General features: G+C 38.7%; 55 protein-coding genes (3 of these 55 running past the window's edge). 24 read left to right on the top strand and 31 right to left on the bottom strand.

Annotated features, from left to right (window positions below; translation table 11 throughout):
* Window positions 1–1125, top strand: partial view of a sodium:proton antiporter gene (locus tag IFO69_RS20280; protein WP_192011976.1) — the 3' portion only. Its footprint begins 408 nt before the window's first position; the window shows 1125 of its 1533 coding nt (coding positions 409–1533); its start codon lies off the left edge, out of view; the stop codon is at window positions 1123–1125.
* A 79-nt stretch (window positions 1126–1204) separates the two neighbouring features.
* On the opposite strand, the gene IFO69_RS20275 is transcribed toward IFO69_RS20280, so the two are convergent.
* The gene (locus IFO69_RS20275; protein WP_225444233.1) at window positions 1205–1774 is read right to left on the bottom strand and encodes a hypothetical protein; all 570 of its coding nucleotides are present in this window, start codon (window positions 1772–1774) and stop codon (window positions 1205–1207) included.
* Window positions 1775–1781: 7 nt separating this feature from the next.
* The gene (gene gpmI, locus IFO69_RS20270) at window positions 1782–3305 is read right to left on the bottom strand and encodes a 2,3-bisphosphoglycerate-independent phosphoglycerate mutase (RefSeq protein WP_192011975.1); all 1524 of its coding nucleotides are present in this window, start codon (window positions 3303–3305) and stop codon (window positions 1782–1784) included.
* A 191-nt stretch (window positions 3306–3496) separates the two neighbouring features.
* Here gpmI and IFO69_RS20265 point away from each other — a divergent pair, with 191 nt between their 5' ends.
* From IFO69_RS20265 to IFO69_RS20255, 3 genes are all read left to right on the top strand, one after another.
* Window positions 3497–3904 (top strand): DUF4783 domain-containing protein, encoded by a 408-nt coding sequence (locus IFO69_RS20265; protein WP_225444232.1) that lies wholly within the window; start codon window positions 3497–3499, stop codon window positions 3902–3904.
* A 90-nt stretch (window positions 3905–3994) separates the two neighbouring features.
* Window positions 3995–4852 (top strand): carboxylating nicotinate-nucleotide diphosphorylase, encoded by an 858-nt coding sequence (gene nadC, locus IFO69_RS20260; RefSeq protein WP_192011974.1) that lies wholly within the window; start codon window positions 3995–3997, stop codon window positions 4850–4852.
* A 34-nt stretch (window positions 4853–4886) separates the two neighbouring features.
* Window positions 4887–5657, top strand: coding sequence for a LytR/AlgR family response regulator transcription factor (locus IFO69_RS20255; protein ID WP_192011973.1), 771 nt, complete (start codon window positions 4887–4889; stop codon window positions 5655–5657).
* Window positions 5658–5691: 34 nt separating this feature from the next.
* On the opposite strand, the gene IFO69_RS20250 is transcribed toward IFO69_RS20255, so the two are convergent.
* The 6 genes from IFO69_RS20250 to IFO69_RS20225 all read right to left on the bottom strand — a co-directional run bounded on the left by IFO69_RS20250 (window position 5692) and on the right by IFO69_RS20225 (window position 12476).
* Window positions 5692–7479, bottom strand: a complete 1788-nt coding sequence (locus tag IFO69_RS20250) for an ABC transporter ATP-binding protein (RefSeq protein ID WP_192011972.1) — start codon at window positions 7477–7479, stop codon at window positions 5692–5694.
* Window positions 7480–7607: 128 nt separating this feature from the next.
* Entirely contained in the window at window positions 7608–7928 is a 321-nt protein-coding gene (locus IFO69_RS20245) for a DUF6787 family protein (RefSeq protein WP_192011971.1), read from the bottom strand.
* A gap of 8 nt (window positions 7929–7936) precedes the next feature.
* Window positions 7937–9667 carry a M14 family zinc carboxypeptidase gene (locus IFO69_RS20240; RefSeq protein WP_192011970.1) on the bottom strand — a complete coding sequence of 577 codons (1731 nt, stop codon included), beginning with the start codon at window positions 9665–9667 and terminating at the stop codon, window positions 7937–7939.
* 155 nt (window positions 9668–9822) lie between these two features.
* Entirely contained in the window at window positions 9823–11142 is a 1320-nt protein-coding gene (locus IFO69_RS20235; protein WP_192011969.1) for an aspartate kinase, read from the bottom strand.
* A gap of 45 nt (window positions 11143–11187) precedes the next feature.
* Window positions 11188–11664, bottom strand: a complete 477-nt coding sequence (gene ribH / locus IFO69_RS20230; protein ID WP_192011968.1) for a 6,7-dimethyl-8-ribityllumazine synthase — start codon at window positions 11662–11664, stop codon at window positions 11188–11190.
* Between the two features lie 95 nt (window positions 11665–11759).
* Complete coding sequence (locus tag IFO69_RS20225; protein WP_192011967.1) at window positions 11760–12476, bottom strand: tetratricopeptide repeat protein; 717 nt, start codon at window positions 12474–12476, stop codon at window positions 11760–11762.
* Between the two features lie 166 nt (window positions 12477–12642).
* On the opposite strand from IFO69_RS20225, the gene IFO69_RS20220 reads away from it, so the two are divergent.
* The 4 genes from IFO69_RS20220 (at window position 12643) to IFO69_RS20205 (ending at window position 17135) form a co-directional block, all read left to right on the top strand.
* Window positions 12643–13881, top strand: coding sequence for a phage integrase SAM-like domain-containing protein (locus tag IFO69_RS20220; protein ID WP_192011966.1), 1239 nt, complete (start codon window positions 12643–12645; stop codon window positions 13879–13881).
* 42 nt (window positions 13882–13923) lie between these two features.
* Complete coding sequence (locus IFO69_RS20215) at window positions 13924–14673, top strand: hypothetical protein (RefSeq protein WP_192011965.1); 750 nt, start codon at window positions 13924–13926, stop codon at window positions 14671–14673.
* Window positions 14674–14763: 90 nt separating this feature from the next.
* On the top strand, window positions 14764–15063 hold the full coding sequence (locus IFO69_RS20210; protein WP_192011964.1) for a hypothetical protein: 300 nt from the start codon (window positions 14764–14766) through the stop codon (window positions 15061–15063).
* A gap of 59 nt (window positions 15064–15122) precedes the next feature.
* A complete protein-coding gene (locus IFO69_RS20205) occupies window positions 15123–17135 on the top strand; it encodes a hypothetical protein (RefSeq protein ID WP_192011963.1) in 2013 nt (670 codons plus the stop codon).
* Between the two features lie 512 nt (window positions 17136–17647).
* Here IFO69_RS20205 and IFO69_RS20200 read toward each other — a convergent pair.
* From IFO69_RS20200 to IFO69_RS20165, 8 genes are all read right to left on the bottom strand, one after another.
* On the bottom strand, window positions 17648–18469 hold the full coding sequence (locus IFO69_RS20200) for a nucleotidyl transferase AbiEii/AbiGii toxin family protein (protein ID WP_192011962.1): 822 nt from the start codon (window positions 18467–18469) through the stop codon (window positions 17648–17650).
* Between the two features lie 5 nt (window positions 18470–18474).
* The gene (locus IFO69_RS20195) at window positions 18475–18780 is read right to left on the bottom strand and encodes a DUF6922 domain-containing protein (RefSeq protein WP_394354479.1); all 306 of its coding nucleotides are present in this window, start codon (window positions 18778–18780) and stop codon (window positions 18475–18477) included.
* Window positions 18781–19145: 365 nt separating this feature from the next.
* On the bottom strand, window positions 19146–20630 hold the full coding sequence (locus IFO69_RS20190) for a restriction endonuclease subunit S (RefSeq protein ID WP_192011960.1): 1485 nt from the start codon (window positions 20628–20630) through the stop codon (window positions 19146–19148).
* A complete protein-coding gene (locus IFO69_RS20185) occupies window positions 20624–22648 on the bottom strand; it encodes an N-6 DNA methylase (RefSeq protein WP_192011959.1) in 2025 nt (674 codons plus the stop codon). The genes IFO69_RS20190 and IFO69_RS20185 overlap by 7 nt, the downstream gene beginning before the upstream one ends.
* The gene (locus IFO69_RS20180; RefSeq protein WP_192011958.1) at window positions 22635–22844 is read right to left on the bottom strand and encodes a helix-turn-helix domain-containing protein; all 210 of its coding nucleotides are present in this window, start codon (window positions 22842–22844) and stop codon (window positions 22635–22637) included. The genes IFO69_RS20185 and IFO69_RS20180 overlap by 14 nt, the downstream gene beginning before the upstream one ends.
* A gap of 359 nt (window positions 22845–23203) precedes the next feature.
* A complete protein-coding gene (locus tag IFO69_RS20175; RefSeq protein WP_192011957.1) occupies window positions 23204–24412 on the bottom strand; it encodes a hypothetical protein in 1209 nt (402 codons plus the stop codon).
* Between the two features lie 208 nt (window positions 24413–24620).
* The gene (pdhA, locus tag IFO69_RS20170) at window positions 24621–25643 is read right to left on the bottom strand and encodes a pyruvate dehydrogenase (acetyl-transferring) E1 component subunit alpha (protein WP_192011956.1); all 1023 of its coding nucleotides are present in this window, start codon (window positions 25641–25643) and stop codon (window positions 24621–24623) included.
* 214 nt (window positions 25644–25857) lie between these two features.
* A complete protein-coding gene (locus IFO69_RS20165; protein ID WP_192011955.1) occupies window positions 25858–26865 on the bottom strand; it encodes a glycoside hydrolase family 43 protein in 1008 nt (335 codons plus the stop codon).
* 218 nt (window positions 26866–27083) lie between these two features.
* Between IFO69_RS20165 and recF the strand changes: the two genes are divergently transcribed.
* A complete protein-coding gene (gene recF / locus IFO69_RS20160; protein ID WP_192011954.1) occupies window positions 27084–28190 on the top strand; it encodes a DNA replication/repair protein RecF in 1107 nt (368 codons plus the stop codon).
* A 90-nt stretch (window positions 28191–28280) separates the two neighbouring features.
* Here the strand turns inward: recF and mtgA are convergent, their stop codons facing one another.
* A complete protein-coding gene (gene mtgA / locus IFO69_RS20155; RefSeq protein ID WP_192011953.1) occupies window positions 28281–28967 on the bottom strand; it encodes a monofunctional biosynthetic peptidoglycan transglycosylase in 687 nt (228 codons plus the stop codon).
* Between the two features lie 110 nt (window positions 28968–29077).
* Window positions 29078–30355, bottom strand: a complete 1278-nt coding sequence (hflX, locus tag IFO69_RS20150; RefSeq protein WP_192011952.1) for a GTPase HflX — start codon at window positions 30353–30355, stop codon at window positions 29078–29080.
* 233 nt (window positions 30356–30588) lie between these two features.
* Here hflX and rfbC point away from each other — a divergent pair, with 233 nt between their 5' ends.
* From rfbC to IFO69_RS20105, 9 genes are all read left to right on the top strand, one after another.
* Window positions 30589–31140, top strand: a complete 552-nt coding sequence (rfbC, locus tag IFO69_RS20145; protein ID WP_192011951.1) for a dTDP-4-dehydrorhamnose 3,5-epimerase — start codon at window positions 30589–30591, stop codon at window positions 31138–31140.
* Between the two features lies 1 nt (window position 31141).
* Complete coding sequence (locus IFO69_RS20140) at window positions 31142–31885, top strand: tyrosine-protein phosphatase (RefSeq protein WP_192011950.1); 744 nt, start codon at window positions 31142–31144, stop codon at window positions 31883–31885.
* On the top strand, window positions 31882–32841 hold the full coding sequence (locus IFO69_RS20135; protein ID WP_192011949.1) for an NAD-dependent epimerase/dehydratase family protein: 960 nt from the start codon (window positions 31882–31884) through the stop codon (window positions 32839–32841). Before IFO69_RS20140 ends, IFO69_RS20135 begins: the two co-directional genes overlap by 4 nt.
* A gap of 121 nt (window positions 32842–32962) precedes the next feature.
* Complete coding sequence (locus tag IFO69_RS20130; protein WP_192011948.1) at window positions 32963–34369, top strand: tetratricopeptide repeat protein; 1407 nt, start codon at window positions 32963–32965, stop codon at window positions 34367–34369.
* A gap of 31 nt (window positions 34370–34400) precedes the next feature.
* Entirely contained in the window at window positions 34401–35171 is a 771-nt protein-coding gene (locus IFO69_RS20125; RefSeq protein ID WP_192011947.1) for a phosphosulfolactate synthase, read from the top strand.
* 50 nt (window positions 35172–35221) lie between these two features.
* The gene (locus tag IFO69_RS20120; RefSeq protein WP_192011946.1) at window positions 35222–36157 is read left to right on the top strand and encodes a DUF368 domain-containing protein; all 936 of its coding nucleotides are present in this window, start codon (window positions 35222–35224) and stop codon (window positions 36155–36157) included.
* Window positions 36154–36894 (top strand): shikimate dehydrogenase family protein, encoded by a 741-nt coding sequence (locus tag IFO69_RS20115; RefSeq protein ID WP_192011945.1) that lies wholly within the window; start codon window positions 36154–36156, stop codon window positions 36892–36894. The genes IFO69_RS20120 and IFO69_RS20115 overlap by 4 nt, the downstream gene beginning before the upstream one ends.
* Before the next feature lie 128 nt (window positions 36895–37022).
* Window positions 37023–38273 carry a pyridoxal-dependent decarboxylase gene (locus IFO69_RS20110; RefSeq protein WP_192011944.1) on the top strand — a complete coding sequence of 417 codons (1251 nt, stop codon included), beginning with the start codon at window positions 37023–37025 and terminating at the stop codon, window positions 38271–38273.
* A gap of 219 nt (window positions 38274–38492) precedes the next feature.
* Window positions 38493–39848 (top strand): PhoH family protein, encoded by a 1356-nt coding sequence (locus IFO69_RS20105; RefSeq protein ID WP_192011943.1) that lies wholly within the window; start codon window positions 38493–38495, stop codon window positions 39846–39848.
* A gap of 71 nt (window positions 39849–39919) precedes the next feature.
* On the opposite strand, the gene IFO69_RS20100 is transcribed toward IFO69_RS20105, so the two are convergent.
* The 7 genes from IFO69_RS20100 to IFO69_RS20070 form a co-directional block, all read right to left on the bottom strand.
* Window positions 39920–40672 (bottom strand): LytR/AlgR family response regulator transcription factor, encoded by a 753-nt coding sequence (locus tag IFO69_RS20100; protein ID WP_192011942.1) that lies wholly within the window; start codon window positions 40670–40672, stop codon window positions 39920–39922.
* Window positions 40673–40832: 160 nt separating this feature from the next.
* Complete coding sequence (locus IFO69_RS20095; protein ID WP_192011941.1) at window positions 40833–41579, bottom strand: LytR/AlgR family response regulator transcription factor; 747 nt, start codon at window positions 41577–41579, stop codon at window positions 40833–40835.
* An 18-nt stretch (window positions 41580–41597) separates the two neighbouring features.
* Window positions 41598–42647: a sensor histidine kinase gene (locus tag IFO69_RS20090; RefSeq protein ID WP_192012017.1), complete on the bottom strand. Its 1050-nt coding sequence runs from the start codon at window positions 42645–42647 to the stop codon at window positions 41598–41600.
* Window positions 42648–42743: 96 nt separating this feature from the next.
* Window positions 42744–45569 carry an excinuclease ABC subunit UvrA gene (gene uvrA, locus IFO69_RS20085; RefSeq protein ID WP_192011940.1) on the bottom strand — a complete coding sequence of 942 codons (2826 nt, stop codon included), beginning with the start codon at window positions 45567–45569 and terminating at the stop codon, window positions 42744–42746.
* 120 nt (window positions 45570–45689) lie between these two features.
* A complete protein-coding gene (locus IFO69_RS20080; protein WP_192011939.1) occupies window positions 45690–47369 on the bottom strand; it encodes a DUF748 domain-containing protein in 1680 nt (559 codons plus the stop codon).
* Between the two features lie 61 nt (window positions 47370–47430).
* Window positions 47431–48381 (bottom strand): lytic transglycosylase domain-containing protein, encoded by a 951-nt coding sequence (locus tag IFO69_RS20075; protein ID WP_192011938.1) that lies wholly within the window; start codon window positions 48379–48381, stop codon window positions 47431–47433.
* A gap of 2 nt (window positions 48382–48383) precedes the next feature.
* Complete coding sequence (locus IFO69_RS20070; protein ID WP_192012016.1) at window positions 48384–49118, bottom strand: LOG family protein; 735 nt, start codon at window positions 49116–49118, stop codon at window positions 48384–48386.
* Window positions 49119–49316: 198 nt separating this feature from the next.
* Between IFO69_RS20070 and IFO69_RS20065 the strand changes: the two genes are divergently transcribed.
* The 4 genes from IFO69_RS20065 (at window position 49317) to IFO69_RS20050 (ending at window position 51472) form a co-directional block, all read left to right on the top strand.
* A complete protein-coding gene (locus IFO69_RS20065; protein WP_192011937.1) occupies window positions 49317–49910 on the top strand; it encodes a YkgJ family cysteine cluster protein in 594 nt (197 codons plus the stop codon).
* 75 nt (window positions 49911–49985) lie between these two features.
* Window positions 49986–50351 carry a phage holin family protein gene (locus IFO69_RS20060; protein ID WP_192011936.1) on the top strand — a complete coding sequence of 122 codons (366 nt, stop codon included), beginning with the start codon at window positions 49986–49988 and terminating at the stop codon, window positions 50349–50351.
* Window positions 50341–50709: a hypothetical protein gene (locus IFO69_RS20055; RefSeq protein ID WP_192011935.1), complete on the top strand. Its 369-nt coding sequence runs from the start codon at window positions 50341–50343 to the stop codon at window positions 50707–50709. Before IFO69_RS20060 ends, IFO69_RS20055 begins: the two co-directional genes overlap by 11 nt.
* The gene (locus tag IFO69_RS20050; protein WP_192011934.1) at window positions 50690–51472 is read left to right on the top strand and encodes a geranylgeranylglyceryl/heptaprenylglyceryl phosphate synthase; all 783 of its coding nucleotides are present in this window, start codon (window positions 50690–50692) and stop codon (window positions 51470–51472) included. Before IFO69_RS20055 ends, IFO69_RS20050 begins: the two co-directional genes overlap by 20 nt.
* On the opposite strand, the gene IFO69_RS20045 is transcribed toward IFO69_RS20050, so the two are convergent.
* The 6 genes from IFO69_RS20045 to panC form a co-directional block, all read right to left on the bottom strand.
* Window positions 51452–52384, bottom strand: coding sequence for an AraC family transcriptional regulator (locus tag IFO69_RS20045; protein WP_192011933.1), 933 nt, complete (start codon window positions 52382–52384; stop codon window positions 51452–51454). The genes IFO69_RS20050 and IFO69_RS20045 overlap by 21 nt on opposite strands.
* 139 nt (window positions 52385–52523) lie before the next feature.
* On the bottom strand, window positions 52524–53663 hold the full coding sequence (locus IFO69_RS20040) for an acyl-CoA dehydrogenase (RefSeq protein WP_192011932.1): 1140 nt from the start codon (window positions 53661–53663) through the stop codon (window positions 52524–52526).
* Window positions 53664–53762: 99 nt separating this feature from the next.
* Window positions 53763–54455, bottom strand: a complete 693-nt coding sequence (locus IFO69_RS20035) for a zinc metallopeptidase (RefSeq protein WP_192011931.1) — start codon at window positions 54453–54455, stop codon at window positions 53763–53765.
* A 21-nt stretch (window positions 54456–54476) separates the two neighbouring features.
* On the bottom strand, window positions 54477–55493 hold the full coding sequence (locus tag IFO69_RS20030) for a lysylphosphatidylglycerol synthase transmembrane domain-containing protein (RefSeq protein WP_192011930.1): 1017 nt from the start codon (window positions 55491–55493) through the stop codon (window positions 54477–54479).
* A gap of 2 nt (window positions 55494–55495) precedes the next feature.
* Window positions 55496–55843 (bottom strand): aspartate 1-decarboxylase, encoded by a 348-nt coding sequence (panD, locus tag IFO69_RS20025; protein WP_192011929.1) that lies wholly within the window; start codon window positions 55841–55843, stop codon window positions 55496–55498.
* Between the two features lie 30 nt (window positions 55844–55873).
* Window positions 55874–56731, bottom strand: a complete 858-nt coding sequence (gene panC, locus IFO69_RS20020) for a pantoate--beta-alanine ligase (RefSeq protein WP_192011928.1) — start codon at window positions 56729–56731, stop codon at window positions 55874–55876.
* Window positions 56732–56858: 127 nt separating this feature from the next.
* Here panC and IFO69_RS20015 point away from each other — a divergent pair, with 127 nt between their 5' ends.
* A protein-coding gene (locus IFO69_RS20015) for a glycogen/starch synthase (RefSeq protein ID WP_192011927.1) crosses the window boundary here: on the top strand, window positions 56859–57671 show its 5' portion. 3 nt of this gene lie beyond the right edge of the window; only the first 813 of its 816 coding nucleotides appear in the window; its start codon is at window positions 56859–56861; its stop codon lies off the right edge, out of view.
* A protein-coding gene (locus tag IFO69_RS20010) for a DUF4270 family protein (protein ID WP_192011926.1) crosses the window boundary here: on the top strand, window positions 57634–57671 show its 5' end (the start). 1351 nt of this gene lie beyond the right edge of the window; only the first 38 of its 1389 coding nucleotides appear in the window; its start codon is at window positions 57634–57636; its stop codon lies beyond the right edge, outside the window. Before IFO69_RS20015 ends, IFO69_RS20010 begins: the two co-directional genes overlap by 41 nt.

The raw sequence follows: 57671 nt of genomic DNA, 5'->3' as shown, positions 1-57671 counted from the left end.
GCCTTGTTGGCATCTCTGTACATTGCTTCTGGGGGAATATTGATAGAAATCGACAAAAAGTCCACTCCGATGGCCAATGTCACCCTATTGATTATCGGTGCAATTGTATCTAACCTTATCGGTACCACAGGAGCCTCTATGCTTTTGGTAAGACCTTTTATCCGTCTCAACAAACATAACATTCAGGCATACCACATCATCTTCTTTATCTTTATGGTAAGTAATGTGGGTGGTTCCTTGACACCCATTGGTGACCCTCCTTTATTTCTAGGTTTCTTAAAAGGGATTCCTTTTTTCTGGACTTTAGAACACAATTGGCCTGCTTGGATAATTGCCTTGACCATCCTTTCTGTGGTGTTCTTTATCATTGACAAAAAATTTGGCAGAGCCAATGACACAGAAGAACTGGAACCAGTATCTTACACCAACAAAATATCTTTAATTGGATCCAAAAACTTCTTATGGCTGCTTGTGGTCATTATCTCGGTTTTCCTTGATCCCAATGTATTGGATTGGGTACCTGCCATTGTTTATGATGGAACCAAATTCTCTTTCTTAAGAGAAATTATCATGTTCTCTGTCGCATTTTTCTCCTATAAATTTGCCGATAAAAGAGCCATCAAGGGCAATGAATTTAACTTTGAACCTATTCGGGAAGTGGCCTTTATCTTTATAGGTATTTTCGGTACCATGATGCCGGCACTGGAGTTGGTTGGTGAATTTGCCAAATCTCCAGAGGGATCTGCACTTATTAGCCATAATTCACTTTATTGGGGGACAGGATTGCTTTCTGGCTTCTTGGACAATGCGCCTACTTACCTTAACTTCCTAGCTGCTGCTATGGCCTCCAGAGGCGCGAGAATAGGAGATGTGGAGATGGTAAGGCAGTTTGCCATGGACGGATACCATGATTCAGCTTTCCAGCTAATGGCTATTTCTATTGCCTCCGTTTTCTTCGGTGCAATGACCTATATTGGTAATGGACCAAACTTCATGGTGAAGTCCATTGCAGAACAAACAGGTATCAAGATGCCGTCTTTCTTTGGCTATATCATCAGGTTCTCCATACCGATATTGATGCCAGTACTGATTATCATTTGGCTGATATTCTTTGCTTTCTCATAAACAGAATAATATCAACTAACAAAAAGGGCTTGGTCATAATAAATTGACCAAGCCCTTTTTTATGACCAGATGACTGATTTTATCTTTTCAATTTCCCTGAAATTTCAATCTGGTTTGGGTCCAAGAACCAGACTTTCTGGTATCCTTTTACGTGATAGCTTTTTAGCAAACCAGTTTCAGCATCAACCTCTAAAACTCCTTCAGATAAGGAGTGATAGAAAAAATTGTCCTTTTCGGATTTGAATTCAATTTTTTGAACCTCTTCCTTCTCTCTGCTCGCATATTCCACTTGAATGTGCTTTACTTCGCCTTTCAGACCTTGCTTTAGCTCATGCCTTAGTACAAGGCCTTTTTCCTCAGTGTGATAAGCACTGGCATTGGCTGCTTTGTTGATATCCGACTGGATAAAAATGTCCAGCTCTTTTCGCCAACCTTCAGCATCTAATTTCACCTCAAAACTTTCCTCTTCTCCATTGATATCGGTAAGCTTCTCCACAGACATATCACTAACCCTACCAATCTGATCCGAAACAAAGTCTTTTAAAGGAAAATACTGATTGATTTGGGTCGGATTTGCCAAGGGCTGCTCTTCTCCTTGGTTACAGGAAAAAAGCAGCCCCAACATAAGTAATGAAAATTGTTTTTTCAAAAGTTTATTATTTTAACAAAACATCACCCGTCATTTCTGAAGGGATGTCAATGCCTATCATTTTTAGTATTGTAGGCGCAAGGTCACCTAGCTTACCATCATTTACTTCAAGACGGTCATTTTTATCAACCATAATGCAAGGAACTAAGTTCGTGGTATGAGCAGTATTTGGAGAACCATCCTCATTGATCATCATATCACTATTACCATGATCCGCGATTACGATTACGGTGTAGTCATTTTTCAGGGCAGTAGTTATTACTGAATTGGTACATTCATCCACCGCTTCGCAAGCTTTTACGGCTGCATCAAAAACGCCAGTATGCCCTACCATATCGGCATTCGCAAAGTTCAAGCAAACAAAATCCGGTTCCTTCTTATCCAACTCCACATTGATTTTCTTCGCAATCTCATGAGCACTCATCTCTGGCTGCAAATCATAGGTGGCCACTTTCGGAGAGCTGCATAAAATCCTTGATTCTCCTTCAAACTCTGTCTCCCTTCCTCCTGAGAAGAAAAAGGTAACGTGTGGGTATTTTTCGGTTTCAGCAATTCTTATCTGCTTTTTGCCATTATTGGCCAATACTTCACCAAGGGTGTTTTGTAAGTTGTCCTTTTCAAATATAACAGACACCCCTTTGAAGGTATCGTCATAATTTGTAAAAGTCACATAATGAAGATCCAATTTTTTCATCTTGTATTCTTCAAAATCTTCCTGGCATAGTACCTGGGTAATTTCACGGCCTCTGTCCGTACGGAAATTAAAACAGATCACTACATCTCCATCTTCGATAGTAGCTATCGCCTGTCCTTTGTCATCCACATGGACGATTGGGCGGATAAACTCATCCGTAACGCCATTGGCATAAGATTTACGGATCGAGGACAGGATGTCTTTGGACTTTTCACCCTCACCTAGCACCATCGCATCATAGGCGAGCTTTACTCTTTCCCATCTTTTGTCCCTGTCCATGGCATAATACCTACCGATGACAGAAGCAATTTTACCGGTTGAAGTTTCACAATGGTTTTGAAGTTCTTCCAAAAAGCCTAAACCGCTCTTAGGGTCTGTATCTCTACCATCGGTAAAAGCATGGATATAAGCTTCTTCAACATCATTGGCCTTTGCCGCATCACAAAGTCCTTTTAGATGTTTGATATGTGCATGTACACCTCCATCAGAAACCAATCCGATAAAATGCACCTTTTTATTGTTTTCCTTCGCCGTGGCAAAGGCTTTTTTCAAAATTGGATTATCTTTTAATTCACCTTCCTCTACTGCCTTGTTAATTTTTACCAAATCCTGATAAACCACTCTTCCAGCGCCAATATTCATATGGCCTACTTCTGAATTCCCCATTTGGCCCTCAGGAAGACCCACGGCCAGACCAGAAGCTTCCAGACGTGAATGTGGATATTTTTCAAAAAGGCTGTCGATAAATGGGGTGTTGGCTTTGTCTATAGCTGATACATCAGGGTTGGTGGCAAGACCCCAACCATCCAAAATCATTAATAAAACTTTTTTATCCATGAGGCAAATATATAGATTTTAAATACAATGATAGAAAATTCCTTTGGCTAAAGCCATAAAATCAACGAACCATTTTTTGAGGATTTAAAACGCCTTTTTTTCGGTTTTAAGCAAAAATTACCTTTTTTTGTTCACTTTAAGCATATATAAAAAGAACCACGCACTTTGGCTTAAATTTTGAGCACCAACATATGATGAAAAATTTAATTACACGAGCATTCTTTCTACTGCTTGCAGGGCTAATACTGTGCAATGTTCCCGCATGGTCACAAACCGGTGATGTCGAGGAGATTGCAATTTCCATTAAAGCCGGATCAAGTAAAGATCTTTCTGCTTTTTTTGAAAACAACGTAGAATTAAGCATCAACGGCAATGAAGGAGACTATTCCCGAAACCAAGCGGAACTGGTCATCCGAGACTTTTTCAAAAAGTTTCCGCCTTCCGACTTCGAAGTTGTCCATAAAGGAAAATCAGGAAGTCAAATCCATTATTTTATTGGCACCTATGACAGTGCAGGTATTGATTTTCGTATCCTTGTCAAATGTAAACAGGATGACAACGAGAAGAAAATTTATTCCATTGACATTAACAAAGAATAGTTAGTCAAGGCTGCAAGACCATCTATCAATTAAGTCAGAACTTCCCATCATGGTTCGGGCTGCTTTCCTGAATTTTCTTATTTTTACGCTGTGAAAGAAAACTATCTAACTCAGGAAAATTTAGAGGCCTTTATCCAAGCTGCCTTCAAGGAGGATGTGGGAGAAGGGGATCATTCTACACTCGCTGCCATTCCAAAAAATCAAACCGGAAGGGCACAATTGATCATCAAAGAGGACGGCATCGTCGCTGGCCTTCAATTGGCTGAAATGATTTTTCACTCCTATGATCAGGACTTGGAGGTCAAACTACTGATGAAGGATGGGCAAGTCGCTAAGAAAGGAGATATTGGGTTAACTGTATCTGGAAAAGCTGCCTCTATTCTTACTACAGAACGATTAGTACTTAATTGTATGCAGCGCATGAGTGGAATTGCCACCAAAACCCATCAACTCACTCAGTTAATTTCCCATACCAAAGCCAAGTTACTGGACACCAGAAAGACCACACCAAACTTTAGGATGCTGGAAAAATGGGCGGTAGCCATCGGTGGAGGAGAAAATCACCGCTTTGCGCTATATGATATGGTCATGCTCAAAGACAACCACATTGACTTTGCGGGTGGTATAGAAGCAGCCATTCTTTCCACCAAACATTACCTAAAAGAGAATTTACTGGATCTTAAAATAGAGGTAGAAACACGGAATCTTGATGAAGTAAAAGAGGTTTTGGCAGTAGGAGGGATCGATGTCATCATGCTTGATAACATGAGTTATGAAATGATGCGTGAAGCTGTAAAAATCATTGACGGCGCCGTTCCCACAGAAGCCTCAGGAGGCATCACGGAAGAAACATTAAAAAATGTTGCCGAGTGCGGTGTAGACTTCATCTCTGTAGGAGCATTGACCCATCATATCAAAAGTCTAGACATAAGCCTGAAAGCCTACTAACCTTTTTTGAACGTTGATTCAAGGTAAAAGTAAAATGGAAACTGAAAACCAATTTATTCAATGTCTGGTCATCCATAAACCCGAAGAAGGATACAGACTGAGTCATCACATACACCAAGCTTGCCTAGAAGCAAAAACCATGGAAGTGCTGCCCTCTTGGGAAGAAGCCATGCAATACCTCAAAGCAGGTAACAAGGTGGATCTGATTATGGGAAGCTATGAACTGACCGACTTACACCCTTTTGTATTTGAAAAGATGGATAAGTCTATTCCTGTAATTTTCACCTCCACCAAGCCTTTTGTGACGGAAAAGGCCTTTGCGCTCAATTGCATGGATTTTCTAAATGACAATCCTAGTGATGAACGACTATCGAAGTCTTTTGAAAAGTTCAAGCTACTTTATAGGCACAAAGTGGTACAAAGCAAACCTTCTGCCCCTTCAGAAAATTCAGAAAGCCAAAAGCAAAAGTCAAGATTTTTGGTAAAATCAGGAGAACAGCTGTTTCAGAAAACCCAAGAGGATGTAGCCTTTTTCTTGGCCGATCAAGGGCAGACTTACCTTGTCGAGGCTGAAACGGGCCACCAATACCTGATCAATAACAAATTGATGGATTTGGAAGACCAATTGGATCCGAAGCAGTTTTTCCGCATCAACCGAAGCATGATCATGAACGTCAAATCCATCGGTGCCATTAAAAAATACATCAATAACCGGTTGAAAATCACTCCCCGCATTACATTTAATGAAGAAATTATTGTAAGTAGGGAAAAAGTAAGCAAATTCAAAAAATGGGTGAACCAGTAAGATTTAAAAGTCTTACTGGTTACTTTTTCATTCCTTATTCTGCAAATTGAAGCTTCACTAAGTTGGCATAAAAACCTCCTTCTTGATCAGCCAATGTCGTATGGTCTCCTTCTTCCACAATTTCTCCGTCTTTCATCACATAGATCCTGTCCACCTTGCGAATGGTTGACAGTCTGTGAGCGATCACAATTGTGGTTCTATTTTTCATCAATTCATCCAAAGCTTCCTGAACCAAGGATTCTGACTCCGCATCCAAAGAAGAAGTAGCTTCATCCAAAATCAAAATAGAAGGGTTCTTCAAGATGGCCCTGGCAATGGCTATTCTTTGCCGCTGTCCTCCTGAAAGTTTCACACCTCTTTCCCCTACCAATGTTTCTAGACCTTCTGGAAACTTACCAATAAATTGCCAGGCATTGGCCTTTTTGGCTGCCTCGATGATTTCCTCTTCAGTAGCATCCGGCTTTGCATATGCGATATTTTCTCTGATACTTCCTCCAAATAGCAATACCTCCTGAGGGACAATGCCAATATTTGAACGGAGTTGTTTCAGGTTCCAATTTTGGATAGGCTTTCCATCAATCTTGATTTCCCCAAACTTGATGGTATAAAACTTCATCAAGAGCTGAATGATTGTAGACTTACCCGCCCCAGAATGCCCCGCCAAGGCGATCTTTTCACCAGCCCTAATAGATAGGTGAATGTGTTTGAGCACATCTGCATCTGGACGGGTCGGATAGTTAAAGCTAACATCTTTAAAGGCCACATTTCCTTCAATTTTAACATGCTGGTAGTCGGCCATGGAAGCTTCTGGTTCTTCGTCCAAAATTTCCAACACTCTTTCTGAAGAACCTATGGCTTTCTGTACTTGACCATAAATATCGCCCAGCCCCGCAATGGAGCCTCCAATGAAAGTGGTATAAAGCACAAATGAAACCAGATCACCAATACTCATGGCTCCAGTACTCACCATCATGGCACCATACCACATCACCGCTACAATTCCACCAAACAACGCAAAAATGATAAAAGAAATAAATGCTCCCCTAAATCCAGCGGCTTTGAGCGCCACCTTCACTACCCTGTTCAAACCTCGCTCATACCTAGCAGACTCATAAGCTTCTCCTGCAAATGACTTAACAGTAGTGATGGACTGCAAAGTCTCCTCCACAATCACATTGGCAGAAGCCAATTCATCTTGGGTTTCCTTGGATAGCTTTCTGATAAATTTTCCAAAGACCATGGCGATAATGACCAACACTGGAAAGGTAGCCAGCATAAACAAGGTCAGCCGTGGAGTGGTGACAAACAAGAAAACAGTACCTGCCAATAATGTGATGACCTGACGGAACAATTCTGCCAAAGTCACTGAAAAAGTATCTTGCAATAAACTCACATCCGAAGTAATCCTACTGATCAATTCACCTGTTCTTCGCTTGTCAAAAAAGCTCATGGGAAGGTTCACCAATCTGCTGTATAATGAAAGCCTAATATCTCTCATGGACTTTTCACTCACTTGAGCAAATAGCCATACCCTGAAAAATGAAAATACACTTTGGACGAACAATATTCCAATCAGCACCAAGGCGATGGAATTGATATCATTGAAAATCCATTCTTGTCCTTGAGCTGTGTCGATCAGCTTACCTGCCACATAAGGGAATCCCAACAGGGTAAGACTTGAAAACAACAAGAAAACAAGACCAACTATAAATACTCCCTTGTACGGCAAAACAAAGTTGAAGATCCCCATCAGTTTTTGAAGGTTCTTTTTGTTCAACTTCCTCTTTTCGTGTTCCTCAAGTGTTTTATTTTTCTTTGCCATGATATGGGTGAGCTACTTTTACATTTGCGGCTACAAATGTACAAGATTTGGGTTATAAATGATAACTAATGCCATTTCAAAAGGAAAGCTCCCTTTCCTTTCATTATTCTTGAATTACCTACGGCACATTACTTTTCCCGGATGAACAACCGGCCAATTCTTTTCATGATTTTTTTCTCTTTTTCCCAAAAGAATCTGAATTGCCCAAACAAAAAGCCATAAGCCAGTAATAACACCTGATAAAGCGGAAGAACCAACAGCAGATATAAAATCGTTTTCCAGAAACCCCCGGATTCCATATCTACCTTCAATAAGTCCAGAATAGGCTGTTTGATAAAAACGACAGTAAAACCGGTACAAGCAAAAGTGATCAGGACAAGCACCACTTGCCAAAGGCTGTTCAGCTGCCACTTTTCTTGTAACCTTTTAAGGTAACTTTGGTTGTTCATCGAATTATCTATTCTATCCTGTAAATTGGGTAACGCATATGGGCACGTTCCTTCCACGGTGAATGTTCATAAACCCACATCAACTGGGCAGATCCATTGTCAGCAAAATCAGGGTCCTCCGCTTTTTTCCTCTCCAACTCTTTTTTTAATGCAGGATTTTGAAATAGGTAATCTGCGGCTAAATCTTCGAAAACGTAAGCTGAATAACCTTCCTTAGCTTGGATAATTGTATCAAAATAGTTCCAGGCAAAATAACTGTCCTCGGCCTGTGGCTCTAAAACCTCCATTATGAATCCATTGGCCTCTTGGTCCATTGGAACCAACCAATCTCCAGCCCTTAATTTCAGCACCTCCTTGTTTTCCCTGACCGCTATCTTACTGTGGAGGTAATGCCCCTCATAAGGCTTTCCAAGCGTTTCGAAATCTTGAATATAATAGACTGTGGCCTCAAAGCTACTGTCAGATTTTACTTGGTGCATTTTTACTTGGTTGCGCTGTAAGTTATCAACCACATTATACCAACCTTGTGGCACAACATAAGCCTTTGGCTTGGCTATGCTTAAACTCGGAACAAACGTATCATAATAATCCACATTCGCTTGGAAAGGCTTACTTTGATCATAAAACAAACGGTCTTTTCCCGAAATCTCACTGGGTTTATAACCTGACTCATATCCCAAAAAGTCAATGGTCACTGGATTTTCTTTGACAAGCTGGTAGTTAAAATCAAAGGTTTCCTTGTCCTTGTCTGCCTCCCTGTCCTGCTCGACCGCCTGGACGATCTTGGGCGCATCCCGTTCAAAAATGGCCATGTAAGATTGAAATAGTGCGTATAAACTTTCCACTCGCTGCTGGTAAGTTTTCAGCATATGGGCTTCAGGCACATAGCTGATCGTATGAAACAATGAAGTATACCCACTGCTGTAGCGTGGCGAATCCTTAAATTGTGTCCATCCTTTTTCTGGCACATCTCCCCAAACATTCACATAAGGTACCAACGGAAAATCTCGTTCCTTCATTTGGACAAAAAGTCCCGGTGTCAAAGTTTCATACATATAGGCTCCAGCTTTACCCCCTAACATATTGTGCTGGGTCTCAATCAAAGTCATGACATGTTGATAGTCGGCACCATTGCTGGTATGGTTATCTATAAATACATGAGGCTTGAGCCAATGAAAGATTTCCTGAAAACTTGCTGAGTTTCGGGTATCTGTCTTGATAAAATCCCTGTTCAAATCATAATTCCTGGAATTTCCTCTAAATCCATGTTCCTTGGGTCCAACTTGATTTACCCTTGTGGTAGCATTTCTGTTCAAGTGCCCACCTATATTATAGACAGGAATCAATGCCAAAACCATACTTTCCGGCGTTTGTTCCTTTCCCAAAAGCACATCCCTCAAAAACATCATGGAAGCATCTATGCCCACAGGTTCACCAGGATGGATACCATTGTTCACAAAAACAACCAACCGATTCTCTTCCTTCCACTTTTGTGGGTTAAAGTCTCCCTTCTTGTCATAGATCACCAGATGCAGAGGCTTACCGCTATCTGTAGGCCCCATCTCCTTAATCTCCACTTCCTCGAAATCCTCAGCCAGCAGCTTATAGTACTGTATTATTTCTTCGTATTCTGGGGTCTCCATCCCCTTTGAGCTTTCAAACTGAGTGATGTACTTTTCTTGAGAATAAGCTTTTATTATCAAGGCCAGCAAAAAAACAATAAGGGTAAATTTCTTCATACTCGGCTGATTCTTCAATTTAACTATTATGGAAAGATAGGTATTTCGGCATAGATGTTCCAAAGGCCCTTTCAACTTATAAGCTTTTTCAAGCTCTTCTTACTCCAATAAAAAAGCCATCTGCATGTGCAGATGGCTCTACTAGTATTATAAGTTTACCATTGGAATAACTCATCATTAAGTCGCTGCAAGGCTTCGTTTTTATATTTGGTATCTACCAAGATGGAAACGTTGTTTCGGCTACCCCCGTAAGAAACCATCCTCAATGGAAAATCTACCAAGGCATCCATCACCTCTTTAACCATGCCTGTATTTTCGGCAATCATGTTTCCGGCCACGCAAATGATGGTCTGTCCATAGTCTACCTCCGTGTTTCCAAATTTCTCCAACTCTACAATAATATCCTTTAAATGGGAATCATCGTCAATGGTCACAGAAACCGCTACCTCAGAAGTTGTGATCATATCGATTGGTGTCTTGTACTTTTCAAAAATCTCAAACACCTTTCTCAAGAAACCATAAGCCAGTAGCATTCTGCTAGACTTTATCTTTACCGCAATGATGCTATCCTTGGCAGCAATGGCCTTGACTCCTTTTCCAGTTTCTTCCGCAGTGATGGTAGTTCCAGCTGCCTCAGGCTGCATGGTATTCAGCAATTTAACGGGAATATTATAGTTCTGAGCTGGCCAGATAGAGGCTGGATGAAGGATTTTAGCACCGAAATAAGCCAATTCGGCTGCCTCATCAAATGATAACTGGGCAATCGGACGAGTCTTGTCCACCACCCTAGGATCATTATTGTGCATCCCATCGATATCTGTCCAGATCTCCACTACACTGGCTTTTATTGCTGCCCCTATCAAAGAAGCGGTATAGTCACTGCCTCCTCTTTTGAGGTTGTCTACCTCATTTCGGTGATTCTTGCAAATATATCCTTGGGTAACAAAGATCGCGTCCTTATCGTAGTTCTTCAAGATAGATTTCAGACGGTCACTGATTTTGCTCAATTCAGGCTCACTGTTTTCATCAATACTCATGAATTCAAGCGCAGGCAAAAATATCGCTGGAACATCTTTTTCCTCCAATAAGGTGTAAAAGAGCTTGGTGGACATCAATTCCCCTTGAGCCAAAATATCTCTATTGATGGCTTCGTTAAAGGAGATTTTGAGAATAATGTTCAAAAACTCAAAGTGTTCTTTGATGATTTTCTCTGCTTTCTTTCTGGCTGCTTCTGTTTCCAAAAGCTCCTTGTAAAACTCCAGGTAATGCGCATGGAGGGTATCAATCCGCTCTTTCGCCAAATCCTTCTTTCCCTCTGCTAAGGCATCGCCAATACCTACCAAGGCATTAGTGGTTCCAGAAAGTGCAGAAAGCACTACTATTTTTCTCTCACCATCTCTGGTAATCAGGTCTTTTACCTGATGCATTCTTTCGGGTTTACCTACAGAGGTTCCCCCAAACTTCATGATTTTCATTTGATTAGTTGATGTATGTTAATGGTTTGTTTTTCTAGCTTGATATTAGAAACCGAGCATTTTTATGGCTGTAATGGCTGCTTCGTCCCCTTTGTTGCCATGCTTCCCTCCAGCACGGTCCATGGCTTGCTGTTGGGTGTCTGGAGTCAACACTCCAAAAATTACTGGCTTATTGTATTTCAGCCCCACATTGGTTATGCCATGAGCCACCGCATCACAGATGAAATCAAAATGTCTTGTCTCTCCCTGAATGACACATCCGAGGCATATTACCGCATCGATCTCTTCTACAGCTGCCACCCATTGTGCACCAAGCGTAAGCTCAAAAGAACCCGGGACGTTTTTCCTGTAAATGTTTTCCTTTTTCGCACCGTGAGACAAAAGTGTCTCTATAGCTCCTTCAAAAAGAGACTCTGTTACTTCATCGTTCCATTCCGAAACCACAATCCCAAATTTCTTTTCGCTAATGTCCTTTATATTTTTAGCTGAGTGCTCACTTAAGTTTTTCAGTGAAGTTGCCATTTCTAATTTTTATTAATGGTGTTCAATAATGTATAAACACAAAAAAAGTAAGACCGTTTGGCCTTACTTCTTAAAATGCTGTAAATCACAAAGCATTACTTAGATGCAAGGCCTTCTAAGCGCGCTTTATGCTTTCGTGCTAATGTAAATTCGTAAGATTCTGGATACTCGTTTTCTATAGTACCATAGGTATCAATTGCCTTTTCGATCTGCCCTGCTGCCTCATAAGCAATGGCCAACTTGTTCAGATAAATAGGCGTAAAGAACTTGTTCTCCTTATAAGAAGCAGCTTTTTCAAATGCACTGATTGCTTCGCTGTTTTGACCTAGCTCCACATAAGCATCTCCCAAAAGCGCATAAGCTTTAGCTTGTACAAAGAAGTCATCAGCTGAAAAATCTTCCAGATAATCTACTGCTTTTTGGTACTCTCCTTGGGTAAGATAAATCGATCCTGCGTAGAAGTTGGCCAGATTAGCAGAGTTGGTACCACTGTATTCATCCAAGATTTTTAAGAAGCCATCATTCACACCGTCACCGTTCAAAGCATAATCCAAGCTGTCCTGCTCAAAGTAATATACTGCTTGGAACATCTCTCCCTGCGCTTTTTTATCTTTATTGGCATTATTGAATTGGAAATAAAGAATTCCAGCAATCACCAAAATCCCAACAATGATAATTCCACCAACAGCTCGAGAGTTTTTCTTCAAGAAAGCTTCACCTTTCCCTAAACTTTCAGCAATTGCTTCAGGGTTCTCTAAAAGCTCATTGTGTTCATCATGAGCTGCTCCCTTTTTAATCTCTTTCTTAACCATTATTCTAAAATTTCAGTCGCAAATATAGATTATGTTTCATATAATAACAAAACCTACTGTTTTTTTTGAAAAACGCTGTTTTTAAAGAATTGATAATAGATGAATATTATTGTTTTTCATTCTTTTTACCCCTATTTTTTACCCTAATTAACTACTAATTTAGGAAATGATTTATACTAGGGTAGAAATAGATCCAAATTACAATAGAAAAAGTAAACCCAATAAAAAAGGGACTTATCCTATCTATGTAATGATCCGAGAACTAAGAAAAAAGACAAGCATTGCTCCCAAAATTCCCAATATCCGGATTGAAGACTTCCAAGATAGTGAAGGTAAGTGGATAAAAAAAAATGTAACGAATTACAGAGAATACAATTCAATCATCAATAAAGTAAAAAGTCAGATTGATATTTACCTTGCTAACTGTAGCCTGAACGGAACGGTAATCACAGTAAAGTCAGTGAAAGATTGGTATGAAAAGAACTATTCTCATGAGGGGAAAAAAGTACAGTCTCAAGAACAAACATTTGAAATGTTCTTTGATCACTTTATTAGTAGCAAAAGGGGAAATAAAGTGAACTATCAATCTGCACTGAATAAAGTAAAAGAATACAATCCAAATGTAAGCTTCAATGAAATGACCAGGGCATATTTTACTGGATTAGCTTCCTTCCTGGACAATCCAGAAAATAATATGATGGCTGGAAGTACCGCCAAGGAATATTTCAACAAGGTTAAAGTGGTGTATAATGAATGGTGCCGTGAATTAGACAAACCATTTAATAGTAGGCTTTTTGAAAAGATTCAATTTAGTGATGCCAAGAAGAGAAAGAAATATGCATTGACCAAAGAGCAGTTAATTGCCCTAGAAAACATGAAATTTGGAGATGGTAAAAGAGAAAAACACAGGGAGGAAATTAGGGACCTATTCCTTTTCCTTTGCTACACCAGTAGGAGCTACAAGGAAATTGCCAATTTAACATGTGAAGACAACCTCTATTTTGAAGGTGAAGACAAAAGTTATGCTGTTATAGTAGGTAATCGCACAAAAGAGGGTAGGGGTCGATTTGAAAACCCCTTATATCCTAGGATTGTTAGAAAGATTTTTGATAAATACCACCCTGAATATAAAGGGAAACTTTTCCCAAACATAACCTATAACCATTCAAACCCATCAGTTTCAATATCAAGAAATTTAGAGGTGATCAGTAATCGATTGGAATTGGAGTTCAATTTAAATCAAAGAATTGCTAGATACACCTTTAAAAGTACTGTAGCCAACCAATATCCACATCAAATAACACAAAGAATGATGGGTCATAAGAAGATCCAGACACAACAAGAATATAGTGTGGCTAATAATGATATGTTCAGAACACTTAAGGACTTGTTGAAAGAGGATTGATGTTATTTATTACTTTTGTTTCAATAACTACGCGTAAACTCTATGGCTAAGGAAAAAAAATTAAGTATAAAACATTTTTATGGAGAAGATTTAAAAAAGATTAAAAAGAACCCCATAAACTTGTCCCCATTATATGTTCAAATAACTTATAATCGAAAACCAGTAAAACTAAAAAGTTTTAGTTGGACGGCTTCTGAAAACTTAATTAGAATAGAAGAATCTTCTGGGGTTAAATTAGGTATAGCTGTTAAATCAGCGATATTGAACAATAACATTTCTTATGATGGTCATATCAAAAGAGATCTATGGATTATAAATGAATCAAAAACATTGCATGACAAATTCTATTCTACGGAATTTGATATTTCATTTTTTAGTTCTGAGGTTTTTCATAAAGTAATAACTCCGTGTCACGAGTTTGTTTATCAAGATATAAAGGATCAATTATTGGATTATTTTTCAAAACAAGGTAGTTCAACCAGTACCGTTTTTGTAGAGTCACTTCCCCCAAAAGCAGTTTACTTGTTCTTATCAACGATGCGTGAAAACTCATCCGAATTATTTAATGATATAATTAAACACAAGGATTTAGATTTACTTTACTCATTATCAACCTCTTTTGAATTTCATTCTTCTTTTAATGACAATTTTCTTTTTCTATTTGACATTTATAACGAACAAAAAATAAACTCTTTATTCCCGTTATCACCCAAAAGTGATAAAAAGAATAAGAGGGATAAGGTTTTTAAGATGTTTGAAGGCAAAATAGAGGCCATTTTTCAAAATAAATGAATATATATGAATTCATTTGTTAGCAACATTTTGAAATAATGCTAACATTTTATTTATTTGTTAGTAATAATAATCAAAACATACTAACAAATGGAAAATTTAGATAAAACACTTTTAATTATCGATCCTAAGAGCTTATCAAACAAATTCAGGATCATTGAAGACAAATTAGATCAATTATTATCAAAGGAATCCTCCTTTAAAGAACAAGACTTAGTGGAATATATAACTGCTAAAAAATTCATGGAGTTGGTGGATATGAAGAGTTATAACACCCTCTATAAATTTTTTGATAGGGGCATGCAGCATAAAAAGATAATGGGCAAATATTACATCCACAAAAATGAAATCAAAAAATATTTTGCTGGTGAGTTTAATTCCCAAAAGTAAAAAGGAGAGAACCCGCATTCTCTCCTTCAAAGTTTTTTAAGATATTTTAACACCTAAATATGAACAATAATATCAATAAAGACAAGACTGTCAATTCCGATTTAATGGATGGCATCAGAACAGACATTGACAACCTGAATCATGAATGGAGTTATTCATGGCCCGAAGAAATTGAAGCTGCCAACAATTTTAATGAACCTCATTTAAAATGGGAAATTAATAAATACAAACATCTCATATTTAATAATTGTATTTACCATGCTGTTTATGATTTTAAGGAAAAAATAATTTCATTAAAAAAAATCTCAAACTTCCATATAAATCCACTTTACTTAGTTCCTGGAACTGAAAACGGTAAAAGGATAGTAGAATTACAGAATGAAAATTCATACCAAAAAATAATTTCAATCCCGGCTAAATCCTTAGTCTACCTTAATGAATTTAAAACCTATTGTGAACCCCAAGGAAATTTTCTTTTTGAGGGGAATGCCTCCCAATATATAAACACAAAAAAGAGAATTTATGACAACACTAAAAATGTTCGTGAAATTGAAGTTTTGGGCTGGCAGAAAGAGGGATTTTACGCTTTTGCCAATGGTATCATTAAAAATGGCATCTTTCACCCTACCAATGAACATGGTCTTTGCCGAGACCCCGACAAAGTTGAAGAAACTTTATACCTCATTCCAGCTTTATCTCCCATGTATAATAATGATTCAAGTTATGAAGTAGATAGAACTATCAAATATTTGAAACATGAGTATATAACATTTAAGGAGTGGATTATCCAATTCTATAAGGTCTTTGGAGATAATGGCATCTTAAGCTCTTGTTTTTATATTTCCTGTCTATTTCGAGATATCATTTATAAGGAACTTAAATATTTTCCTCACTTATTTCATTTTGGAGAAAGTGGCACTGGAAAGTCTACAATTTGCTGGAGTATACAGTATATGTTTGGCGAGAGGAGAAACCCATATAACCTTGATTCTGGAACAGATGTTAGTTTCCATCGAACATTTGCGCAATTCAGAAATGGAGTTGTTTGGTTTGATGAATATTCAAATTCCATTGACCCCAAAAGAGGAAGAGGTATAAAAGGAGCATATGATGGATCCAATCATTCAAAGGCAGATACTTCAATAAAAGATCAATCAAACAATCGGACGGCAAGAACTCCAGTATACTCAGGCTGTAATATTTCAGGCCAAGAAAGACCAACGATGGATATAGCGATATTTAATAGGTGCATCCTACTGACATATACTAAAACCATATATAGTCCAGAAGAGCAATTCCAGCTCTCTAAACTTCAGAAAATGGAGAAAGAGGGATTAAGCCATATAACTGCACACATTACAAAATATAGAAATAAAATTAACCAAGAATACTTTCTGACATTCGAATCAGTAAGGAAGGATATTAATGGTATACTGAAAGATGATCCACACATTAAATCCCGAATTATTAATAATATGGTGACCATCCTAACTACATGGAAAATATTAAGTAAAGAGTTAAAATGGCCTTTTGATTGGGAAAAAGTTCTTTCAGTAGCAGCCAAAAATGTTAGAGATCAAAATAACTTTATTGCCAAATCAAATGAAACCAATGCATTCTGGGAAGAGGTTGAATACTTAATTTCTGAGAATGAGCTAACTGAAAAGGGTGATTTTAAAATCGAATATCATAGAAAATTAAAGATATTAGAAAACAGAAGATCTGTCGATAAGGATTTTGGAGGGTTAAAAAAGATATTATTTATTCGCTTGAATAATGCCTACCACAAATACCTCGAAGGTCGGAGAAGAAAAGGAGAAAGACCGGGACTGGACAAGGGCTCGCTTATCCATTATTTAGAAAATACACATGCATACATTGGTCAAATCAAGTCAACTTCATTTTACAAGGACAACAGAAGAATTGTTACTAGCGCATTTCTTTTTGACTGTAAGATATTGGAAGAATCCGGTCTTAAACTCGATATGAAGGAAGATTACCCTGAAGAAAATAACAGTACACTCAACAACATTCAATCCTCAGAAAAATTGGGGTCTTTCCATGAAGATTAAGTTTCCGTATTAAACTCTATTATAAGAAAACCTAAATATTCAATCCTACCTGTCCTACAATAACTATAATAAGGCTAATAGAAGAAGAGAACTATCTTTTATTAGTATTAGTCGTAGGACAAGGTAGGAATTGCTTATCAATTTGTAGGATAATGTAGGACAGCACTTAATAATTTATATAAAAATGTCCTACAAAAATAAAGTTGTCCTACACTACGAATCACAGAAAAACAGGCCTAAACAGGCCTATGGCTTATTTTTTTTAATGTTGGACATGTAGGACTACTTTTCAGCAATTTCCACTAGTAATCGCTTTTAAAATCATACTAAGCATTCTTTGAATTGGGGTCCTTAAATTTAGCAACCATTCGACTATGAACTAAAATCTTATGGGTGAATAACTTATTCATTTATACATCCATACATAATTAAATTAATCATAAATAATCTATTCACTTATAAATGAATAGGACTGGTTGTATAACTTTTCCCCAAAAGCAATAATTACAGCCTTATTTAATAAACCAGTTTTGATTCTTGTTTTTCCTTTTGACTGGAGTTTCCTGGAATTTCAGGCCTCTTTCTAAAGCAAATTCCTTTACCTTTTTCTTCCAGGCGCCCTTTATAATTTGCCAGCTCTGCTCCATGTTCACTATTTTACAGTCTGGCACTGACCTTATTTGGTTACTTTTGATCCTCTCTAAGCTTGCTCTGTTAAAATCGGCAAGGATGGATAAGTCTTTTGATAAAACTGCTTTCTCTCCACCGTTTGATGGAGACATTTGATCAAATATATTTGGTTCAGAACCAACATTGATTTTTTGATATTCCATCAACAGGTCATAGTAGTGCCTCAACGGCTTTATTTCAGTTAATAAATGAAGATCATAAAAATCCTTTCTAACACCTCTTCCAACAACTGACAACAACTTCAAAGCCCCAATATCATCTATTTTGATAAACCTAACTCCGCCTACCATGTCAGGGGCATAAAGGTTTTTGAGATTCTGGATTATCTCAACTTGAATGACCTCGGGCTTTTGAGATTGACTTTTATTAACCGGTACAGTTGCACTGATAAAAGATAAAGAATCATGTTGAGCATTGTTAAGCTCTACCTTTACACCATCTAGATTTGATTCGAGTTCAGTCTTAATTATCATCATGGCTTCAGCTCCTACAACTCCCTGGGCAAATAGGTCAACATCCAAAGAAATTCTATGATTATACCTTAGAGCCAGACTGGTACCTCCTCCTAAATTAAATTGCTTCAAGGAAGGCAAATCCATCAATGTTTTAATCAATCGATAATGTTCTTTTGAAACGGCTTCCATGATTATTACAATTCAATATTAGGATCGTATCTCAAAAATTGCTTTGGCTTAAGACGATATTTTTTTGCTAAAAATTTGATCTTTTCATTTCCAAAAACCTGAGAACTATTCTTACAAAAATATTGAATGGCTTCAAGCGAATAAAGCTGTTCCAAATTATCTAAACAATCAAACAATAGCCCTTTATCAAGCACCCTTGGGATTATAAAATCAATTTCATCACGATAATCTAAGCGATCAACGTCCACGTCCCAAAAAATGCTTTTGGGGAAGAAGTCTGTTAGGATGACATTGTTTATCGCGTTACCCATTCAACTAATATAAGAAACAATATAATCAAAACTCCTAGGCACAGGATCCATACTTTTAGATTTCATGTATAATGGGTTAATCAAAAAGCAAAGAAAAGGTCTATTAGAATACCCTTTATACATCCAGTTTCGGGCACCTCTTGACAACCTGAAAAGAAGAAAATAGTAATCAATACAAAAAGAATATTTTTTGATTTTTTCATAGCTAATAAAAATTTAAATAAGGACTTTCTACATATACGTGAAATATTTTTAGAACGACTTTTCGTTAAACACTTTTAATAACGTAGATGTGACGTTCGCTCAACAGAATAGCTTTAAGTTAAAAAACACCAAACATGAAAAAGCCCGGAGCAAAGTCCGGGCTATTTGGTGTCGTTTATTATGGTTTCCATTTTCTTAATCGCCTCCTGCTCTTTCAAATGGGCTTTGTATCTTAATTCGTTTGCCTGTAAAACCAAGTCATTAATTTCTTTCTGTTTTTTCTCGTTTTTAAGTAATGGAATTTCCACTTGTGATAAGTGTCTATCATCAATTTCATCTACGACCGAGCCATAAGTATGACGAGTTATAAGTCTATGACCAAACTCTGTATTTAACCAACAAAAAATGTAACCTGCTATATCGAGATTTGCAGGAACAATACGCATTACGTGTTGATTTAATGTCCAATTCTCCCAATGTTTTGGAATAATATTAACTTTTCCAATTGTCCCACTACAAGTAACAGCGGTCATATTTTCTTTTAAAAAGAGTTGTTCGCCAATTCTTTTAGAATGTTGGTCAAGTGATAAATATTTAATGTTACTTGGATTTAGTTCCAATAGTTGTTTACCTCCAAAAAAAGGAATGCCATTATGTTTCTCGACATAAACTCTTTTAAAACGACCGGGTAGTATAATATCAGAAGCTATTCTTTTATCTCCAATTTTAGTTACTTCCTTTGCGTGTATGTTAATTGCCTTTAATATGGCTTGCGTTGAAGGCACATGAAATGAAGCTTCAAGTCTTAGATTCAAGCCACTTAGTTTAGTAGAGTAGTTTCTTAAATCTACGGAACTGTCAAAAAAAGTAGTTTCCAATTCTTCAATTGGTTTAAGTTGAAGTTCTTCATAAAGAATTGACTCTGCTTTGTCTATTAAATCATTGGATTCGTCTCGTAAATCGTAAGATTCTATTACAAGTTCGTGAATCTCTTTTTTTAATATTTCTGGTGCATTTGGGATTATGATATTTTGCAAATGTTCGGGTTCAATGTGTTTAATAACTGCCCCATAATTATTGGATTGCAAAATATGTTGACCCGCTTCAGACAAGAAATAACAATAAATGTACCCTGAATCGTATTTCCCTTTACCTGTAAGTCTTAAAAGGTCATGACTAAATATTTGATTTTCTAATTTTTTCCCCGCTATTGCAACTTTTCCTATAGTTCCCGATACCGTCATTAAAAGCATTCCCTTTTTTACTTTTAAGCTTTCTAGGTCTGTTTCCGTTTTAGCTGAAATATATTTCGAGGGTTTTGGATAAACATCTGTTATAGAAGAGGGTTGATAAAATGGAATTTCTTTACGGTCAACATAGATTCTTTTAAACCTTGGTCTATGAAAAGCTTTATCAACAAGCCCATTGTCAGACCATAGTTTTACTACTCCATATTTATTATTAAGAATTTTTTCTTTAGCAGCTTTTGCTTCTAAGTTGAAAGAATTGGCTTCTAATCGTAGCTTGTTATTGAAAACCTCAGTTAACGAAACAGAAGTGTATTTTAATGGTTCAGGTAAATAGGTGTAATCTATTTCCTTTTCAACTTCTTGAAACTTGTACGCTAAATTGCTGTTATCTACCATGCTATTCCTTGTTTAGTTTTCCATTTTGAAAAAACGTCTGCAACGTGAATAGTCTGGTCATTCACAATTTTTTCTTGTGTTACTTCTTTACGAGCAATTAAATTTCCGTCAGCATCTTTTTCCTTTACAAGTTCTTCAACTTCAATCATTACGATATTTCCTTTTTCGTCTCTTTTGAAGATTTTCCCACCTCTTTTGTCATGACCGATATGGTCTATCATGGTCATGAAAATGTCGTAATCAATTATTTGTCTTGACTTTTCTTCGTCAGCTATTTCTGCTTTGGTTTTCTTTTGAAGGAATAGGATAGAACATTGCGTTCCATTCCTTGGTTGGAATGCATCAGCGTGTAAATCAACACTCGCAATAATTTTGGTGTTTTTAATTAACCAATGACGAATGTATTCAAGACCTGGTGCACCTAAAATTGAATCAGGTAAAACAATTGCTGTTCTACCGCCTTCTTTTAAAAGTTGAATAATTCGTTCAATGAAAAGTTGTTCTGGTGGTACGCTTGACTGTAAACGGTCTGTTTTAAACCAATTTCCGTTTTCGTCTTTATTCCAAATGTAAGCTATGTCAAATTGTTCGAGTATTTGCTGGTCTTTGATTGGAATTTTTGAGCCAAATGGTGGATTGGTTACAATAATATCGAAATGACTTAAACTTTTATGGTTGCGAATTTCACTTGCAGAAATATCTAATGCTTTTGCAAGTTTCTTTTTGGTTTCTTCTTCCCATTCTTGCGGTGGTAAAAGTGAATTGAGTTGCAGAATATTTCCGCTTCCGTCATTATTCATTACCATATTCATTTTGGTTGCTTTTACCAAGTCTGGATTTATGTCAAAACCAAAATAATTTTCAGAAGCGATTTCAGAAATTTTATCGTTAAATGCTTTTCTTACGTCTGCGTTCCATCCTTCTTCTTCGCCATATTGGCTTTCCATTCTTTCCCGCAAAGAATCAATTACTGCTGTCATTGCAGTAACTACAAAGCCACCCGTTCCGCAACTGCTGTCCAAAACGCGTTCAGTTTCTTTTGGGTTAAGCATGGCGACTGCCATTTTCATAACATTTCTTGGCGTGAAAAATTCGCCTCTGTCGCCTCTTAGATTAGCACCAACAATCTCTTCGTAGGCTTTTCCTTTAATGTCAATATTTGTAGTTAGAAGAGCATACTTTTGAAGTTCAGCGACCAAATAAGTTACAGTTCTTGGTGCTAATTTTATTTCATCATTTTTATCAAATATTTGTCCGTGTCGCTTTTTAACGTCCTCAAATATTTTAGAAATTCTCTTGTAAACACTTGCTTGACCGTCTTTGTAATTTCTCTCTTTTGAAGTAGTGAAAAATTCTACTGGTTCAAGTAAGTTACGTTCGTCATGAATTTTGCAGAAAATTATTTTAAGAAATTCAAAAAATGCAGGTTGCTTTTGTAAACCTTCATTGACGTAAATAATGTTATGGCAAGTTTTGAAGGTAAAGAGTAAATTGTCTTCGTAAGCCTTAATTAAAGTATTTCGATTTGGTCTTTCGTGTTCGTCAGTTGTTCCGTCAGCAGAAGGAATATCATTAAACTCTTCGTAAACATATTTTCCTTGCTCGTTCCTAACTCTCCGCCAAACTTCTTTGTGCATTCCGTTTGTCCACATTCCCCACTCACAGTTTCCGCAAGCAGCCATGTAGGATTTCATCTGCTCAACGCCATTGTTTTTGTCGGTTGGCTTAACAGCTTCTTTTTTGCATTCAATGACTAACCAAATATTGTCTTGGTCTTTAATTTCTTCTGCTGTTGAATCTTTTGGAAAGATTACAATGTCAGCTCGCTTTTTACCCGAACCCATTTGAACTCCATACTCAATTTTGATTTGTTCCTTTGAGTATTTGTGTTCGTTAATCAATCTTTTTTCAACGGTCTGTCTAACGTATTCTTCAGGTGTGTCAACTCGAATTGTTCCATCAATGTAGTCCCTTAGTTTTCCTTCGGGAATTGAAATGATAACCTTAGTTTCTATCATTGTTATTCATTTTATTTACTAACAAGTCAGTTGCCTGTACTTGTAAAATGTCAGCTATTTCATATAAATCCTCTACACTTGGCTGTCTTACGTTTCGAGCATACTCGTTTATTGTCGTGTAGCTTTTATTCATTTTCTCAGCAAGCCAAGTCTGCGTTATTCCTTTGGCTTTCAGGATTTCTTTAATTCGGTTCATTTTCAAACCATTTTAATTCAATTGCAAAATAATACAAACTCACTGTTCCATAGTGAAAATACTCATTATATTTCGGTGGGTTAGGTGCTAAAAATGTTTAAAAGTAATTATTGAAGATTTTAATAGCTTCTTTAATTTCAAACCCCAATTCATATCTATTCATTAATCATAAGTTAATCCAATATTTAAATTATCACCTATTCATTTATCTCTAATAAATATTAGAGAATTGACCAAAGGGAAGAAATAAATCGTTCCCACGATTTCAAGTAAAAGAGGTGTGAAAACCCGAATTTTAGTTTTTGGATATCCAAAAACATAACTTGCAATTATAAACCAAACACTTATTTAAACATTGGTCAATTCATGATTTTAAGATGATTCGGTAACCTGTTATACCATTTAATTACTGAATTACATGTATGCTTTAAAAAGATATTTAGGTCAGCCAATTCTTCATCAGTACATTCTTTTCCATTAGAACTATAATTCGACTTTGCATGAACAAATGAATTCCTGGTTGCATAAATTATTGTACTTATATAATCTGATAATTTAATTACATTTTGAGAATCCAAATCATAAGAAACAATACTTATCTTTAATTCTCTCCGTATTTTATGCTTTATACTTTCTGGCAAAAATTCATATAAATCAACAATATCAATGCACTCCCTAAGTAATGGTTTTATAAGTTCATTATCCCTTAGATCTTCTTCATACCTCTTTGTTAAAGCAAAAATTGATTGCAAAAAATTAGCGTCAGGCTCTGTCGCTTTGGGGGAAAACAGCTTTAATCTAAGTTTTTCATTGGCATTTTTTTTTATTTCAACTGGAGCAAAAAATTCAAGAACCTTGTAATAGTACAAAAGTCTCATTTCTTCATCAATATCTCGATTTGCTTTGAGATATAGATCCATACCGAAATTATAACTTTCTATAGAATCAATTTTATGATTTTTTGGATCGACTTCTTCATCCGTATCAAAGTCAAATAATCCACTGTCATAAACATCAATCAAATGGATATCGAAATCAAATTTTACTGCTAATGAGTAAATATAAGAAGTAATAAGCTCATCTTCATTAACATTAGAACGGTCTCCTTTATATTCAACTTCAATTGCATTGTAAGATGAACAGGGAGGAACATATTTATCCCATAAACCATAATGTAAAGAACCTAAACCTATTAAAATTGGATTATTTACTATCCTTAAAGTAATGTCATTGAAGGTAAATTCAAGATTATTTTTACCATTTTCAACGATTTCATAAAATAGTTGATCATTACAAAAAATGGCTCTTTGAGAGAATCTTGTAGTAATTACTTTATTTTTACTTTCGAAACGAATTGATTCAAATTCATTCATCAATCGAATAAAATCACTAACCTGATGAAAAGCATCAGGATCTTTAGGGAATGGAAGTTGTATTTCTTCCATTCCAATTGATATTTCATAAACTGAATCATCAGGGTCATATTCGTCAGAAAGTTGTTGATATTTATCAACTAATTTCTTGAAGGACTCTTTTATCTGATTAATATTCCTAGCTGTTATTTTCATTAAGCTTCAAAAGTTATTTATACCAGATCATTATAAAAAATTTACCCTAAATTTTACCCTAAAATACATAACTAGCTGATTTTCATCAATAAAAAAATTTCAGTCGCAAATATAACGGTTTTAGTTTATTCGCAAACTATCATAAAAAAAGTCAGCTGTTTTGGTGAAGAAAACCACGCAGACAGCTGACTTTTCATGAGTTATAATTTTATTCCATCACAAAAGGATAATCCTCTTGCATATAAACATCTTCAAATGCTTTTTGACCATCAGGCCATGGAGATTCTTCAGCAAATTTCACTGCATCAGCCACTTGCTTTTTCACTTTATCATCAATCTTTTTGATTTCCTCTTCAGTAAGAATCTCATTGTCCAAGATGGTTTTCTTCACTTGCTCAATTGGATCCTTCGCTTTGTACTCCTCTACTTCCTCTCGTGTTCTGTATTTCTGAGGATCAGACATAGAGTGGCCTTTATATCGGTAAGTTCTAAATTCCAACAAAGTAGGACCGTCACCTTTTCTAGCTCTTTCTGCTGCTTCTGATACTGCCTCATGAACAGCTTCCACATTCATTCCATCTACCGCAAAAGAAGGCATATCATAAGACTCTCCGATAGTAGAGAGATCATCTACATTAGAAGAACGTGTGACAGAAGTACCCATGGCATAGCCATTGTTTTCGATTACAAAGATCACAGGAGTTTTGTACAACATCGCCAAGTTAAAAGCTTCGTGTACGGCACCTTGTCTAACAGCACCATCACCCATGTGACAAATACAAAGGTTTTTGGTGCCCTTATATTTCTCAGCAAAGCCTATACCCAAGCCCATTGGAACCTGTGCACCTACGATGCCATGACCTCCCATAAAGTTTCTCTCTTTATCGAAGATGTGCATAGAACCACCTTTACCCTTGGTGGTACCGGTAGCCTTACCGTAAAGTTCTGCCATCACAGCACCTGGATCAGTACCTAATCCTAGTGGATGTGCGTGGTCACGGTAAGCGGTGATCCATTTATCTTCTTTTTCCAGGGCAGTGATTGCACCAGCAGCACAAGCCTCCTGACCTATATATAAGTGACAAAAACCTCTGATTTTTTGTTGACCATAAAGTTGGCCAGCCTTTTCTTCAAATCTCCTCATGAGCAACATGCTCTCATACCAGTAAGCGTAGGTATCATTGGAGTATTTTACTTTGGATTTAGTGGACGTAGAACTCTTTTTCGCCATATCGTTAATTATAAAATATGCATTTTTCGGGGCTCAAATATAAATAAGTATTCATTGATTAACAAAGGCTTTTACGAATCTGAAAAAGGTAATTGGTATTTCTACCCACATATCGTACAAAAGATCATGAATTTATCATGCATAATCTGGAAATTCCAACTTAAACTCCTTTTAACATCATCTTAAGTATTAGACTCTGAAAATCAATCAATCCTTAATCTCCTACTTTCTGCATAAAATCGGGAAATCCGCTCTGAGTCCATTTTACCTCTCTGGCTCTGGTAGCCCTGTTGGGGTCTGATAATTCATGCCCTTGGATCTCTTTATAGTCTCTGGCATGGTAGATCATAATGACAGTCTCTCCATCTTCTGCCAGGGTAAAGGAATTATGTCCGGGCCCATATCTTTTCACCTCCTCATTGGAATAAAAAACTGGCCCTGGTGACTTGTTCCAGTTATTGATATTCATGAGGTCAGCATCTTCGTCTATCCATAACATGCCCATACAGTAATTATCATTGGTGGCACTTGCCGAATAGGTAACGAAGATTTTTCCATTTCTTTTGATCACTGCCGGGCCCTCGTTTACATTGTATTTTACCCTCTCCCAGCTAAATTCCGGTTCGGTCAGCACCAACTCAGGCCCTCTCAAAGTAGTAGGGCTTTGCATTTCAGACATGACCAATCCTGTACCGTGCTCACCACCCCTGACATTCTGTGCCCAAATCATATACCGTTTGCCTTGATGTTCGAAAGTAGTGGCATCCAATGAAAATGATTCAATATCAGTCATGATCCTGCCTTCCTCTTTCCATTCTCCTTCCATGGGATCCTCGGCGGGGTTGGACAAAGCCCACATCCTGATATTCCAAATGTTTTCGGCTTCCCCTGCAGCAAAATAAATGTACCATTTGCCGTCAATTTGGTGCAGCTCGGGCGCCCATATATGATGGCCCATCACACCGGAACCATGTTTGCGCCAAACTACTTTTTCCTCTGCTTCTTTTAGTCCATTGATGGTCTTGGCCTGCCGAATGACAATACGGTCATACTCGGGTACGGTAGCAATCAAAAAATAGGTACCATCATCAGATTTACATACCCAAGGGTCAGCCCGCTGCTCCGCTATAGGGTTATTAAATTTAAGTTCTTGCGCCAATAAAGAATGGCCAAATGTAAATACCAATGTTAAGGCCAAGTATAACTTTCGAAAGTAATTCATGGGTTATTTCAGTTTTGTAAAAGTAAATATACTCAGACAAATTAATCCAACACAAAATTTAGTGTCTTTTTGACATTTAAACATCATGTTACTTTTGATACCAAAATTATTTGATCGTCTTGCAATAATTTATGTTAATAAGTATTGATCTAAAATTCCTTTCAAAGAAACGCCATCTCCTTACATTTGTATAATCAATCAAAATCAACAGTCCCTCTATGCACCTTAAAAACCTTCAATTGATTCAGTTTAAAAATTACAGCAAGGCAAAGGTGACTTTTTCAGAGGAAATCAATTGTTTTTTAGGCATCAACGGGAGTGGCAAAACCAACCTGCTCGACGCGATCCACTATCTCTGCCTGACCAAAAGTGCTTTCAACTCCGTGGATATGCAAAATATCCAGCATGATCAGTCCTTCTTTTCCATGAAGGCTGAATTTGAGAAAGCAAATAAATCAATAGAGATCCAATGCATCTTGGAAAGTAAAAAGAAGAAACAACTCCTCAATAACGGCAAGGCTTATGAAAAAATGAGTGAGCATATCGGACTTTTACCCGTAGTTCTGATTGCTCCTGATGACACAGCCTTAATCAAAGAGGGAAGTGAAGAAAGACGGAAATTCTTTGACAGTATCCTCTCACAGTTGGACAAAAACTACTTGGCCAAGCTCGTTCGATATAACCATTTTTTGAAACAGCGAAACGCACTGATCAAACAGTTTGCCGAACAGAACCGGTTTGACAGGAACCTACTCGAACCATATGACTTAGAGCTGATCAGTTTATCCAATTGGTTATACCAAGAAAGAACACTTTTTATTGAACGCTTCAAACCTTCCTTGCTCCATCATTACTCGGAAATCTCCGGACAGCGAGAAGCAGTAGAAATCCGCTATGAAAGCCATTGTGCCAAAGCTGACTTTGAAGAGCACTTCCACAATAGTCTTCAAAAAGACCTGATCAGGAAACGAACCAATGTAGGAATCCATAAGGATGATTTTGTCTTTGAAATCGATGGATATCCCTTGAAAAAATTTGGCTCCCAAGGCCAACAGAAATCCTTCCTAATCGCCTTGAAACTCGCACAATTCCAAATTTTCAAAGAAGTAACCAACACCAAGCCAATCCTGTTGCTGGATGATATTTTTGACAAACTGGACGATTACCGCATTGGTAAAATGATGGAATTGGTGGCCCACCACGAATTTGGCCAACTCTTTATCACTGACGCCAGACCAGAAAGGACCAAAAACATTTTAAAGGATATTGATGCGGATATTGTCTATTTTGATATTGAGAAGGGAGCGATCAAGGATAGATTTTAGAAGCTGGATTTAGAAAACAAGCCATAAACCCAAGAATAAAGATTTCAGCTTTGTCTTTTGTCCAGTATTTTACATTTAAAATCTAGTTTACTATTTCCCAAAACCTACTGGATTCAGGTTGTTCATGTTCCTTAATATCCAGGACTGACGTTTGTAATTATAAGCGGTTGGTTTTACAGGATTCCATCTTAAGGGACTGGGCAGAATTCCAGCAATCATGGCCGCCTCTTGGCGACTGAGCTTTGAAGCTGGCTTTTTGTAAAATTCTTGGGCTGCTGCCTCCACACCATAAATTCCATCTCCCACCTCTATGACATTTAAATAGACTTCCATGATCCGCTCTTTGGACCAGATCAATTCAATTAATAGTGTGAAATAAGCCTCTAAGCCTTTTCTAACATAGTTTCTTCCTGGCCATAGAAAGACGTTTTTGGCGGTTTGGTTAGAAATGGTACTGCCACCTCGGATCCGCTTTCCTGATTGATTTTCATCCAAGGCTTCATGTATCGCGTCCATGTCAAAACCATGGTGTTCCAAAAATTTTTGATCCTCCGATGCTACAACAGCTTGGGGCATGTGGCGTGATATCTCCCCAATTGGCATCCATTTTTTGTCCAACTTTACTGCCCTTTTCTCATCCATTGACTGCTCCACCATCCTAATCACCATCAATGGCGTAATGTAAACAGGTACAAAGCGATAAAGTACAGTAAAACCAATAGAAAGAATAAAAAACCACAACAGAATCTTTCCCAAAAAACGGATTACTCTTTTCATCGTTCTATAAAGCTATCTTTAAGTCAATTGAAAGGTTATTATAAATTTAGCTCAAGGGAAGAACATTCTCATCGCTTGAGCTAAATCTATTAAAAGTGGTGGGACAACTATCAGTTCTCTTCTTCATTCCAATCCTCAAACTGGGAAAGATCATAAGTTTCCGCCGCCAAATAATGAGGATAGATCTTCATGTGCTGCTTTTTTACTTCGGCAGTTAAAGATTTTCTAAAGTCTTCCACATTGGTTCCGTCTTGTGCCGCCATAAAGACAGGTTCAATTCCCGTTTTCTTCGCATAAACTTTCTTCAGCTCATCCAGATCCAAATAATTGGCTTCCTCCACTTCCAACTCAGTCATGTGCATCAACTCTTCTTCTGAAGGCATCTCTGGCACCAAGTCGATCTTATTGAAAACCAAAAGAATCGGTTTTTCACCCGCTCCAAGCTCAGTCAAAGTTTGGTTCACCACAGCAATATGATCCTCAAAACTTGGATGGGATATATCCACCACATGCACCAATACATCTGCTTCCTTGATCTCCATCAAGGTAGATTTAAATGACTCAATCAAGTGAGTAGGCAACTTCCTGATAAACCCGACTGTATCAGAAAGCAAAAATGGGATATGATCCAAGACCACTTTTCGAACGGTAGAGTCCACTGTTGCAAAAAGTTTATTCTCCGCCAATACTTCCGATTTAGTCACTAAATTCATTAAGGTACTTTTGCCCACATTGGTATATCCAACCAAAGCAACCCGGACAATTCCTTTTCGTCCTTTTCGCTGCGTTTCTCCTTGTTTTTCAATCTTGCGCAGCTTTTCCTTCAACAAGGTAATCTGGTTACGGATCATCCTTTTATCCGTTTCGATTTCTTTCTCACCGGCACCACCACGAGTGGCCGTTCCTCCTCGCTGACGCTCCAAGTGAGTCCACATTCTAGTCAATCTCGGCAATAGGTATTGAAAACGGGCCAGCTCAACTTGAGTCTTGGCTTGTGCCGTCTGTGCCCTGTTGAGAAAAATGTCCAAAATCAATAAAGAACGATCATAGACCTTCACCTTCAACTCATTTTCCAGATTCCTCATTTGGGAAGGAGAAAGATCATCATCAAAGATCACCATATCCACCTCAAAATGCTTGACATAAGATTGAATCTCTTCCAGCTTACCTGTACCCACAAAACTCCTTACGTCTGGCTTTTCCAGTCGCTGTGTAAATCGATAAACCTCCCTGGCGCCTAATGTCTCTGTTAAAAAGGCCAATTCATCCAGATGCTCTTCCACTTCATGCTCTGATTGATTTTGTTTAATCAAGGCTACCAAAACAGCTGTTTCCTCTTGAGGGGCCGTTTCTATCAGTTTTTTTAATTTTCTCGTATATTTACTCATTCAGTTTGCTCCTATTGGGAATGCAATGTTATTAATTATAATTTAATATTTATTCGAACTTATTGAAACATAATTCATTCAAAGTAGTTCATTTTCACAATATTTGGTGAGTTTACATCAAAATCAAAATGCTTACCATTCCCCACAAATCTCCAAATTATTTTGTGTAAAATTAGTCTTATAAGGAGAAAGAATGGAAATTTACGGCTTGCTTTGGACAATAGAAGAGAGAAATGGAAATAAGAAGTACCCCAATTAAAGATGTATACGAAATTTACCCTAAGGTTTTTAATGACGCTAGGGGCTATTTTTTGGAAACCTACAGAGAGGACCTATTGGCTGAAAAAGGCATCAATACCCGATGGGTGCAGGATAACCAGTCTTTTTCAATCGCAGGGACCGTTCGTGGGCTCCATTTTCAACTTGCTCCCTACGCCCAAGCGAAATTAGTTAGGGTCATCACTGGTAAAGTGTACGACGTTTGTGTTGACTTAAGAAAAGACTCTCCAACTTTCGGTCAGTCTCATGGCGTAATCCTTGACAGTGCCCAGCACAATTTGCTATATGTACCAGAAGGCTTTGCACATGGATTTTCTGTTTTGGAAGATGCCATCTTTTCCTATAAATGTTCCAACTTTTATCACAAAGATAGTGAAGGAGGAATCATCTGGAATGATTCCGATCTGGACATTGATTGGAAAGTAGGAGTTCCTATCATTTCAGAAAAAGATTTAGCTTTACCAACACTAGCAGAATTTAAGCAGCAGACTGGAGGAGGTTTGTAATATGGGATTACTGGATTTATTCAAAAGTAAGAAACAAACGGGTCCCTTGTCTTTGGACTGGATGGAGGTAGATATGCATTCACACCTTATCCCAGGGATTGATGATGGCTCCAAGTCTTTGAACGAATCTATTGAGCTGATTAAGAGGCTTCAAGGCTATGGCTTGCGGAAGCTGATCACAACGCCTCATGTGATGACTGAATTTTATAAAAACACGCCAGAAATCATCTCTGAGGGATTGACAAAAGTCCAAGAGGCATTAAAGAAAGAAGGGATAGCCATTGAAATAGAAGCTGCTGCGGAATACTACTTGGACGAAATCTTCAATGAAAAACTGGAAAAAGGTGAACCCTTATTGACTTTTGGAGACAATCATATCCTTATTGAAACGGGTTTTATCAATAAGCCCAGAATGCTACAGGAAACCTTCTTCGCTTTGGAAACAAAAGGCTATAAGCCCATCTTTGCCCACCCTGAGCGCTACCTATATTTACATCAGGATCCAGAGTTGTTTGACTCCCTGATCGAAAAAGGTGTTCTTTTCCAAATGAACCTCTTATCGCTTACAGGTTATTATTCCAAGCCCGTAAAGCAACTTGCAGAAAAAATGATTGACCGAAAGGCCATCAAGTTTGTCGGCACTGACTGTCACAACCATCGCTACCTCGATGCCTTGCAGCACCTCCCCAACAGCAAATATTACTCTAAATTAAAAGCCCTTACGCTCTCTAATCCTCAATTATGAAAATTCTGATCACAGGTATTACTGGTCTTATAGGCAGTTATCTAGCCCGGGAATTTCAGGATCTTGGAGAAATCCATGGCCTCAAAAGGCCTGAGAGCCAAACCAGACTTCTAGGAGATTTGGAAGATAAAATCACCTGGCATGAAGGCGATATTAATGACTACCAGTCGTTGGAAGATGCATTTGAAGAGATGGACATGATCATTCATGCTGCCGGCCTGGTTTCATTTAGCCCGAAAGACAAGGAGCGATTGCTCAAAATAAACTGTGAAGGAAGTGCCAATGTGGTCAATGTGATGTTGGAGAAAGGAATCAAGAAAATTATCCACATCAGTTCAGTTGCTGCTCTGGGCAGGACTCCCGACCAAAATGTCATCGATGAAAACCATAAATGGGTCGATTCTCCCTGGAACACCCCTTATGCCATTTCTAAATATCTTGGAGAATTGGAAATCTGGAGAGGCGTACAAGAAGGACTGGAAGCATTGGTCGTAAACCCTTCTATTTTGCTGGCCAAAGAAAAAGATCAAAGAAGTAGCACTGCAATCTATAATTATGTCCAAAAAGAGAACCCTTTCTATCCAAAGGGCTCCCTCAACTATATAGACATCCGAGATGCAGCCAAGTTAACTTATCTGCTTTACAAAGAAAGCCAATGGAATGAACGTTTCATTCTAAACAATAAGAGTATTCCGTACCAACATTTTTTCGAAAGCTTGGCCAAAGTCATGGGTAAAAAAGCACCCAAAATAGCTGTCAATGGAACCTTGATCAACTTGGCCATGGCTTGGAACAACTTTTCACGGTTATTTGGCAAAAAAAGTATCCTGAACAAACAAACAGCCATGCTGGCCCAGCTTCCAATTGAGTTCAATAATGCTAAAATTTCCAGGGCTATTGATTTCAAATACACCCCTTTAGAAGAAACCCTTCAGTGGGCTGTGAACGAAAAATAAACCTTTTTCGTTAATCCCAAGACTATCACCTTTTTGGCTAAAAAGTCGAAAAAATAATTTCATTAGCTATTTGAGCTACCAATTAATTTGGTATCTTAAAAATAAATTCAAAGCCAAATATATGACTGGAGATTTTGAACACGATAGGGAAGAGGAAAGAGCATTGATCGAGCGGTTTGAAAATTCCCTGAAAGCCAACTTGGACCTCTTTTTCGATGAAGAGGAGTTGGAAGATATTGTCCGGTATTATTTTGATTCCCAGAAATTCAAGAAAGCCCTGAAGGCATGTAAAATCGCGCTGGAAAGGTTTCCTTTTTCTATAGAAATAAAATTGCTTTATGGCCAATGCCTTATCTTCAATGATGAACTTGAAGAGGGGCTGGAAGTACTTGAGAACATCAACAACCTTTCGCCACATAACGAAGAAATCATCTTGGCGCTTTCCAATGGCTTGTTGCTAAATGGCAGTACCAAAGAGGCCATACAAATCTTGGAGGACTTCCTCCCAATGGCAGAAGACAAAGCCGAAGTATTTTATTCACTTGGGAATTTTTACAGAGCTGAAAACAATACCGAAAAAGCAATTCATAATTACAAGGAGGCTGTGAAGCTCAAGATCAACCACGAGGATGCCCTTTTCCAACTGGCCATGATCACCGAGGAAGAAGGGTCTTTTGACGAAATTCTGCAGTTCTATCAGGAATTTATCGATCAGGATCCTTACAGTGCAGGAGCTTGGTATAACCTTGGCGTCGTATATAACCGATTGGGCAGGTATGAAGAGGCCATCAATGCCTACGACTATGCCCTGATCATTGACGACACCTTTGCTTCTGCCTATTTCAACATGGGTAATGCCATGATGAACACCCAGCAGTATGAGCAGGCCATCGAGGCCTACCAAAATACTATCAACTGTGAGGGAGCCAACTCAGAAAACTGCTGCTACCTAGCCGCAGCTTATGAGAAGCTAGACCAGATGGATCAAGCATTCAAATACTTTAAAAAATCCGCTAAACTCGATCCAGAATACGATGATGCATGGTTTGGTTTGGGTATGTGTATGTTAAAAAAAGATAAATTTTTTGAAGCCATACACTATTTCAAAAAAGCCCTTAAGCTCTCCAGCGTCAGTGCCAACTACTGGGTAGGACTGGCAGATGCGGAATACCACTTGGGAAACTTGCAAGCCAGCTCTGAAGCCTACGAAGAAGCCATTAACCTCGAGCCGGGTCTGATGGAGACTTATATCAACCTTTCGATCATCTATTTTGACCAAAACAGATTTGAGGAAGCCATCGACGTCCTGAAGGAAGGAATGGACGAATTACCAGAAGAAGCGGAACTCTATTATAGACTAGTAGTTTATCTCATAAAGACAGGTAAATACAAAGAAGCCTTTTCATATTTAGAAAATGCATTAACTTTGGACTTTGAAAGACACGAGATTTTATATGAGCTGATGCCTGAAGTCAAGCATCAAAAGGCCATATACAAGATCATCTCTCAATACAAAGAAGGATTATAAGCCGATTACTATTTACCTTAAATTTTAGAGAATGAATTACGTGCTGAAGAATGTGCCCGTACGTACAGAAAAACCACGAACTACCGGATATACAATGGCGATGGACAAAGGTCTAAGCCTTCGAGAAGTAGAAGACTTTATTGATTCATGTGGTGACTATGTAGATATCGTTAAACTAGGCTGGGCCACTTCTTATGTGACTAAAAACCTTACCCAAAAACTTCAAATATATAAAGACGCTGGCATCCCTGTCTATTTTGGGGGAACGCTTTTTGAAGCTTTCGTGATAAGAAACCAATTTGAAGATTACAGAAAAGTTTTGGATAAATTTGACTTGGCTTATGCTGAGGTTTCTGACGGATCGATCACCTTGGACCACGATAAAAAGTGTGAATATATCAGGACCTTGGCAAAAGAAGTAACGGTTCTTTCCGAAGTAGGCTCTAAAGATGCAGCCAAAATCATCCCCCCTTACAAATGGATCGAGCAAATGCAAACTGAACTGGATGCGGGCGCTTGGAAAGTAATCGGAGAATCAAGAGAAGCCGGAAACGTAGGTCTTTTTAGAGATTCGGGTGAAGTAAGACAAGGTCTTGTAGAAGAAATTTTGACCAAAATACCGGAGGAAAAAATCCTATGGGAAGCACCTCAAAAAGCACAACAAGTTTGGTTTATCAAACTTTTGGGAGCCAATGTAAACCTAGGAAATATTGCTCCAAACGAGGTAATCCCATTAGAAACGATTCGATTAGGTCTTAGAGGAGATACTTTTGATCATTTCCTTGACCTTGCCAACGTATAAAAACTAAAAGCGACTGTAATGATATGGTCGCTTTCTTTTCTTTCCTCCCAATGAAGCAGACAAAAAACTACATTCTTAACTACCTCAAAGGAATGGGTATGGGCGCAGCAGATATTGTTCCCGGCGTTTCCGGAGGAACCATTGCCCTGATTACCGGCATATACGAAACGCTTCTGGATAGTATCAAATCCTTTGATTTGGACGCTTTGAAGCTTTTGGCCAAGTTCCAGATCAAGGATTTATGGAAACATGTCAATGGTCCCTTTCTGTGCTCCTTGTTCTTTGGGATTTTTACTAGTATCTTTGCGCTCTCAAAGCTGATCACCTACTTGATGGAGGAACATCCCATCCCGTTATGGTCGTTTTTCTGTGGTCTGATTATCATCAGCTCAGTATTGATCTTGCGGGATATCAAGAGATGGAACTTAATGGTTTTCATAGCCATTCCAGTAGGAGCAGTGTTGGCTTATTGGATCACAGGACTTAATCCTGTCAATTCGCCAAATGCTTTATACTTCACCTTTATCGCAGGAGCCATCGCCATTTGTGCGATGATTCTTCCTGGAATTTCCGGAAGTTTCCTGCTCTTGATATTGGGAAAATACGAAGCCATCCTCAATGCAGTCACCGAAAGGGACTTCCTTACATTGGGAGTCTTTGCTGTAGGCTGTGTAGTAGGGATACTTTCATTTTCCAGGCTGATATCCTGGTTATTGAAAAATCATCATGCAGTGACCATCGCTGTACTATCAGGATTTATGCTTGGCTCTATCAATAAGATCTGGCCTTGGAAAAAAGTACTGAGCTACAGAGTTTCAAGTAGTGGTGAGCAAAAACCATTTATAACTGAAAACTTATGGCCCAACCATTATTTGACGGAAACAGGTAATGAACCAAAATTCTTTATTGGTTTATTAGCGTTCTTGTTTGGGATACTGCTTGTGATAGGATTGGAGAGAATGGCGTTTTATTTAAAAAAGAAATGAGAAAATTCGGACTTATCGGTTATCCGCTGAAACATTCCTTTTCGAAGAAGTACTTTACTGAAAAATTCGAAAAGGAAAACATAAGCAGTTGTCAGTATGAGCTCTATGAGCTGGATACGATCGACAAATTCCCTGAATTGATCAAAAATAATCCGGAACTGGAAGGCATCAATGTCACCATCCCTTATAAACAACAAGTCATTCCTTTTTTGGATCAACTAGAACCAAGCTGTGAAGCTATTGGGGCAGTAAATTGCATCAAGGTTAGAGACGGCAAATTAATTGGGTACAATACTGATTATATCGGATTTAAGGATTCACTGAAATCATGGTTGAACGGGATTGATCAGACCAAAGCCTTAGTCTTGGGTACTGGCGGAGCTTCTAAGGCTGTAAAACAAGCGCTAAAAAGCTTGAATATTCCCTACATAATGGTATCGAGAAATACCAATGAACCAGAGCTCATTACTTACGATGAGCTCGTAAAAAACGAAAAGCACCTCCAAGAGCATCACCTTATCATCAACACCACTCCCTTGGGAACATTTCCTAATACAGAGGAAATGCCTGACATCCCTCTCAGCCAAATAGGCAGGGAACACAAAGTGTATGATTTGGTGTACAATCCTGAAAAAACCTTCCTAATGCGGTCTATGGAAGCCCGTGGGGCGGTAGTGAAAAATGGTTTAGAAATGCTACATCTCCAAGCTGAAGCAGCTTGGCAGATCTGGAACTAATTATCTATTTCATTTATTCAATACCTTATCTGTCTGCTATTTTCAAATAGGAGCAATTCCGCTATGGCTATTTGTCCTAGGATAGATTGCCTTTTGATACAGGCTGATACAGCTAAAATTCTATCATTATGTACTGGAAGAAATTATCTCACGAAGAAGTAAAAAAAGCAATATTTGGCGCATTGAGTAAAAACCATGATTACAGGGGAGAATATCCTGCGCTTGGAGTACCTGGAACCTATTTGGATACTACCGAATTCTATCATGATGCTCCTTTCTTGAAAGACGCTCCCTTTATGTCTGTTATGGTTCAAAACCCAAACCATATCGGCATCCATACCTTAAGTGATAAGTCTGTTTTGGAAATTTTCGCAGGCACTCAAAAGATAGAAAGAGACCTGATCAAACTGGTTGCAGAACAGATCTTTGATGGAGAAGAAGGCCAACAGGATGGCTATGTGGCCACCGGAGGTACAGAAGCCAATATTCAGGCCATGTGGGTATACAGAAACTTCTTCAGGGATGAATTCGGCGCCAAGACCGATGAGATTGCTGTGGTCTATAGTAGTGACTCACACTACTCCATGCCAAAGGGAGCCAACCTGCTCAACTTGCACAGCATCATTCTCGATGTGGACAATGAAACAAGGCAGATCACTGAAGAATCCTTGGAAACAAAGATCAATGCTGCCAAAGAAGCTGGCTATAAGTATTTTATTGTAGTGGCCAACCTTTCTACCACCATGTTTGGTTCAGTAGACGACGTGGACAGATTGGGTGATTTCTTTACCGCTGCCAATGTACCGTTCAGAATCCACGTTGATGCCGCTTATGGAGGGTTCATCTATCCATTTACAGATGAAAAAAGCCCGTACACATTTAAGAATCCATACATCACTTCCATTACAAGTGATGGTCACAAAATGTTGCAAACACCATATGGTACAGGCTTATTCTTGATCAGAAAAGGCTATATCCACCATGTATGCACCGAGGAGGCCCAATATATCCCAGGAAAGGATTACACGTTAAGCGGTAGCCGCTCTGGCGCGAATGCAGTATCCATGTGGATGATCCTCAAAATCCATGGATCAGAAGGGTGGAAATATAAAATGGCCTCCCTATGTGACCGTACTGAAAGAATCTGCACCAAGCTGGACAGAATGGGAGTGGAGTATTTTAGGAACCCACACCTGAATATCATTACCATCAAGGCAGAGTACATTTCTGAACGTATTGCCACTAAGTACAACTTAGTAGCTGATAGTTATGAATACGGTGCTAAATGGTACAAGATTGTGGTAATGCACCACGTAAGACAAGGTGTTTTGGACAGCTTCCTAATGGATCTTGAGGGAGAGCTGATCAGCAAAAGTTAATTGGAATCAAATAATATTTTCAAGCAGCTCTGAGCCTTCCGGAAGGGCTTGAGGGCTGCTTTTTTTATTTTTTCGTTGATATTATTTTTTATCTCACTGGACTACAGAAGCTTACAGATTACCCCACAAATCACTTCTTTATTTTATCCAAAAAAATGGTATTCACAGAGATTATTATCTATCTTATTAGAGACTATTAATCACTAACCTTTTTCGCCTATGCCAAGAGCTAAGAAAAACGAAAATGACCGAAAAATCTTCGTTTTGGACACTTCGGTCATACTCTACGCCCACAATTCGATAATGAATTTTGCTGAACACGATGTGGTGATCCCCATTACTGTTTTGGAAGAATTAGATCAGTTTAAAAAGGGCAACGATTCCAAAAACTTCGAGGCGAGAGAGTTTATCAGATTGTTGGACAAGCTGTCCAAGGATAGAATGATTCACGAATGGACCCCGCTCAATGGAAAAACCAAAGGGAATTTCAAAGTGATGATGACTTCCTCTGAAAGTTCCGAAGAAGATGCCAACAAAGTTTTTGGAGAAGAAAAAAACGACCATAAAATTCTCAATGCAGCCTTGAACCTAAAAAATGGTGAAAATGGCCGCAAAGTAATTTTGGTCAGTAAGGACATCAACCTTCGCTTAAAGGCAAAATCCCTGAATATCCAGGCTGAGGACTATGAAACTGGTAAAATCAAGAACATTACCGAGCTGGAAAATACAGGCAAGGATATCCTTGAAGGCATAGACCCTGATGTCATTAACGAGCTGTATGATTCTCATACCATAGAAGCGAAAAAAGTACTGGGTACCAGAAAAAGAAAAGCCAATACCTATTACATTCTCAAAAGTGATAAGAACTCGGTGTTGTCTTTTTACAATGGCGAAAACAATACTGTAGAGCGGGTAGACAAAAAATTGGCCTATAATATCAAGCCAAAAAATGCAGAGCAAACTTTCGCCTTGCATGCCATTACCAATCCTAATATCAAGTTGGTATCTGTGCAAGGTGTGGCTGGTACAGGGAAAACCCTTTTGGCTCTTGCAGGGGCACTGGAACAGAGAAGAGACTATAAGCAAATATTCTTGGCGCGTCCTATTGTTCCTTTAAGCAACAAAGATATTGGATACCTCCCCGGAGACATCAAGTCCAAGCTGAACCCTTATATGGAGCCCTTATGGGACAACCTCAAGTTTATACAAAACCAGTTTAAAGAATCAGACAAGGAGTTCCAGAAAATTACGGAAATGGTCAATCAAGAAAAATTGGTGATCCAACCATTGGCCTATATCCGTGGTCGATCTCTTTCCAATATATTCTTTATTGTGGATGAGGCGCAGAACTTGACCCCCCATGAAATCAAGACCATTATCAGTAGGGCAGGAGAGAATACTAAAATTGTTTTTACAGGTGATGTGCACCAAATTGACACACCTTACCTAGACAGTCAAAGTAACGGACTTTCCTATCTCATTGACCGGGTTAAGGATCATCCCCTTTATGCTCATATTAAACTTGAAAAAGGAGAAAGATCAGAGTTGGCCAACCTAGCCAATGAGCTCCTATAGCCAGAAAAAGCATTAAAAACTAAAAAAGGCCTTCATTTCCATGAAGGCCTTTGACTTTGGTGATTTCTAATTTAACTCTCTGTAATAGTATTCAATTTCGCTAGGAAACTGTTGTAATACTGTCTTCCCACTTGTACTATGGCACCACTTTTCAAAGTGATTTCCTTGGTGCTGAAACTCTGGATTTGAGCCAACTGGACAATGTAGGATTTTTGAACCCTTAAGAACAAGTTGGAAGGTAATTTTTCCTCCATATCCTTCATGGATTTACGGATCGTATATGTCTTGTTCTTGGTAAAAATAGACACCATATTACCATTAGCCTCTACATAATAAACATCTTCATAATCTACACGCTCATAAGCATTATCAGATTTGATGTAAACGGCATCGGTTACCAAATAAGGGCTTTCCGCATTTGCCTTCGGCGCATCTGCATGAGCCGCTTGTGTCCTTCTATTATAAAGTACGATCTCTACAATCGCATGGATGTCGTTGGTGTTGAATGGCTTAACAATAAAACCAGCAGGGTGAATTCTCTTGGCCCTTTCTATAATGGTAGGATCACTATATGAAGTAACGTAAACAATAGGAGCATCTACCATTTGCTGGATGATTTCTCCCAATTCAATACCGTCTTTATCTCCTTTAAGCTTGATATCCATAAACACCAAGTCAGGTCTATATTTCTTAATGACCTTGATCGCTTGGTTGGCAGAATTAGCTATGTCAATATTTACGTAACCTAAAAGTTCGAGGATCTCTTCAATATTTTCCGCAATATCCGGATCATCCTCTACAACTAAAATTCTTTCGTCTTTCATATTTTGGTGTGGTTCCTTAAATGTTATTGGTGAAGTCTAAAATTTTTTACATCTACTAATTACAGTCCACAGTTAAAAGGAATAATACTTTGTTCATTGAAAATGAGAATATTAATCCAGAAATACAATTTAAGAACTGCATTTTTTTATATTACAAATATCACAAACTCATCATATCCTTAAATCTTGCTGCTTGCCTTCGGCTTACTTCTATTCGATCACCACCTTTTAGAGTGACTACCAAGCCACCATTAAACCAAGGCTCAATCCCCTCTACCCAACTTAAATTAATTATATGCTTTCTGCTGGCCCTAAAAAAAGACTTTTCGTCCAATCTTTCATCCAATGCATTAAGAGATTTGTGAATCATCGGTTTATTGTTATCAAAATACACTTTTATGTAATTGCCGTCTGATTCAAACAATCGCACATTTTCCAACCTTACAAACCAACATCTATCTCCGTCTTTTACAAAGACCTGATCTTCCAAAGATAACTTTTTGTCATCATCTTGGGTAATTTTTCCCTCATTTTTAGTAGAAGAAGTACCACCACCATTCAGTTTGCTCATAAGCTTTACAATGGCTTCCGACAATCTCTCTGGTTCTATGGGCTTTAGCAGATAGTCAAGCGCATTCACCTCAAAAGCTTTTAGCGCAAATTCATCATATGCTGTGGTGAATATAACGTTGGGCACTGCTTCCATTTCTGCCAGCAGGTCAAAACCCGTCTTTTCTGGCATTTGGATATCCAGGAAAATGACATCTGGATTTAAACTTGAAATCTTCTCTTTGGCATCATCGACATTGATCGCTTCACCTACTACTTCCACCTCCTCGATGTCTTTCAATAAATTGATCAGTTCTTTTCTGGCCAGTCTTTCGTCGTCTATTATTAGTGCACGCATGCTATATTGATTTTATGATTAATCTAATTTAGTATAATGTTTCGGAATTTTTATTTCGGTCACTACAAACTCCGAGTCGAAATTTTTCATTTTGAAATTGGCCTTATTGCCATAAATCAGCTTAAGTCGCTGAATTGTATTGGAAATCCCGTGTCCCGAACCATCATTTTTCCGGCCCGCACTTCCCTTGAGTTGACCACTATTTTTTACGGAAATATACAGGTCATCTGCAAGACCAATAGTACATTTAATATGTATAAGCCCCCCTTTCATCCGGTTTGAAATCCCATGTTTGATAGCATTTTCAACAATGGTCTGAAGCATCATGGGGGGAATTTTATAATAGTAAGCTTGTTCTTCAATTTCATAGGTAACGCTCAATCGTTCCTCAAAACGAATAGTTTCCAAATCCAGATAATCCTTTACGATTTTTATTTCATCACTGAAATCTATTGTTCTTTTCTTATCCATGATCAATGAATAACGCAGGATATTGCTCAGTTGCGTAATAGCCTCCTTGGATTTTGGAGGGTTTTCATCTACCAGTGCCCTTACACTATTTAACGCATTAAAAATGAAATGTGGATTGAGCTGGCTTCTTAATTGGTTTAATTTGATTTCATTGATCTTTGCTTGGTATTTTAAGGTGGTATTGTAGTTCTCCAAAAAATGGTACAAAAAATACATCATGGCCCACAGCGTATAATACAGAAAGCTAATGAACATATTCACCAATAATACGATTGGCTTCAAATCTTCCTGAACCCTCAATATTCCAAAAATCCAATTGATCAAAATGGTAGCAATCACATTGGCAAAACTTAATGCCAAAAGTGCTATAAGGGCATTGATCAAGAGTTTTGAAATATTGAAATCAAACCAGCCTTTGGATTTAATAATATGCCTGAAATAGTGCGTGGACAAAAAATAAAAAGCTCCTAGTGACAAGTAAGCACCAATCTGCACTGAGGTAATTCCCCTGATTAGTGAAACAAAAAATAGGTTGATCACAGCAAAGCTTGACCAACCCAAAAACTGTAATATCCAATATAATCTACTCCTGTCCATTCCTTCCCAAATATAAGGAAGTCTTCGAATGTGCATAGGTATTTTTTATCAATGGATCAGGCAATGGCTAAAAGGAGCATACTTTGCCTAGAAGACCTAAAGCTCCATTTTAAGGAATTTAGCTGTATAGCTGGATGGATGTTCCGCTACCACTTCGGGTGTACCTTGAACCACAATCTCCCCGCCTTTATTTCCTCCTTCCGGTCCAAGATCTATGATATGGTCAGCCACTTTGATCACATCTAGATTATGCTCAATGATCAAAACAGTATTTCCCTTGTCCACTAACCTGTTCAAAACTTCCAGAAGGTGTTCAATATCTTTAAAGTGCAAGCCGGTTGTAGGTTCATCAAGAATGTAAAAGGTCTTTCCGGTATCCTTTTTGGATAACTCCGTAGCTAATTTCACCCTTTGTGCTTCACCACCTGAAAGAGTGGTGGCATGCTGTCCTAAGGTAATATAGCCCAAGCCCACATCATTCAGGGTTTGAATTTTTCGGAGAATCTTAGGTTGCTTCTCGAAGAACTCTACCGCTTGCTCTACCGTCATATCCAAAACATCCGAAATGGATTTGCCTTTAAATCTCACCTCCAGCGTTTCTCTGTTATAGCGTTTGCCTTTACAAGTTTCACAAGGAATATGGACATCCGGTAAGAAATCCATCTCTATCAATTTCATCCCAGCTCCCTCACAATCTTCACAACGTCCACCTTTGACATTGAAACTGAACCTTCCTGGTTTATAGCCTCGAATTTTGGCTTCAGGAAGCTCTGTAAACAAAGCCCGGATATCCGTAAATACGCCGGTGTAAGTAGCTGGATTCGATCTTGGTGTCCGGCCAATAGGAGACTGGTCCACTTCAATAACTTTATCCAAGTGCTCCAAACCTTCGATGCTCTTATAAGCCAAAGGCTCTTTGCGTGAACGATAAAAATGTTGGTTGAGCAGTGGAAACAAAGTTTCATGGATCAAGGAACTCTTTCCACTTCCAGACACACCCGTGACACAGATCATGCTTCCCAAAGGCAATTCCAGATCAACATTTTTCAAATTATTGCCTTGTGCCTGGGTGAGCTTTAGAGTCTTTCCATTTCCCTTTCTTCTTTCTTGAGGAACAGAAATTGCCTCGCGACCATTCAAATATTGGGCGGTTAAACTATTCTGTTTTAGAAACTCTTGAGGATTGCCCTGGGCTACAATCTGCCCACCATGCCTACCTGCACCTGGGCCGATGTCCACCACAAAATCCGCATCAAGCATCATGTCCTTGTCATGCTCTACAACCAATACAGAATTACCTAAATCCCTCAAATCCTGTAAAGCCTTGATGAGTTTGACATTGTCTCTTTGATGAAGCCCAATGCTAGGTTCATCAAGGATGTACAATACACCCACCAATTGGGTTCCAATCTGCGTGGCCAGCCTGATCCTTTGTGCTTCGCCACCGGAAAGCGTTCTCAATGGCCTGTTTAGGGACAGGTAATCAAGGCCAATATCCAAAAGAAAACCTATTCGCTTCCTGATCTCCTTAAGCACCTCCGTGCCTATGATTTTCTGCTTTTCTGTAAGCTTGTCATCAATATGATCAAACCAATCCCCCAGCTGCCTGATATCCATCATGGCCAACTCTCCAATGTGCTTGCCCGCCACTAGAAAATGCAGTGCTTCTTTCTTCAGCCTGTAACCCTCACAATCTGGACATACCTTTGTGCTGGTAAAGTCACTTACCCACTTTTGGATCTTCTCAGAACCACCTTCTTGTTGCTTTTGAAGAAAGTTTACGATTCCCTCAAAGGTAGTATTCCATTTGGTTCCCGGATATTTTACAGAGTCTACCTCCACTTCCATTTTGTCTCCATACAAGAGAATGTCCAATACACCCTCGTCCAAGTCTTTTATAGGAGTGGATAGGCTGGATTTGAAATGCTTTAAAATGGCCTCAATCTTCTTGAAAATCCAAATATCACGGTAGTCTCCCAAAGGTGCTATTCCGCCTCGGGAGATACTTAAATTAGGGTTTGGGATGATATTCTCCTTGGTGATTTCTTCAATATTCCCCAAGCCATTACATGTTGGGCAAGCTCCATAAGGACTGTTGAAAGAAAAAGTATTCGGAGCGGGCTCATCATAGGATAAACCTGTAGTAGGGTCCATCAGGTATTTGGAAAAGTGATGGACATTGCCATCCTCATCCCTTAGCATAATCACACCCTTGCCATGTTGAAGGGCGGTCTTAAGAGATTGGGTAATCCTATATCGATCATCTTCCTCGGCAATGATCCTGTCAATTACGATTTCAATATCATGGATTTTGTAACGATCCACTTGCATTTTGGGCACCATCTCCATCACCACACCATCCACTCGAACTTTAGAAAACCCCATCTTTCGGATTTGCTCAAAAAGCTCTCTATAATGCCCTTTACGCCCTTTAACCACTGGGGCTAAGATGTATAGTTTTTTTCCTCCAAAATGTTCTAATATCTGATCAATAATCTGATCTTCCGTTTGTCGGATCATCTTCTTGCCAGAAAGGTATGAATACGCTTCACCAGACCTTGCGTATAGCAAACGCATAAAATCATAAATCTCCGTGACAGTCCCTACCGTAGATCGAGGATTTTTGCTGGTCGTCTTCTGTTCAATGGAAATCACTGGCGAAAGCCCATTGATCTTATCCACATCTGGACGCTCCATCCCTCCCAGAAAAGACCTGGCATAAGCGGAGAAACTCTCCATATACCTGCGCTGTCCTTCTGCATAAATGGTATCAAAAGCCAAGGAACTCTTTCCGCTTCCGCTAAGCCCTGTGATCACCACTAATTTGTTTCGGGGGATGGATAAATCTATGTTTTTGAGATTATGCTCTCTGGCACCATAAATCTCAATCTTTTCTTCTACTGCTGCTACTGTTTTCGTCATGAAAGGATCAGTCCTTTTTAGCGTTTACAATTTGACAAAAATATGGATATTTAATGGAAAATACCCTTGCCATCTTTTTTTAACCGCTATAAACCTCAATAAGTTTATCTGGTCAAAAAGTTAATCCTTCTTTTCGGCCTTTTCTCTCATTTTGGCCTCATCTTCTCCTGTCAAGGTGGACCGCATTCCGCTTAGGATCATTTTCCACCAATAGTTAAAGATAAACTTGCTCTGGTCACGCTTAAAATAGATATCCCCTGTCTTCAATTCTCCCTTTTTGTTGGGGTTTTCTGAACGAATCACCAACTTATTGGTCAGAAAAGAGCCAATTTTCTGAAAGACATTTTGACCTTTCCCATAGGACTTTCCACGAATATCTATCGCCAAATTATGGTACTTCATGATCAAATCCCCAGTGCCTTCAACATCATTCCCTTTGATGTCAAATGACAAATCGTCTATAACCCCACTTCTCACCTCTACTTGGGTGGCTGGCCTCAACATCGGATTGATCGCTGTAAGATCCAAGTCCTTGACATGTCCATTCATGGTAAATCCACCCGTGCTGTCCTGTAAAAAGTAAGTAACGTTCAAATCCACATTTCCCTTGCCCATTATCCTTGCATTGGCCTTTAGATTTAGCTCACTGTGCATATCCAGCATTTTCGGGATATTGGTAATATTAATGATCTCAGCATCAATTTGATCAAAGTAGATTTGCCCGGCTACGGGGGCTTCATTGTCTGGCCTTTCTTCATAAGACACATAACCATTTTCCATTTTGATCATATCCACATGTAAATCCTTCGGAATACCACCAATAATCTTGTGAATCATTTTCGGCCGTTTTTGGGTATTATCGGGCTTCCTTTTATCCCTGAAAACAGCAATCTTAATATCCTTTGCCAACAGCTTTTCAGCTTCTATAATCCCCTCTCGGAAATAGGCATCATAATTCATATTAACCAATTCCAAGTTTCCCCTTTCTAATTCTACCCAATCTGTTTCTAAACGAAAATCATTGATGTACTTGTACTTGTCCCACTTGTTATCCAACCGAACACTATCAATGGACAGGCTCCTCTTTTCTTTACTGAATGTCAAATTTTTGGTGATAATTTCATTCCGGTATTCATTAAAATGAATGGATGCATGCCTGATCTTTCCCTCTATCATCTCCACATCAAAAAGTGCCTTTGGGTCTTCCAAATCCTCGCTGGTTAGGGTAAAATGATTGGCCGTCACATTCAGCCCTGCTATTTCAAGCCTTGATGAATCATTGCCAATATCCCTGTTTTCGATGGAAAAATCATCTAAATCGATATGGTTTACTTGAATGGAAGTGTAATCTTTTCCTTTCTTCCGCTTGATTTCCTCCTTGCTTTTAAGGTTCAAAGAATCCAACGAAGGAGACATGCTGTGGATTGTCACCTTTCTCAACTCCGCAGAATCCAACACAATGGCATTATCCAACAATAAGCTCTTCCACAAAAAGCCTGAAAGCAGAATCCTCTCAGCTAAAAGATCAATCTTTACCCTATTGTTATCAGCAATTTCATCGGGAAAGATCGCAACAGAATCCAGTTCTAAGTATGTACCACGGTAGTCATAATTGAGGTGTATCTTTCCAAATTTTACTTTATGGCCGCTAAAATCATTGGTTCTGGTAATCAGATCACTCACTATTTTGTCCGCATGGCTATTGAGATAAAGGTTAACCAACAAAGGAACTCCTTTCAAAATAAAGAGGATAAGAAACAATAAGGATCCGAGAAAAATAATTAGCTTCTTGTTTTTCATATAGTTGGAGTAGACCATCTCCAATATAATCAATAAATCCTAATAATTGTTCAAATTATATTTAGTCAATTGGAAGTTGGACTTCATATTGATTGCCACGGCGGATGGTCAATTTGGTCTTTCTCATCCATGGATTGTAGGTTTTCAACACTTTATACGTAGTGCCATTTTTAATAGCCCATTCGGCTAAATCTGGAATAGTATTTTTGACAATCAGCGTCTTCAATTCAGGCTGATGGTACAGGTCATCATTGGTCAGCTCAAAGCCATATTTGTCCGGATGCTCAAACACTTCCTTAAAAGCCAAAATCCGGAACATGTACCTGCTGGTTTCCTCGTTCAGTAGCAAGTCATAATAATCAGGTTGCTGCTGGTCATTCATCCTTCTGCTTAGGCCTGCTTGGCCCATATTATAACTCGCTGCCACGCTTGTCCATTTACCAAACTTGGCGTATGACTTTTGCAGATACTTACAAGCCGCTATGGTTGATTTCTCATAATGATAGCGCTCATCAACTTCCTTATTAACTTCCAGGTCATAGTCTTTAGCTGTCCCTTCCATAAACTGCCAAAAGCCTCTTGCCCCAGCCGGAGAAACAACATTCATTAAGCCTGACTCTATCATAGCAAGGTATTTGAAATCATCAGGGATACGATTTTCAGCCAACACCCTTTCAATCATAGGAAGGTACTTATTGGCCCTTTTCATCATGAGCAACATGTTGGATTCCCAATACACATTAACATAGATTTCCCGCTCAAAACGCTCTTTGATATCACTTTCATTTAAAGGAACTGATTCCCCTGCAAATTCCATTTTGTTTGGAATATCAAACAATTTCACCCTCACCTCCTGCATTGGGGCTCCAATTTGGGATCGCTCCCTTTTTAAAGGAAGCCATCGCTCATTTTCAGAGGATACTGCTTCTGGGGAATCATTCTTGTAGTAAAACACTAATCCGAAAAGTACCGCCACGAGACCGTACAATATGTAAATGTGAAGGTTACGCAAAATCAAAAATTTGGAGATAATAAGTACTTGCTGTAAAATTCGTCAATCACCTTGACCGCTTCGGTGGCTGTATCCACCACCGAAAATAAATCCATGTCTTCTGGACTGATGTTTTTATGCTTGTCCAACATCACTGTTTTTATCCATTCGATCAAACCTTCCCAAAATTCCTTCCCAACCAAAATAATTGGAAACTTTCCTGTCTTTTTGGTTTGGATCAAAGTGATCGCCTCAAACAGCTCATCCATAGTCCCAAAACCGCCGGGAAGTACAATAAAACCCTGGGCATATTTCACAAACATGACCTTCCTCACAAAGAAATAATCAAAAGTGATCAGCTTGTCTTGGTCGATATAAATGTTATTGAATTGCTCAAATGGCAACTGAATATTGAGTCCTACAGACTTTCCTTTTTCCGAATGAGCTCCCTTATTGCCTGCTTCCATGATACCTGGCCCCCCACCAGTGATCACTCCGTAACCGTGGCGAACCAATTTTGCGGCTATTTCTTCTGCAATCTTGTAATATTTGTTGTCTTGAGGTGTTCTGGCTGAGCCAAAAATAGATACGCAAGGACCTATTTTTGCTAATTTTTCAAAGCCTTCAACAAACTCTGACATGACCTTAAAGATCACCCAGGAGTTGGCACTTTTTATTTCACTCCAATCCTTTTCTTTAAAGGCCCTTCGGATTCTATCTTCTTCTGTCAATTCAGTTTTTTCCGGTTCTTCACTCATCATATTTATATTTAAAAAGCTATCGTTACGCTTGTACCAAAAGTGTTTACTTTCAGTTGACTAATTTACTTGTTTCAACCTTAAAAGGAAATAAAGGTTTTTTAATAATTATTTACGAAGAAAAACAGTTCCCCTGATTAATTTTTATTGCAAATTCTCGGCCATTGAATTACTTTCGTGGGCTTTTTATCAACACATATGAATCTTAAAGAGAAATCACTGAAAGTCAATGAAATATTCAACGACCTCGACATGGAAGTGCAAGATTATCTTGCGCAAAGTCAACTAACCTGCCTATCCGGCTGTGGAAAATGCTGTGCCAACCCCAAAGTTCCCGCAACCGTCTTGGAATTTTTGCCACTAGCATTTGACCTGTATCAAAAAGGACAGGCTGAAGCATTGCTTGATCAACTGGAAACCGCTACCGAAGACAGCTATTGTGTCGTTCTCAAACTGCTTAGTGCTGACGGAGCAGCTGGTCATTGCACCCAATACAACCATCGAGGGCTAATCTGTCGATTATTTGGAAATTCCTCTAGAAGAAATAGAGAAGGCAAAAAGGAATTGATTACTTGCAAAAACATTAAAGAACAGAAACAACAGCAGTTCCAAATTGTCACTCGTGCTATCCAAAACGACCTGGAGATTCCTGGCAGTTCGGACTACTATACCCGCCTATCTACCATTGACTTCCACATGGCAGAGCAGCAGTTTCCGATTAATATTGCTATCAAAAAAGCCATAGAGGCAGTATTATCCTTCTATTTTTACTTTGAAGGTCAAGCGGTTTAAATTTTTCAAGCAAGGTTTTTGATGTATATTGTATTGAGTTTGTCTCAAGGAATAATTTTTAATCATAATCTAAAGATGATGCTAAACGTCTCCGAGATAATTAATACAGTTAAAAAGTTGATAGAGGTCAAAATCCAAATGGCCAAAAACGACATCCAAGAGGAGCTCTCCGGAATTATCACCCGGATAGCTATTTTGAGCATGGTAGTAATTATCAGTGTGTTCATTTTGCTCTTTGCCAGCATTGCCTTGGCATTTTACTTTGCAGAACTTACTTACTCCAATTCACTTGGGTTTTTATATGTTGGGTTGATTTATGTAGCCTTTCTGATATTACTTTACATCGTAAAAGACTCTGTGGGTATTCAAAAAGCTGTTCATGAAGGAATAAGTAAATTCCTACTATTCAGCAGAAAAACAAATAAAAGCAATGACCAATAAGGAGCTCAAAAAACAAGAAGAAGACCTTGAAAAACAGCTTAACCATCAGCTTGACGTTCTCAAAAAAGAATCCGAGTCATGGGCAAAAGTTGGCGGTGCCGTATTAGCCGGAGGCTTGGTATCTTATGGAGCTACTAAGCTGATTCGTGGCAAAAGTAAGAAGAAAGCAAAGAAAAAGCTCATCAAAGAAATGAAAGATGAGGGACATCCAATCAAAGTCAGAAAGCCTAGAAAGCATAAAGCTTCCCTTATGAGCAGTGTTGGAAAAAGGCTCTTTATAGTTGCCCTTTCGCTGGGACAAGCCAAACTAATCGATATCCTTTCAAAAAAAGCTACCGATGCCAGCAGAAAAGTCTGATCAAATCTTCAAGGCATTTAAGCAACTTCACCAATCAGGGAAAAAAGCCTTGGCCTTGCTAATTGATCCTGAAAAAATCGGTACAGAAAGTCAGTTTAAACGACTCATCAAGCAAGCCTATCAGGATGAGGTTGACTTTTTCTTTATTGGAGGAAGCCTCTTGACAGAAAAAAATGTTGATAAAACCGTAATGAGGATCAAAGAGGTATGTGCGGACATTCCCGTTGTCCTCTTCCCGGGTAATGTCATTCAGATCAGCCCGCTGGCTGATGGGATACTCTTTCTTTCACTTATCTCAGGAAGAAATCCTGAACTACTAATTGGTCAGCATGTGACAGCTGCGCCATTACTTGCAAACACAAAACTGGAAGTATTGCCCACTGGCTACATGCTGGTCAATGACGGACAGATCAGCAGTGCAAGTTACATCAGCCAAACTATTCCTATCCCCAATAACAAACCATCTTTGGCCAAAGCCACCGCACTTGCCGGAAAATTCCTTGGTCTTCAGACCTTCTTTCTGGACGCAGGCAGTGGAGCCAGCACACCCGTGTCAAAGGAAATCATCAAGAATGTCAAACAAGCAACTCAATTTCCCTTGATAGTGGGGGGAGGAATCAACTCCGTAGAAAAAGCCAGAAATGCTTGGGATGCCGGAGCGGACATTGTTGTGTTGGGAAATGGGGTAGAAAAAAACCCCGATCTGCTGACCGAGGTTCTTGACTTTATGAAAGTCTATAATTTATCCTTGAACGTTAATTAAGGATTCTCTTCTTCTCATTTTACCAGCTGGCAAACCGTACATCATTTTAAATCTTCGACAGAAGTAAGCCGTATCTTTGTATCCTACTTCTTTGCCGATGTCCCGGATGCTTTTCTTGGTAGTTCTTAGCAAATCCACTGCAGCTTCCATTCGTTGGTATTCAATGTAATCTTGAGGATTGATACCGGTAAGCATTTTGAAATACTGACCTACATAATCTTCAGACACATTGGCCACCTTCGCCAATACCTTGTTGGAAAGATCTCCACCAATGTTCTTCTTGATATAATTGAACATATCGATCAAACGAGGATCTTTAAAATAGGTACTGTTGGTAGACATTTCTTCCACAAACAACCTGTTTTTAAGAATGTGTCTTACCAATTCTACCACTAATAACTCGGTATGAAGCTTGATCACTCGCTCCTTTCCAGGAGTATTTTGCTCTGATTCTTTGACCACGTCCTCAATGATAGAGGCCAATCGGTCATTAAAACGGATGATAAATGGAGGAATTCCCAATGAGTTGAAAAAATTAACCACATCAAACACCTTTGCTTCAAAGGTAACGATGGTCAAACAATCCTCTTCTGCATTTTTGATGTCCTTGAAACTGATGGTTTGTAGGTGCTTTTTCTTGTTTTCTACAAATTCATCGTTGGACGACTCATTCCTTTTGGTGGCTGGACCAAAGGTAACTTTGCTTGGCCTTCCCGCAGGAATGAAGAGAATCTCCCCTTCATTTACCAATTCTTGCTCATCTCCAAATTTTAAAGATCCTTGATGCAATAGGATTACAGAGTTCTCTGGTTCAATATAATCCGTCACGGTTATAGGTCTCTCAACTTTATAGTTGTTCCCCCTCGTGTACCTTACACCAACGGATTCAATGACTTTATTGTAATATTCCATGACAGACGCTTTTTGTATGTTACTTGTAAAAGTATGATTTTTTTAACTTTTATATAACAAAAATAAAGAAAAGTTTCAGCATAATAAAAGAATAGTATAAATGATAAAGGCTAGGTGATTCTTTTAGTATTGAAATTTATTATCTTAAAATATTACGGGATATAACTATTTTCTGAATTTCACTGGTTCCCTCATAAATCTGGGTGATCTTGGCATCCCTCATAAGCCTCTCCACATGATATTCTTTGACAAATCCATAACCTCCATGAATTTGTACAGCTTCTACAGTTACTTCCATCGCTACCTTAGAAGCGTACAATTTTGCCATTGCACTGGCATGTCCATAATCCTTTCCTTGATCTTTCAACCAAGCCGCTTTCATCACCAACAGCCTTGCTGCCTCAATCTCTGTTTCCATATCAGCCAATTTAAACTGAATGGCCTGATGCTGGCTAATGGGTTTCCCAAAAGTCTTACGCTCCTTCGAATAAGCCAAAGCTAATTCATAGGCTCCTGAAGCAATTCCCAAGGCTTGCGCGGCGATCCCAATTCGTCCACCATCCAAAGTCTGCATGGCAAAGCTAAAACCAAAACCATCCTCACCGATTCGGTTCTCCTTGGGCACCTTAACATCATTAAACATCAAAGAATGCGTATCAGATCCCCTAATACCCAACTTGTCCTCCTTCTTGCCCACTTCGAAGCCCACCATATCCCTTTCTACTATAAAGGTAGAAATTCCTTTGTGCTTTTTTTCAGGAGCTGTTTGGGCGATGACCAAGTAAACACTGGCTGTAGAACCATTAGTGATCCAGTTTTTGGTACCGTTGATGAGGTAATAATCTCCTTTATCTTCAGCAATGGTCCTTTGGGAAGTGGCGTCAGAACCTGCTTCTGGTTCAGATAGGCAAAATGCTCCTAACACTTCACCAGCTGCCAACGGCTTTAGGTACTTTTCTTTTTGGGCTTCTGAACCGTATTTTTCCAGCCCCCAGCAGACCAATGAGTTATTCACAGACATGGCCACCGATGCAGAAGCATCAATTTTTGAAATCTCTTCCATGGCCAACACATAAGAAATGGTGTCCATACCTCCTCCATTATATTTCGGATCCACCATCATGCCCAAAAAACCCAATTGGCCCATCAGCTGGATTTGCTCTTTTGGAAAAGTGGCATGGGTATCACGATCAATTACTCCAGGTAATAATTCGGCTTTGGCAAAATCTCGGGCCGCTTCTTTAACGGCCATTTGTTCTTCGGTAAGATGAAAGTTCATAAGGTTTGGGTTTATCTCTTTGAATAAAGAAATATAGCCTAAAAAAACAAAAGGGGCAATTTCTTGCCCCTTTTCACCTCATCGTATTTCAATTTAAAATCAGTCCCTTCCACCAAAAAAGATAGAAGCATAATAAGCCAATGTCGTCAATGAAGCCAAGGCTGCTACCACATAGGTCATGGCCGCCCATTTCAAGGCATCTTTGGACATATCATACTCAGACGGAGTGACGATATTTCTTTCTTTTACCCAAGCCAATGCCCTTCTACTGGCATCAAACTCCACCGGCAAAGTCACAAAGGTAAATAAGGTGATAATTCCATATGCTCCTACTACCACAAATCCAACTGTCTGCAACGGTAAATTAAATAGCGCCAACCCTCCAAAAAGAGAGGCGATCAGCACAAAGTTCAAAATCTTACCACTGGCATTCTGAACGGGTACCATTGCAGAACGGATGTTCAACCAAGCATAGGATCTGGCATGTTGTACCGCGTGACCACACTCGTGGGCTGCTACAGCCGTAGCCGCAGCATTCCTACCATAATAAACATCAGGGCTAAGGTTTACCGTTCTATTTTGTGGATTATAATGGTCTGTCAATTGTCCATCTACACAGTTAACGGACACATCATGAATACCATGGTCTGCTAACATCAATTCGGCAATCTCTTTACCCGAAAGATTAGCCTGAAGGGCTGTCTGGGAGTACTTTTTAAACTTACTTTTTAGCTTGCTACTTACTACAAAGCCTAAAATCCCAAATACAACTACAATTAAGATTAATAACATATTCTAGTTTGTTTTAAACGCCTATTTAATACGCAAGCCGTCCTGCTCTGGTTTTGAAATTACGGAAATTTTTGCCACCGCCAATAAACTGATCACACCAGTAATGATAACTATCAGTACTTGCGAACTGTGGACTATGACTGCAAATATTTTGCCCTCTTCTTCACTAAGACCATATGTCATCAAAATAAAGGCCACCAGAGCATGAAAGGTCCCGATCCCACCTTGGACAGGAGCGATCATGCCAATACTGCCCATCACCATGACCATTAAAATAGACGATGGGGACAAATTGGCAGTATTGGGCATGCCTATGGCAATAAAGTACATCATGAGGTAATAGATTATCCAAATCCCAATAGATGCCAACCAAAAGCCTGCGCGGCGATCCATACGGGAAACACTTTTTAATCCAGTGAGAAATTCCCTCATAAAGTGCTGGAACTTCTTTACAATGCCATGATCCCTATATCTTCTAGTAATCCAATAAAACAGAATAAAAATCAGCACAATCGCACCAACGAGCAAAGGAAGGTATTCCTGCACCGCCAATTTAAGACTGTCCAATGAAATCAAGTCTTTAGCCAAGCCTACAAAAACCTCTCTCTCCAACACAAAAGCAACAAAAATCACCAAAAGCATAAACAACAAATCGATGGAACGCTCTAAAATAACAGTCCCTAACAACTTGCTGACTTGGAGCTTATCCGTCTTTTTCAAGACACCACACCTGGCTACTTCACCAGCCCTGGGCACTAGCATATTCACCAGATAACCCACCATCAAAGCCCAAAAAGTCTTTGAAGTGGTTATTTTTTTCTCTAGGTCAGTATTGATAAGCAACTTCCACCTCCAGGCTCTTAGCCAAAAGCCAAAAGTGGATACTAGGATGGACATTCCGATCCAAAAAAGTGAAGCCTGCTGAAGTGCGTCCAACAGGCTTTCCATTTTTACATCTTTGTATAAGAACCAAAAGATCCAAATGGCTACAGAAAGTGAAATCACCACCTGAATCCATTGCTTAATATTAAGTCTCAAGTTTAGATCAATTTATTAGAATCATCTGGAAATATGACTACTGGCTTGTAGGACTTTGCTTCTTCGAAATCCATACTCGCATAAGATATAATGATCACCACATCACCAACTTGCGCTTTACGTGCAGCTGGACCATTCAGACAAACCTTTCCACTGCCTCGCTCCCCTTTGATCACATAAGTTTCCAAACGCTCTCCATTATTGATGTTGACAATCTGTACCTTTTCGTTTTCTATGAGGTTTGCCGCATCCATAAGGTCCTCGTCGATCGTAATACTGCCTACATAATGAAGCTCCGCTTGGGTAATTTTAACCCTGTGGATCTTTGATTTTAATAACTGAATTTGCATCACATTCTAAATTTGCCACAAATTTAAGCATTATATTGGTAAGTTGTCGATCAACCTCACATCTCCAATGTACACAGCAGTGCAAATCGAGAATTCATTGGCTCTCAACTGACTACCCAAATCAATGCCTGAGACCACTTCAAGGCTTTTTGTCTTCACCAATTCGAAGTATTCAAGCTTTGCCAATGGCTCCTCATTAAATTTGTGTGATATTTTTTCCTGTACCTCCAACCAAGAGCAACCAGCAAAAAGTTCATTCCTGGCCCAAACTAAAGATTCATAGAGCATTACAGACAATTTCCTTTCTTCTGAATTAAGCCGCCTATTTCTGGAAGACATTGCCAGTCCATCCTCTTCCCGAACAGTCGGCACTACTTCTAAATTCACGTCAAAGGACAAATCTTCGACCATCCTTCTAATAATGGCCACTTGCTGTAGATCCTTTTGACCGAAGTAGGCAACATCGGGCTTGATGATATGAAATAGTTTAGACACCACCACACCAACACCATTAAAATGCCCAGGTCTGAATGCCCCTTCCAAGGTAGTCTCCAGATCTCCAAAATTGAACTTTAACTTGGATGGCTGCGGATACATTTCCTCCACAGAGGGAAGAAATACATAGTCAACCCCACTTTTTTCCAACATCTTCAAATCTTCGTTAACCGTCCTTGGATACTTCTCCAAATCTTCAGGATTGTTAAACTGAGTTGGATTTACAAAGATGGATACCACTACCACGTCAGCATGACCTTTGGCCTTATGCACCAAGCTCAAATGCCCCTCATGCAATGCCCCCATAGTAGGCACCAAACCTATTGACTTCGAAGCATTTCTATGCTCAAGTAGTTTTAAATTTATTTCGTTTTTGGTATGGAGAATTTTCACAACTTTTTCATTTTGACATAGCAAAATAGGGGCAAATGTATATTATTCTGGACAATATCAATGGGTTTTTGTAATTTTTTTTGTATCTTTGTAGTCCCGTATTATCCCTCAATAAAAAAAACAAGATATGTCCAAACTTCGTATTCTCTACGTAGCAAGTGAAATCAATCCATTTCTTCAAACTTCAGAGGTCGCTAACTTCGTTAGAGCCCTGCCGCAGGCAATGCAAGAAAAAGGAATGGAAATCCGTATTCTTGTTCCGAGATTTGGTTTGATCAACGAAAGAAAGAACAGGTTGCACGAAGTAGTAAGGCTTTCAGGAATCAACATTTCTGTAGGAGATGAGGAGAAACCATTGATTATCAAGGTGGCTTCTATTCCTAATGCAAAACTTCAAGTTTATTTCATCGACAACGAAGACTATTTCCAGAGGAAAAGCGTTTTCTTTGACAAGCAAGAAAATTTCTATGAAGACAATGACGAAAGAGCCATTTTCTTCTGTAAAGGAGTGATTGAAACTGTCAAAAAACTAGGCTGGGCGCCAGATGTGGTACATTGCAATGATTGGATGACCAGTTTGATTCCTCTTTACTTGAAAACTACTTATAAGAATGAGCCGTTATTTAAAGGCACAAAATCAGTGTTCACTATTTATAATAACGGATTTAATCATAAATTTGGCGATGATTTGCTGGAGAAAGTAAAAATGGTCGATATTGACGACAGCATTTTGGCACCTCTCAAGTCCAAGGACTATGAAGGATTCCTTAAAATAGGAATGGAATATGCCGATGTGGTGATCAAAGGAGACGAAATTTCTGACAGCCTTAATCAAATCATTGAAGAGTGCTCTAAAGATAAAAAGTGTGAGATTAACAACGAAGACGAAGAAGAACAACTTTTTGAAAGTTATTACAACATCTATACAGACCTGGCAGGC

Origin of the sequence: Echinicola arenosa, from assembly GCF_014841125.1 — a bacterium.
In the GTDB taxonomy this organism is placed as follows: domain Bacteria; phylum Bacteroidota; class Bacteroidia; order Cytophagales; family Cyclobacteriaceae; genus Echinicola; species Echinicola arenosa.
This window is presented reverse-complemented; position numbering and strand designations above follow the sequence as displayed.

Bases quoted from the DNA above. Each gene is read 5' to 3' on its own strand.
- IFO69_RS20060 (WP_192011936.1), top strand. From the start codon at position 49,986: ATGATGCTAAACGTCTCCGAGATAATTAATACAGTTAAAAAGTTGATA.
- ribH (WP_192011968.1), bottom strand. From the start codon at position 11,664: ATGGCAACTTCACTGAAAAACTTAAGTGAGCACTCAGCTAAAAATATA.
- IFO69_RS20120 (WP_192011946.1), top strand. From the start codon at position 35,222: ATGAAGCAGACAAAAAACTACATTCTTAACTACCTCAAAGGAATGGGT.
- gpmI (WP_192011975.1), bottom strand. From the start codon at position 3,305: ATGGATAAAAAAGTTTTATTAATGATTTTGGATGGTTGGGGTCTTGCC.
- IFO69_RS20190 (WP_192011960.1), bottom strand. From the start codon at position 20,630: ATGGTAGATAACAGCAATTTAGCGTACAAGTTTCAAGAAGTTGAAAAG.
- mtgA (WP_192011953.1), bottom strand. From the start codon at position 28,967: ATGAAAAGAGTAATCCGTTTTTTGGGAAAGATTCTGTTGTGGTTTTTT.
- rfbC (WP_192011951.1), top strand. From the start codon at position 30,589: ATGGAAATAAGAAGTACCCCAATTAAAGATGTATACGAAATTTACCCT.
- uvrA (WP_192011940.1), bottom strand. From the start codon at position 45,569: ATGACGAAAACAGTAGCAGCAGTAGAAGAAAAGATTGAGATTTATGGT.
- IFO69_RS20245 (WP_192011971.1), bottom strand. From the start codon at position 7,928: ATGAACAACCAAAGTTACCTTAAAAGGTTACAAGAAAAGTGGCAGCTG.
- IFO69_RS20105 (WP_192011943.1), top strand. From the start codon at position 38,493: ATGCCAAGAGCTAAGAAAAACGAAAATGACCGAAAAATCTTCGTTTTG.
- IFO69_RS20250 (WP_192011972.1), bottom strand. From the start codon at position 7,479: ATGGCAAAGAAAAATAAAACACTTGAGGAACACGAAAAGAGGAAGTTG.
- IFO69_RS20200 (WP_192011962.1), bottom strand. From the start codon at position 18,469: ATGGAAGCCGTTTCAAAAGAACATTATCGATTGATTAAAACATTGATG.
- IFO69_RS20035 (WP_192011931.1), bottom strand. From the start codon at position 54,455: ATGTTATTAATCTTAATTGTAGTTGTATTTGGGATTTTAGGCTTTGTA.
- IFO69_RS20100 (WP_192011942.1), bottom strand. From the start codon at position 40,672: ATGAAAGACGAAAGAATTTTAGTTGTAGAGGATGATCCGGATATTGCG.
- IFO69_RS20080 (WP_192011939.1), bottom strand. From the start codon at position 47,369: ATGAAAAACAAGAAGCTAATTATTTTTCTCGGATCCTTATTGTTTCTT.
- IFO69_RS20165 (WP_192011955.1), bottom strand. From the start codon at position 26,865: ATGAATTACTTTCGAAAGTTATACTTGGCCTTAACATTGGTATTTACA.
- IFO69_RS20050 (WP_192011934.1), top strand. From the start codon at position 50,690: ATGCCAGCAGAAAAGTCTGATCAAATCTTCAAGGCATTTAAGCAACTT.
- IFO69_RS20090 (WP_192012017.1), bottom strand. From the start codon at position 42,647: ATGGACAGGAGTAGATTATATTGGATATTACAGTTTTTGGGTTGGTCA.
- IFO69_RS20130 (WP_192011948.1), top strand. From the start codon at position 32,963: ATGACTGGAGATTTTGAACACGATAGGGAAGAGGAAAGAGCATTGATC.
- IFO69_RS20255 (WP_192011973.1), top strand. From the start codon at position 4,887: ATGGAAACTGAAAACCAATTTATTCAATGTCTGGTCATCCATAAACCC.
- IFO69_RS20210 (WP_192011964.1), top strand. From the start codon at position 14,764: ATGGAAAATTTAGATAAAACACTTTTAATTATCGATCCTAAGAGCTTA.
- IFO69_RS20240 (WP_192011970.1), bottom strand. From the start codon at position 9,667: ATGAAGAAATTTACCCTTATTGTTTTTTTGCTGGCCTTGATAATAAAA.
- IFO69_RS20135 (WP_192011949.1), top strand. From the start codon at position 31,882: ATGAAAATTCTGATCACAGGTATTACTGGTCTTATAGGCAGTTATCTA.
- IFO69_RS20235 (WP_192011969.1), bottom strand. From the start codon at position 11,142: ATGAAAATCATGAAGTTTGGGGGAACCTCTGTAGGTAAACCCGAAAGA.
- IFO69_RS20055 (WP_192011935.1), top strand. From the start codon at position 50,341: ATGACCAATAAGGAGCTCAAAAAACAAGAAGAAGACCTTGAAAAACAG.
- IFO69_RS20215 (WP_192011965.1), top strand. From the start codon at position 13,924: ATGGCTAAGGAAAAAAAATTAAGTATAAAACATTTTTATGGAGAAGAT.
- IFO69_RS20175 (WP_192011957.1), bottom strand. From the start codon at position 24,412: ATGAAAATAACAGCTAGGAATATTAATCAGATAAAAGAGTCCTTCAAG.
- pdhA (WP_192011956.1), bottom strand. From the start codon at position 25,643: ATGGCGAAAAAGAGTTCTACGTCCACTAAATCCAAAGTAAAATACTCC.
- IFO69_RS20140 (WP_192011950.1), top strand. From the start codon at position 31,142: ATGGGATTACTGGATTTATTCAAAAGTAAGAAACAAACGGGTCCCTTG.
- panD (WP_192011929.1), bottom strand. From the start codon at position 55,843: ATGCAAATTCAGTTATTAAAATCAAAGATCCACAGGGTTAAAATTACC.
- IFO69_RS20115 (WP_192011945.1), top strand. From the start codon at position 36,154: ATGAGAAAATTCGGACTTATCGGTTATCCGCTGAAACATTCCTTTTCG.
- recF (WP_192011954.1), top strand. From the start codon at position 27,084: ATGCACCTTAAAAACCTTCAATTGATTCAGTTTAAAAATTACAGCAAG.
- IFO69_RS20070 (WP_192012016.1), bottom strand. From the start codon at position 49,118: ATGAGTGAAGAACCGGAAAAAACTGAATTGACAGAAGAAGATAGAATC.
- IFO69_RS20265 (WP_225444232.1), top strand. From the start codon at position 3,497: ATGATGAAAAATTTAATTACACGAGCATTCTTTCTACTGCTTGCAGGG.
- IFO69_RS20045 (WP_192011933.1), bottom strand. From the start codon at position 52,384: ATGGAATATTACAATAAAGTCATTGAATCCGTTGGTGTAAGGTACACG.
- IFO69_RS20180 (WP_192011958.1), bottom strand. From the start codon at position 22,844: ATGAACCGAATTAAAGAAATCCTGAAAGCCAAAGGAATAACGCAGACT.
- IFO69_RS20225 (WP_192011967.1), bottom strand. From the start codon at position 12,476: ATGGTTAAGAAAGAGATTAAAAAGGGAGCAGCTCATGATGAACACAAT.
- IFO69_RS20220 (WP_192011966.1), top strand. From the start codon at position 12,643: ATGATTTATACTAGGGTAGAAATAGATCCAAATTACAATAGAAAAAGT.
- IFO69_RS20195 (WP_394354479.1), bottom strand. From the start codon at position 18,780: ATGGGTAACGCGATAAACAATGTCATCCTAACAGACTTCTTCCCCAAA.
- IFO69_RS20125 (WP_192011947.1), top strand. From the start codon at position 34,401: ATGAATTACGTGCTGAAGAATGTGCCCGTACGTACAGAAAAACCACGA.
- IFO69_RS20110 (WP_192011944.1), top strand. From the start codon at position 37,023: ATGTACTGGAAGAAATTATCTCACGAAGAAGTAAAAAAAGCAATATTT.
- IFO69_RS20185 (WP_192011959.1), bottom strand. From the start codon at position 22,648: ATGATAGAAACTAAGGTTATCATTTCAATTCCCGAAGGAAAACTAAGG.
- hflX (WP_192011952.1), bottom strand. From the start codon at position 30,355: ATGAGTAAATATACGAGAAAATTAAAAAAACTGATAGAAACGGCCCCT.
- IFO69_RS20065 (WP_192011937.1), top strand. From the start codon at position 49,317: ATGAATCTTAAAGAGAAATCACTGAAAGTCAATGAAATATTCAACGAC.
- IFO69_RS20040 (WP_192011932.1), bottom strand. From the start codon at position 53,663: ATGAACTTTCATCTTACCGAAGAACAAATGGCCGTTAAAGAAGCGGCC.
- IFO69_RS20205 (WP_192011963.1), top strand. From the start codon at position 15,123: ATGAACAATAATATCAATAAAGACAAGACTGTCAATTCCGATTTAATG.
- IFO69_RS20095 (WP_192011941.1), bottom strand. From the start codon at position 41,579: ATGCGTGCACTAATAATAGACGACGAAAGACTGGCCAGAAAAGAACTG.